Genomic DNA, 55,521 nt, shown 5'->3' with positions numbered 1-55,521 from the left:
TTTTGGGGTAGCCACTCAATGAGGGCGTGCAAGGACTCAATATTTTCAGTATTGGCCTCCAGATATTGGCGACTCCAGCGCGCAATCTGACGTTGAAAATAATTGCCCGGCTTGCCAAAGGTCTCCAGTCCAACTGCGCTGGGGTCGACCTGATGGAGTGCTGCGATCACGCGATTCATCTCGTCGTAAACGGCGCCACGCTCTGCTTGGCTCATCCCCGGGAGAGACTGGTCCACAATCACGCGTCCCTTTAGAAACTCCATGATGTAAAAAGGTGTCCCTACCACCTCGATATCATCACTAAATGCGAAGAGCTTTGGAACAGGCACGTCACTGTTCTGAAGCGCATTCATCACTCGATATTCTCTGTCGACCGCATGCGCAGAAGCCATCAATACACCGGGAGGTTTTTTACGCAACACTAGTTGCTGCGATCCGGATGTCAGCAGAAACGTAGGATTGGATTGCCCGCCAGTCAGTGGCTGACAAGAGAGTGTGCCGCGCTCGACAATTCCTTGTGTGCGCAACCAGTCCTCCAGTACCTCCAGCTTAAATTGACCGTACGTGCCATCCGCGCCTGCAGATTGTGTTTGCACTTCACTCATAGCGAGCTCACCAAGTGCCCCCAGTCAACGGGCAGCGTAGTGCCAGTCATGGCTTGACCAGCCTCGGAAGCGAGTAATAGCAATGGACCGTCCAAATCATCCATCTGACAAAAGCGTCGGAAGGGGACGCGCGCCTCAAGTTTTTTGCCGGCATCGCTTGCCAAAAAATCGTGATTCAAATCAGTCACAACATAGCCAGGCAAAATCGCATTGACGCGGATGCCATAACGTGCAAACTCCAACGCCAACGCTTTGGTGAACTGGATCACACCTGCTTTGGAGGTCGCATACGCGACAACCGCACCGGCAACACGTTCGCCCAAGATCGACGAAATGTTGATAATGCTGCCTTTCTTTTTATGCTTGACTAGGCGTCTCGCAGCCTCCGTGTCGACCATCCAGCAGCCCTTGAGGTTGGTGTCGATCACGTCATCCCAATCTTTTTCGGTCTGATCCAGCGCAGGTTTCGCAACGGTCGTCCCTGCATTGCTGACGATAATGTCTGCCACCAAGCCAAGCGCTTCGATCTGATCAAAACAAGCATTCACGCTTTCAGCACTTGTGACATCTAACGACACTGCCGATGCTTGCGCACCGTTTGCCTTGATTTCTTCTACCAGTGACTGCAGCTTGTCAGCGCGTCTAGCTGCCACCACAACGTGCGCGCCTGCTTGAGCAAGCACTTTGGCCATATGACGGCCGATGCCGCTTGAAGCCCCCGAGACGAGTGCCGTGCGTCCTGTGAGGCTAAACAGGGAATGGCTTCCTTGGGGATGACTCATCCTTGTGCTCCCAGGCGTTTCTCCGCCGCATCTAATATTTTGCGCGCCATGCTCCAACGATGGACCTCGCTTGGGCCGTCATAAATCCTGAATGCACGCATGTCCAGAAAAATACGCATCACAATCGTTTCGCCCGTGACACCTTGACCACCAAGCATTTGCACGCAGCGATCCACGACTCGCCACTCGGCCTCAGAGCAGGTGACCTTTGCTCGACTGGACTCAAAATTACAAGTTTGTCCTTGATCCAAAAGCCATGCAGTATGAGCGATGTGTAGTCGTGAAGTCTGAATGTCCATATCGTTGTCAGCGAGCATAAAGCCGACGCCTTCGTGCTTGCCCAACGCACGCCCAAAGGCTTGGCGGGTGCGCGCATACTCGGTCGCGATGTCGTGCGCGCGTCGCGCCTGGCCCAGCCAGCGCATGCAATGCGTCAGACGGGCAGGTGCCAAGCGCACTTGTGCGTACTTAAAGCCACGTCCAATCTCTCCAAGCACGTCGGTCGCAGAAATGCGAACATTCGTAAATTCCATGACGCAATGGCCGCCGGTAAAGCAGCTATCCATCGCATCCATTTGGCGGGTGACACTGATGCCTTCGCGATTCATATCCGACAAGAACATCGTCGCTGAACCGTCTTCCATCTTTGCCATAATGATGACGTAGCTGGCACCTTGCGCGCCAGTAATAAACCATTTGGTGCCGTTAATGACGTAATGATCTCCGTCTTTGACCGCAGTCGTCAGCATCATCGAAGGATCGGCTCCCGCTCCGGGATGAGGCTCGGTCATGGCAAAGCATGAGCGGGTCAGTCCTTGCACCTGAGGGCGCAACCAACGTTCCTTTTGCTCCTCGGTTGCAACCATCTCCATCAGGTGAATATTGCCCTCATCAGGCGCATGTATATTCATGGCAGTTGGGCCAAGAGTCGAATAGCCAGCCTCTTCGAACACAATCGCTTTATCAGTGTGGCTCAAGCCAAGACCACCCATGCCAAGGGAGGCATGGGGCGTCAACAATCCTGCTTCACGCGCCAAGCCAACAAGCTGATTACGCAGCTCTTCGGTGGGTCCGTGAGAAGTCGCGCGCGGGTCGGTTTCAAGAGGAATAATCTTGTCGGCGATAAATTGCCTTGTACGCTCTTGAAGCTCGAGCTGAGTGGGGGTCAGGGAAAAATCCATGTGGCGAGTCCTGTTTGCTGGGTAGGGCGAATCGGGCGAATGCTGACGAATCTTTAATATTACCTAATCAACAACAACTCGTACGAACAACTCGTCCATGCTCGGCAATAATAGCTATCATCTCAATACAGAACCTTGACTTCAAAGATTGGCTCATCATGCGCAGTATTGCTCACCCTGGAACGCCTGACTCTCAACGGCTATTCGCTTCGCCTGTGCGGACCAGAACCCTAGAAGGATTTCTCTCTAGTGGTCAAACCTTATTGCGAGCAGTGACTGAGGTTGCAGAGGCAAATGGCGCAAAAAGCGGGGCGTTTAGGCTAAATGGTGGTGGATTCACGTCATTTAGCTACGTAATGCCGGCACTTTCAAAATCCCCGGATCATGCCGTTTACTTCAGTGATACTTATTACGTCGATGGTCGCGTCACGTTGGAAACCGCCTCCGTGACCTATGGCCAAAGCGATGGCCGGCCATGGCTGCACTGCCACGCAGTATGGGTCGAACCGAGCGGTCGTCGACATGGCGGTCATCTTTTGCCCGACCAGGTCGTGGTGGCAGAACCTATCCAGATCAGCGGCGTGGCGATGGATGGGGCAGCGTTTACAGTTTGTCCAGATGCTGAAACAAATTTTTCATTATTTTTACCCATTGCAAGCTCTAAGGCACAGCTACCGGAATCAGAGGCACCTCATGCCTATGCGCTCAGAGTGGCACCCAATGAGGATCTGTGCACTGTGTTGGAGGCCTTTTGCCAAGCGCATCAGATCCAACATGCAACGATTCTTGGCGGAGTGGGTAGTACTGTTGGCGCGATCTTTCAAGATGGCCGAGTGGTAGAGCCTTTTGTCACGGAGCTCTTGATTCGCTCAGGGAAAATTATGCGCGACGACCAGGGTCAGCCATGCGCCGAGATTGATATTTCGATCGTGGATTACAAGGGCGGGTTGACAGAGGGACGGCTGGCAAAAGGTGGTAACCCGATTTTGGTGACTGCCGAGCTTGTTCTGTGTCCAAGCAAAGCAGGCTGAGCCTTTCGCAGAGACAGAATCGTTTTAAAATTCAAGTAATCATCAAAATTAAAATTAAAATACAGGGGATAGATCTTGCATACTGCACTGACAAAAAAACTAGGTATTGAGCACCCCATTATTCAGGGTGGTATGCAGTGGATTGGCCGTGCAGAGTTGGTCGCGGCGGTTTCAAACGCTGGTGCTTTGGGAACGTTGACGGCGCTCACACAACCAACACCCGAAGCGTTGCGTGATGAAATCGCGCGCTTACGGACCATGACGGATCGTCCGTTTGCGGTCAATCTGACATTTTTGCCGACACTCAAGCCTGTTCCTTATGAGGCCTATCGTGATGTCATCATTGACTGCGGCGTCAAAATTGTCGAAACAGCAGGAAATAATCCGTCTGAGCATATGCCCGCTCTAAAAGCAGCGGGTATTACTGTTATTCACAAGTGTACGACCGCTCGTCATGCGCTCAAAGCCCAGCAAATCGGGGTTGATATGGTCAGCATCGATGGCTTTGAGTGTGCCGGACACACTGGCGAAGAAGACATCCCTGGCTTGATCCTGATACCTTCCGCCGTTGCCAAATTGAGTATCCCAGTGATCGCCTCAGGCGGCTTTAGTGATGGCAAAGGTTTGGTCGCGGCCTTGGCTTTAGGTGCAGAGGGCATCAATATGGGTACGCGCTTTATGTGTACACAAGAGTCTCCCGCACACTTGAACATCAAGCAAGCCATTGTTGATAATGCTGAAACTGATACTGCACTGATCTTGCGTAGTCTGCGTAACAGTAGCCGTGTCGCTCGCACACAGCTTGCGCAAAGCATCATCGACATGGAAAATGCGGGTGCCACCATTCAAGAAATCGGCCCAAAAGTCGCGGGTGCGAAGGGTCGCCAAGTGTACGAAGAGGGTGATATCGAGGGTGGCATTTGGACGGTCGGCATGGTGCAAGGTCTGATCCATGACATACCAACCTGCGCGGTATTGGTCCGTCGTATTGTCGACGAGGCTGAGGCCATCATTGAGCAAAGACTGATGAAATTGACGGGTCGGAGTCTTGCAAGCGTATGAAGCCACAGAATGTTGATCTGCACCCGATTGTCAAAAAAGCCCAGCGAGCGATTGCCCTGACGCGTACGCCAGGCTATCACTTTTGTGGCAATTTCTTTGATTTTGTTTACGATCAGGCAAGTCCCCAGCACTCTGTTGTGCATATTGATCCTGAGCCCCAAAACACCGATCGTGATCAAAGTGTCCATCTCGTGTTGTTGGCAATATTGGCGGATATGGGGTTGGCAACGGGCATTCGTTTTGGCTTGGATAACCGCACCAGACTGGCGACGGTTTCGCTCAGTCTTCAACTGACCGGTGCCAGGCCGACCGGTCGCGTACAAGCGGTGACCAATACACAGGGTCACTTACAAGGTGCCAAGGGCAGTCAAGGCGTCAGCCTCACACACATCAAGTCTGACGACACACTCATCGCGGTGGGCTACGGTGCTTTTATGATCTTGCCGGTTCCCAATGGTGCCTCGTTGCCAGCCGTGCCGTGGGTAGAAAAAAAAGCTCCAGCAGATCCTCCATTAGATCTGCAAACACTCACGGACGACGAAAAGTGGATCTTGTCCCGCGTGAAAACAAGCATTGAGCATTGCCAACAAACTGGCGATGATTTTGCGATGCACTTCCTCAATTTTCACCCTTACCCACAAGAGCGAGGGGCATATTGCGAAGTGCTTAATGGCCCGCATGTCGCCAATCGCGTTGGTCACGTTCAGGGCGGCGTGATTCTTGCCCTCGGCATGGTCACTGCTAATGCTGCTTTAGGCGATGAGTGGATGCTTTCTGGGGTTTCGGCAACCTATATCAGCCCCGGAGAGGGTGAGGCGATTCATGCGCAGTCCAAGATTATTCATCAGGGACGAATGACGGCAGTGGTGCAGACGTCCATCTACAACAAAACTGGACGACAAGCGCTTGAGGTGCTGAGCACCCACGCGCGTCGAGCAAGCACTACCTAGTCGTTGAATCCTCTGACCCAGAGGACATCCCTACGCGTGCGGCTTTGGTTTTGGGTGCTTTGTAGCGGTTGTAGCCCCAGAGGTATTGCTCGGGCATTTTGCGAATCATCTCTTCCATTTCTTGGTTAATCACAGTCGCAGCGGCTTCTGGGTCTTTGGGCAGAGGCTCTGACAGTTCTTTATGTCTGAGCGTGTAGCCTTGTCCAATGCCGTTGCGTTGTGCTGCCAAGATAAAAATAGTTGCTCCAGAGAGCTCTTGTAGTCTTTGCACCAATGTCATGGTGTAGGCAGGGCGTCCAAAAAAAGGTGCCCAAACGCCTTCACCATCGGGAGGCACCTGATCGGGCAAGATCCCGATCGTATTACCCCGCATGAGTGTTTTCACCAACGCACGGACACCTTTTTGATTGGCCGGCGCCATCTTGAGCTGTCTTCTCGTGCGCATTTCCACAATCCAATCCTGCATCCAGATCTTTCTGGGAGGTCTGAACAAAACGGTTGAGGGAAAATGGCTGCTGTAAACCGGACCTAACAATTCAAAGCAACCGGCATGAGGTGAAAGCAAAATTACCCCTTTACCCCTAGCGAGCGCAACTTGAAATTGTTCCCAATCGTCACAGCTCAACTTGCTGTTGATAAATGTCTCGTTGCGGCGAGTCCACCAGAAGGGCATTTCAAACATCAATTGCCCATTGCTAAGCATTGCTGAGCGAAGTGTTTCGCGCGTTGCGTCAGGGAATGCTTGGCGTAAATTGGTCCACGCTCGTTCTTTGTAGCGCCCAGGCAGCATCCATGCGAGCCAGCCAGCGGACCAGCCCAAGATTTGCAGGACGGTCAGCGGCAAAATGCCTAAGGTTTTAAAAAGCGCGGTCAGCAGTCGAGGGACAAAAGTTTTGAGCATTCAATCAGGACACAGGTAGAGCGCAGACAAGCGCGTAGGGATAGAATAAGCGGGTTCACAGCCTTTCTGCAACTGCACACACACTTTATGAAAATTTCCGAACTTTCGACTCCCGCTGCTTTAGTTGATATTGCACGTATGGAGCGCAATATTGCCCGTATGCAATCCCGCATGGACAGTCTGGGCGTCAGCTTTAGACCACACGTTAAAACCTCAAAGTGTGTGGCTGTGACTCAAGCTCAGATACAGGCAGGTGCGCGTGGGATCACTGTTTCGACCCTCAAAGAAGCCGAGCAGTTTTTTTCAGCTGGCATCACCGATATTTTGTATGCCGTTGGTATTACCGCCAACAAATTCGCACAGGCGCTCGCACTGATTCGAAACGGCTGTGACTTAAAGATTTTGACTGATAGCGTTCAGTCAGCGGCGGCAATTTCTGCCTTTGGCATCGCCAACGATGTTCGCTTTAAAGTGATGATTGAAATTGATACTGACGATCATCGCTCTGGTATCAAACCTGAAAGTCCCCAACTCCTCGAAGTCGCCCACGCGTTGGCCGCGGGCGGTACGCAGCTACAAGGAGTGATGACGCACGCAGGTTCGAGTTACGACCTCAATACGCCTGAGGCGCTCGAAAAAATGGCTGAGCAAGAACGCTCCGGTTGTGTCAGAGCCGCAGAGCGGTTGCGTGAAGCAGGTTTTTCCTGTCCTGTCGTCAGCGTTGGCTCCACGCCCACAGCGTTATCCGCCCGCAAACTCGAGGGCGTGACAGAGGTCAGAGCAGGCGTCTACGTGTTCTTTGATTTAGTGATGCATAACGTAGGTGTCTGCGAGACGGACGATATTGCTCTCAGTGTGTTGTCGACTGTGATCGGTCACCAAGAGGAAAAGGGCTGGGTCATCGTAGATGCAGGATGGATGGCCATGAGTCGTGATCGTGGGACACAAAAACAAACGACGGATTTTGGTTATGGGCAGGTATGTAGCGCGGACGGCATACCCCTGTCGGGCTACACCATGACGGGTGCCAACCAAGAGCACGGCATCATTTCGCGAACGGGTGAGCCTGATCTTTCGATTGTGAGTCGTTTTCCGGTTGGTACTCAGTTACGCATCTTGCCTAATCACGCTTGCGCGACAGCTGCTCAATTTCCAGAATATCAGGCCTTAAGTTCTGATCAAAACATTCAGACTTGGTCGCGCTTTTACGGTTGGTAGATCAGTCGGCTCAATCTATCCATTGTGATAGTTGCGAATTGAGCCTAAGGACCAGACTCTTCACACTACGCCTCTATCTTTCTTTAAGAGGCTGGTGTGAACACAATAAGCAAACGATCCTTACAAACGCTTCCTTTTTTACTCCCGCACACCCCCCCTAGCAAGGTGCTCGCTCGTCAGTGCGGACAGGGGATGACGGAGTACATCATTATTGTTGCTCTGGTTGCTGTTGCAGCGATTGGGGTGTATCAATACTTTGGTCAGGTCATGCGGTCTCAGACCGCAGCGGTAGCCAAAGAGCTTGCCGGCGAGGATGGAACGGCTCAGACAAAAGCCGCAAAAACAGCCGCCCAAGGGGCAAGTGGACAAACAAAAGCAAAGTCTCTAAAGGGCTTCACTGGCAACGCCAGTGCGGCAAAACGGTAATGTCTCTCGCAACCAAGCACGCACAGTACGGCGTGTCGTACCGTGCAGGAGGTCCAATCGAAACCCTTCATGACCTGAGTCAGGTTGAATGGGTTTCACAACAAAAAGGACAAGCACTCCTGCTTGGACTCGTGTTGTGTGGGGCAGGTGTTCTGGCATGGGTACTCATGCTAGAACTTGGTGAGAGAATCCACGATCAGTCTTCATTGCATCGTGCGACGGATGCGGCTGCCTATAGCGCAGCACTGATGCAAGCACGCTCAATGAACTTACATGCCTATGTCAATCGCGCGCAGCTCGGTCATCAACTTGGCATGGCACACTTGATCGCTGTCGCAACAGCTTCTCAGTACAGAGCCAAGCTTGCCACTCAAGCTACTAGGCGCAATCCACCTGCGAGCTTGATCGGTGCGTTTTTTGGACCGCAACACTCTATCGCTTACACCTCTGCACTGAGTGGGGGGATGAGCGAAACGCTTTCGAAACATGCATTCAGAGATGCATATTTACGTCATGAGCGACAAGTACATCAAGTCTTGGATCGGGTCAGGCAAATACAACTGAGGGATGCAGAACTGCAACGCCAACAATCGATTCATCACATGTTGATTACCAATGTTGGACTGAATGGCTCCGCTTTAAAAGGTCACACACTGACACAGCTCGGCTTGAACATCACCTTAACTTTGGATGAAACCAAGGGCTTGATTGAGCAGCATTCAGGCGCAGACTCAGTTTGGCGCGACTTTCTGAGTGGACTTGTTGGACAGTATGGTTTTTTAACTGAAAGAAATCGTACTTATCGAAATCTATGGATCGTCAATCCACGTTGTCCATTAAAAAGACATGAGTTACGTCGTAAAGGTCGCCTGCTCCTCAGACCAGATGGACAATGGGTGTCCGAAGAATCTCTTTCATTTCACGCGTTGCGACATAACAAAATAATTGGTTGTTATCACCGCGAGTACCCGATGGGCTGGGCTCTACTTGATACCAATACGAACGAAAATGGAGATCAGCCACCCCTGACACAAAACGTTGTCACCATGCCTGATTTTTCACGCCAAGCTTTTTGGCGTTGGTCTCGTGCGCAGAGTGGTGCAGCGAGAAATATTTTTAGCGGCCGCCATAATCCACTTGCGCAAAGATACGCTCAAAGTGCTTCTGTGAAATGGAGTTCAAAGGGCTTGGGTCGTTATGCACAGCTCAAAAATGGTCGGGAACGCCAACCCGTGCGTATAGCCATCAAGGTATCTCAGAGACTCAGTGCTGGCAACAGCATTCAATCCCAGGCAGCCGCTCAAACTTATTTTTCACCACCAACCTCATCGCGTGGTCAATCGAGAGTTCCGAGTTTATTTCAGCCCTATTGGCGAGCAACTTTAATTCCAAATTTGAGTTATGAATGAGCATTCCTGCGATTCATCAGCAGCAAGGTCAAGCTGCGCTTGAAGCCATTTTTATTTGCATGATTCTTGTCACGCTTTTATTTGCGATTCAATTTTCAGGACACTATCGAACACGTTCTCTTGAGTTGTTAGGGGAGAGTGGCTATCAAACATTTTTAAACGCTGAGCATGAGTCAAAGAAACATGCTGATGATGCAAAACCCTCAAAACGAGGAGGTCTATTACAAACATTTGGAGAGCAGCTTTTAAATGTAAGTGATCAGGGCGTCATTCGCGTTCGGCGAGAGACAAGACAGGTGATGGATAGTCGTCTGGCAGCAAATAGATTGTTTGGTGCAGTACCTTTGCAGCGTACCAGTTACCTTTATAGTCAGGACGGGCATAGTCAATTACCGAGCGAAGTTCACACACGCATCAGTCGCTCAAAAGTCGCTTGGAGTGATGTGACAAACCCTACGCAGAAATTGTTGCAGCCATATATCGGACCACTTGAGAAAATCGACACACCCTGGCGCCGAAGGAAACTTCGGCTGGATTGGTTGAGTGATTGGGCTGGACAATCTCCACGGGTACCTAAAGCAAGGATGCGAAGTGAATGAAAACATTCATTCTATTCATTTTTTTCTTCGTAAATATTAATCAGTGTCTAGCACATTCACCCACCGTGGTATTGGTAGGCGAGCGTCAGTTAGTCGGCAGTCCGGATACTTTTTTTTCTCTTGGAAAATTGAGTGTGAGTGGACATGACATCCACATCAGCCATTGGGAAAGCGCACAAGGAGTAAATGAGGTCATGCAAACACTGACAGCTCAACTTCCCGATGATACGTTGGCTTGGAGTGATGGAGACCTGATGCACATTCATTGGACAACACCTGAGCAATCTCATGTATTGGTCGTTGCTCCAACGACGGTGGAGCGTGTCTCATTTTTTCATTCGAGCATTGGTATGTCTGTCGGACAAGAAAGCCGCAGTCAAGTTTTTAATCGCGATTTAAGGAAAACATTGTCTGATCCAAGTCTCCGCGCACAATTGATGATGGATATCAGAGATGACTCCGTGGGTTCAGAAGCAGTCAGTTTGCTCTACACCTCCCAACTATCCATTAAAAATTTATCTCAAAAAATAAGAGACTTATTAAAAAAAAACAATTGGTTGGTGACAGAGGCTCCGAAAATTCAACCATATTTTCTTCAAGATCACTCAATTAAAGCGACTCAATCTGGAGCGATGTTGCAAATCGATCTTGTTGATATTGGTCAATCATTTATGTACATCAATTTGTCGGGAAAATTAAAACCTTGAACGTTTCAAACGCAAAAGTGAAGTGGTTATTAATGTTGATATCAATCGCACTTGGTGGCGTGTCTGCCTGGGCCCTTGATCAGCACTTGAAGGAAAAAACTGAGGAAATCGAGTCACGCACGCGACTGGATCAAATACCTTTAATTGTGGCGTCGAGAGATCTCAGTCGAGACACAATCATTGAGGAGGCGGATTATGTTGTCGAACAGTTTCCTGTGAAATGGGCGCCTGATCATGCACTCACTGTAGAGCAAAGTGATATTTTGGTCGGAAAGCGACTACTAACGGATTTGCGTGCCGGCCAGCCGTTCATGCAAATGCATTTACAAAACTTGGATGCAACGGGTGTATCCAATCGTCTAGAGCCTGGTCTCAAGGCAGTGTCAGTCACGGTCGATCCGAGTAGTGCGGCTTCAGGCTTAATTCGTGCAGGTGATCGTGTGGATCTGTTTGTTTCGCTCGACCATCAAGGTAAACGCTTGACGACTGTCTTGCTGCAGTCCGTAGAGGTATTGGGAACCGGTCATTTTTCTGATCTCAATACTCGTTTGGACGACGCAACTTCGGTTTCGGATGCCAACATCACGCTCGCTGTTTCACACGAGAATGCTGTCAGAGTGATTGCCGCTCGCGAGGCAGGTTCAATTAGTGCCGTGTTGAGCTCTAGTCAGTCGTTGCCAGTGAGTCAGGCGGGTCAATCTACCGCGGGAGACTTGGCAGCAATACTCGGCTTACCCACTCCGTCAGTCTCACGCATGATTCCGATCATGTACGGTGATCGCCTGTCCGCGGAGAGTGATGAGCCAGCCTCAGAACAGATTGCCGCAGGCACAAGATGAAACACCTCAAGTGCGGAATTGCTTTAACCATGATTTGTATACCGATCTTAGGTTGGTGCCAGAATAACTTAACACTTGAAGTGGGATCTTCGACGGTATTAAAAATCTCTAAGGTTGATCGTCTGGCGATTGGTAATGGTGAAGTCGTGCAAGCAACGGTGATTAATCAAAATGAAATCGTTGTGTTTGGAAAAAAATCAGGCACAACAACGCTTGATGTTTGGCGCTCCGAGGGGACACGCCTCTCCTATAAAGTCAGGGTTATCCCAGAGGGTTTCTCTCGCGTTCAAGAGGAAATTAAAAATCTTCTCAAAACGGTTCCGATGGCAAGAAGTTCCGTTGTCGGTGACAAATTAATTGTCGAAGGCGAAAATTTATCTGATGCAGATCAAGCAAAAATTTCAAGACTTGCACAGCGTTATCCGGAGTTATTAGATTTCACGAGTCAAGTGGGTTGGGACAAAATGGTCTTGCTAGACGTCCAGGTGATTGAGATTCCCTCCGTCCGTATACAAGAGCTCGGAATTCGTTGGGACAGCAGCTTACCTTTGCCACTGAGTGGTGCGGGAGGATTGTCTGGGGTGAATGGATTGCTGTCCGCCCGAATTAGCGCACTTGCTCAAGCGGGTGAGGCGACTATTTTGGCGCAACCGCAGTTGCTTGCCCGTAGTGGGGCGACAGCAAGCTTTGAGGCAGGTGGTGAGGTTCCCTATACGAACACTGACAAAGATGGCAAGAGCTCAACCTCATTTAAAAAGTACGGTGTATCGCTCAATATCACTCCTCACGTGGATCGAAATTATGCCGTACGATCAAAAATTGATATTGAAGTGAGTTCGGTTGATCAGACGCTCGCATCTTCTGCGGGACCTGCACTCAAAATTAGACGTACCTCGACAGAATTTAATGTTCGTTCGGGTCAGACATTGGTATTGGGCGGTTTTTTATCGCGCGAGCGTTCGCGCGACCGAGATGGTGTGCCGGGTCTCTCTGAGATACCTCTTGTGGGCAGTCTCTTTGGGGTCAATCGCGAATATTACAGAGAGACTGAGCTTGCGATTTTTGTGACACCTGTCGTAGTGAATGCAGATCATCCGGGTATGGTTCAGCGAACGGAAAAGGCTGCTTTCATTTTGGATCAAACCTTCGGGACAGAGGCTCGGCTCAATACTCCGGTCCATGATCGTCCGCACACATCAAACTGGCATCAGCGCGATGATACACACTCGCAGTGGGAGAGCGATACATCTTCGAAGCATGAGTCTCAAACGATTGACCAATGGAGTCAAGAAGAATGATGGATTTGCTTATTGTGTATGAAGACGGTCGTCGTGAACGCATGCAAAAGACTGTGCCTTTTACGTTGGGAAGAGGGATTGAATGTGAGGCGCGTGTCTCACACTGGCGTGTCGCTCGACGTCATTTACGTGTCACAAAAAGTCAGGACGGTTATCAAGTTGAAGACATGGAGTCGTTGTATGGCACGCGCGTGAACGGACGAAAGTTTTCTATTCATTCTCCATTGATGGAAAGTGATGAGTTTATTGTCGGTCCATGCATGATCAGGTTGTTTCCCGTGATTCGCCATACTGAGCCCTCACTTTGTACGTCGACACCACTTGCCAATCCAGTGGGAGACGATACCAAGAAAGAAATTTCCAATTTTTCTACCGCTGCATATCGTGATATTCGACGCGAATTACACGCAGGTTTGATCAAGGCGTTTGATTTACGTCGCCATGATATCGCTGCCTTATCAGAATATGCCCTAAGAGAACAGGCCATGCAGTGCGTGTCGGGCTTGATTCACGATCATGCGAGTCACTTAAGTGAGTACCAGCGACAGGAATTACTTGAGCTTGTTGTGGATGAGGCGGTTGGCTTAGGTGTGCTTGAGTCATTGTTGGCAGATCCGCATATCACCGAAATTATGGTCAACCGCTTCGACGAGATTTTCATTGAACGTCATGGGCGTCTTGAATCAAGTAGTTGTCAGTTTAGTGGTGAGCAAGCCGTGCGTGGTGTGATCGAGCGTATTGTTTTTCCATTGGGTCGTCGACTCGATGATGCGTCCCCCATGGTTGATGCCCGGTTACGCGACGGCTCTAGAATCAACGCAGTCATTCCTCCTATTGCCATTCGTGGCGCAAGTATGACTATTCGTAAGTTTTCCAAAAAAGGCCTTGATCTGGATGCCTTAGTGAGCCAAGGCTCCTTGTGTGTTGAGCTCGCTCAGTTTTTAAAGCTTTGCATCATCAAGCGTCAAAATATCCTGGTGTCTGGGGGAACAGGTTCGGGTAAAACGACCTTGTTAAATGTTTTAGCCAATTGCGTCCCGTCCGATCAGCGCATCGTCACGATTGAAGACTCTGCAGAACTCCACATTCATCACCCTCATGTGATGTGTCTCGAAGCAAGGCCTGAAAATGCCGAGGGTCGTGGGGCTGTTAGCCTGCGACACCTTGTGAGAAACGCATTGCGTATGCGTCCTGATCGTATTGTTGTTGGGGAGGTTCGTGGGCCTGAAGCGCTCGATATGCTAGCGGCAATGAATACTGGCCACGAGGGCTCTCTTACGACAATGCACGCCAACACAGCTAGAGATGCATTGTCACGCCTTGAAACGATGATCCTTTCTGCGAATGCCGGTTTGCCACTTCATGCAATCAGGGAGCAGATGAGTTCTGCCATCAATCTTATTGTGCAACAAGCTCGGTTGCCGGACGGACGTCGCGTGGTTGCTGCTGTGGCCGAGATTGTTGGCATGGAGTCAGGTTGCATTCAAATGCAAACTCTTGCAAGTTTTGATCGTCAAACTGGTCTGACGATGCCAGGCACCTTAATGCCTCAATGTTTTGAAGAATGGGGGCATGAGGTTCCATTCTCTTTAAAGTACTGGTTTTCACGAGCATGATTTATGTTGGGTTATTTTTTGCTTGCTTGTCTATTGCGATCGCTTGTTGGCTGATTCAGCACTTAGCAGGTTTTGCATGGGGTCGATATCGTAGTTCTGTTGAACAACATGCTCAAACAAGTTTGTCGGAGCTTTTTGTTTTTATTGACACGACACATTTATGGCCTGCTTTATGCAGTATCGCAGTAATGACAGGGCTTTCCGTATGGTTGCTGAGCCGCAGTGTGCTTGTTGCGGTTCTCATGGGCGCTCTCATCCTTGTGCTTCCTAGAGTCCTGTTAAAGACTGCATTGCGTAGAAGATTATGTCTTTTTGATGCTCAATGGCCAGATGCCTTGGCCGCGATTGCTGGTGCGTTGCGTTCGGGTGCAAGTATTGGAACGGCACTTAAACATTTCGCTGAAGATGCACCAACACCAATGTCGCAGGAGCTCAGTTTGGTGATGCGAGAGCACCGCATGGGCTTGCCACTCAACCAAGCCTTAGCTGAACTCAAACGACGGATGCCGACAGAGAGTGTTGAATTGGTGACCGCTTTGCTCGCCGTTGGCAATGCCTCGGGTGGATCACTGGCAGATTTATTGGAGCGTTTGTCAAATAATTTACGAGCACGTCAGCATGTGAGTGGAAAAATAAATATGTTGACTGCACAAGGAAAAATGCAGGCTTGGGTAATGGGTGCATTACCTCTGGTGTTATTGCTCGCACTGAGTCAGATTGATCCGGCTTCAGTTGAGTTAATGTTTTTTAGTCAAACGGGGCAAATATTGTTAGCGGGGGTGTTGCTATTGGAGTGCTTGGGGATTTTGTGGCTTCGTCGAATCTTATCTATCGAGGTTTAACGCAATGGAATATCTAGCGCTTGGATGTGCCATGGGCTCAGCGATTTTATTGTCTATTTTTGCTGCGATGATGGCTGCCAGGTTACACGAACGTTCTAAGCCTTTTCTGAGCCAGTCATCAAACCATGATTCAGGCGCATCTGCAAAGGATTTGACGTTTATATCATTCATACAAGCAAACCGCATTCTTTGGAGAATCACCGCGTGGTTGGGACGTCCTTTGGTGCCTTTTGTGACCTGGGGGCAGCGCAGGCGACTCGCCTTGCACCTCTCTCGCGCAGGTTTAACCTCTTGGGGGTATGTGCAAGTTTATTGTTTGCAATGCCTATTCGCTTTCCTGGCGTTGATAATCAGTGTTTGGTGGTTGAATCACTCCTTGCTCGATCTAAAAGTGTCGGCATTTTTTGTTCTATGTGCATGTACTGCGTTGGGTTGGTGGTGTCCGATTTTTTGGCTCAAGCGCAGACATCAGTTTCGCTTACGTCGAATGAGTCATCAGTTTCCATTTTTTCTAGATATGGTTGGTCTTGGTCTAGATGCTGGACTGAATCTTCAAGCCTCTATTCAATTGGCACTCGAGCATATTGACGAGGGAGCTTTACATCAAGAGTGGTCAAAAATGCTGACTGATTTGCGGGCAGGGCAGTCGCGTGCTCAAGCATTGCGTCAACTCAGCCAGCGTCTCAATCTTCCCAGCATACGCCAACTGATTTCTTCACTCATTCATGGTGAGTCAATGGGTTTTAGTTTGGGGCGCATTATCCAAGTTTACGCCGATCAGCAACGCGCACAGCGTTTGATGCAAGCTGAAAAGCAGGCGTTGCAAGCTCCTGTCAAAATGCTTTTTCCAATGGCTCTTTGTATTTTTCCTTGCACCTTCATCATTTTGGGATTCCCGGTGATGGTGCAGCTATTAGGTCTAGCATGAAGGTATTCAAAGCAAATCGTTGGTGGCAGCGAGCTGGTGGTCTTTTGATTCGACCCAAATTATTGGCGGAAGAGGTGCTGTGGTTACAGCCGTGTTGGTCCGTTCATACGTTTGGTATGAGATATTCAATTGCGGTGTTTTTTTTGGATCAAAACAATGTCATCTTGAAGGTCAAGACATATGTTGCGCCAAATCGAATTGTATTTTGTCTCGGCGCAAAATCTGTATGCGAGATGTTACCTATCCTAAGCGATCATTGTGACTCGACTTCAGAGGCACTCATACGCTCATTGTCTTTAAATACTGCGACGTAGCTTGTATAAAAACTACAGTACAGCACTGAGGTTGCAACAACGTTGATTGGCACTTGAATGGTTGCTGCAGTGTTGGGTGAGAGCCCCATGAGTGCGAGCAAGCTGATCAATGTATCGATCCCAAGGAAAACAGCCAGCCAACATAACCCGTAAACTAAAAACGCCCATTTATTGCGCCAACAGGCAATCCAACTAAAAAATAATGCCTGAGTGATGCGGATACCGTGCCAGCCCACAAGGGCCGGAGCAAACCAAAAGACTGCAGCCATGATGACGTAAAAAATACCGAAAATGAGCATCGGCGTTTTTACGGCTTCCATCAAAGGTAATAAGTCGTTTGTTTGCTCAACATTTTTGAGCGCTTCGGTGACTTCGCCTGAAAACGGCATAAAAACTGCCAATCCAAGCAATAAGCAAAACGCAACGTATAGGCCACCCATTGCGAGCAGGCGGCGAAAAACGGACGGTTGACGTAAAGGTTCAATCCACGTGCCAAGCAAAATCCGTTGTCCGGCGCTCGCATGCCGGCCGGCAGAGAGCGAAAGCAACGTTGCCGTTGGCATCAAGACGATAAAGAAAATCGGACCAATTGGCGGTGTAATGGTGGCAATCATCAGCATCAAGCTGACAAACATGGCCCAAGAAAAAAAGGCCAGTGGTTGGCTGCGAAACAGTGACCAACCGTCTCGAACCCACATCCAGCCGGCCAGCGCAGGTAAGGGAACTGCTTGCATCAGGAATCCTTGGGAAGTGCCATGCTGGCACTAATTGTTCTTTGAGTCAGTATGCGCTCAAAATGACCTGGGTCATGCGGCTTGAGCGTTTGAGCAGGGCGGGGTAAGTAAAAATCATACAGTCTTGAAATCCAAAAGCGCAGTGCTGCACCCCGCAGCATGGCAGGCCAAACACGCCTTTCGGCTTCAGTGAAAGGGCGAATGCTTGCGTATGCCGCCAGCCAAGATTCAAGAAGTTCAGGTTGAAATACTCCATTTGCATGGTCGATACACCAATCATTGACGCTCACTGCAACGTCAAAAATCCAAGTGTCGACGCCCGCAAAATAGAAGTCTATGAATCCACCCATGACAGGATGATCGGGTGTGCCGGCAAATAAAACGTTATCGCGAAAGAGATCACAATGTGAGGGGCCGCGCGGCAGTGACTTGAAGTCATCAGACTTGGCCAGCCCTTGCTGCTCTACGAGCGTGTCCTGCAACAATTTGGCAAGAGTCTGGTCAAGAAAGGGCATGACGGTTGGCGCGGTAGTTTCCCACCAAGGCAATCCACGTAAATTAGGTTGCTGGATCGAAAAGTCTAGCCCCGCCAAGTGGGCTTTCGCGAGTGTTTCACCCGCAATTGCGCAATGTGTGCGGTTCGGCTTTGGTTCGTAGCTGCCCGGGAGTTTTGAGACAATGGCTGCAGGCTTGCCATGCAAGGTAGAGAGTCTTTTTCCATCTCTCCGCGTTTGCGGCTGAGGAACAGGAATCGCTTTTGCAGCAAGATGGTGCATAAGCTCGATGTAAAACGGTAACTGTTCGGCCTTGAGAACCTCAAAAACAGTCAGCACAAACTCTCCCTGAGTAGTCGTCAGGAAAAAATTGCTGTTTTCAATCCCGGCAGCAATACCCTTTAAGGCTATGAAGTCGCCTAGGGTGTAATCAGCCAACAAGGTACGGGCGTCAAATTCGCTGACTTGAGTAAATACTGCCATAGGTGTGGGACGTTGCTTTTTTCGTAAGGTGTCACGATTTTAGCAAGGTTGCCTTCCTCAGAACCAAGCGTGTCACAATTTGGCTGATCCCAAGCCATATAAAATAGTGAAAGTCCGGTTTGGACGTTTTTGAGCCATTAGATATATGTCCATGCCAGAACAGTCCTGGAAGTTAAGCGTTGCCCCCATGATCGATGTGACCGACCGACATTGCCGGTTTTTCCACCGTTTACTTGCTCCGCACGCGCGTCTCTATACAGAGATGATTACGACCGGCGCGCTGACGCATGGCGATATTCACAGGCATTTGGACTTTAATGAGCAAGAGCATCCGGTTGCCCTTCAGCTCGGAGGCAGTGAACCCGAGGCGCTGAGCCAAGCAGCCCGACTCGGTGCGCAGTGGGGCTATGACGAAATCAATCTCAATTGCGGTTGCCCATCTGAACGCGTCCAAAAGGGTGCTTTTGGGGCTTGCTTGATGGCTGAGCCAAGGTTAGTGGCGGATTGTGTCAAGGCAATGCAAGATGTGGTCAGCATCCCTGTGACGGTTAAGCATCGATTAGGCTTGGACTACAACGATGATTACGGTTTTGTGCGTGACTTTGTTGGCACCATTTACGACACGGGATGTCGCATTTTTGTCGTGCATGCGCGTAATGCGGTTCTTAAGGGTCTCACCCCTAAGGACAATCGCGATATTCCACCTTTGCGCTATGCAGATGCCGCCAAGTTAAAACAGGACTTTCCTGAGGCCACCATCGTTTTAAATGGAGGACTGTCGGGTGTACAAGACTGTTCTCAGGCGTTAGAGACTTTTGATGGGGTGATGCTTGGTCGTGCGCCTTGGCATAACCCTGGCATCTTAAGCGAGTTGTCCGCAGCCTTCTGGCCGAACGAACCTGTGATGCAAGAGGCTGCGCTCATTGATCAGCTAGTCGCCTACGCTGCGAGCCAAATTGAGCGCGACACCCCTTTGCGTATTGTGGTGCGACCCTTGTTGGGCTTGTTTAACGGCAGACCGCGCTCGCGCTTGTGGCGAAGGATGTTATCTGATTCCAAGCTGTTAAACGCGAATAATCCCAATCTCATTCGGCAGGCATGGTCAGAAATTGGTGGCTATGCGCCTCTTGATACCTTCAAGACCTGAATGCCACTTGTGATTCGCAGCCGTTCAGTCTAATGCTCAAGCCTTCGGGGGCTGATTGTCTTCTTCTGGCCAGTCGCGAATGTAGGCTTTAAGCATGGAGTTTTCAAATTTTTGTGCCGCAACGATGGCTTGGGCCATATCGTAAAAAGAAATGACACCCATCAATACCGTTCCATCCATGACTGGAATATAGCGGGAATGATTTTCAAGCATCAGTCGCTGTACTTCGTTGGCATCTGTATCGGGTGAAACGCTGATGGGCTTGGCGTCCATAATGCTACGGATACTGGTAGAGCCCACTGCACCATGGTTGCCGTTGACATGCCGAATAATCTCACGGAAAGTCAACATGCCGGCCAGGTTGCCTCGATCCATAATGACTAAAGACCCAATGTCTTGCTCGCTCATGGTCTCAAGTGCTTGAATGACAGAAGTCTCGGGCGAAGCGGTAAAGAGGGTATTGCCCTTGACCCGCAGAATTTCACTGACCTGTAGCATGATGCGTCTCCTTTTTGCTGCTTTGAACAGATTGTACGTTCAGCTTGTCAGTATTGTCATTCTGCAACAGCACATCGCCCAAGATTGAATCTTGATTGTCTTGAATATAGATTGATAAAGCGTGTTTGAGGGCAGGTTGCTCATCAAGTTGAAGGGTGTGGCGATTGACAAACAACTGCGCTAACAAGGGGGTCAAACTCGTTGAGCTGGGATCACACACCAGCACCCAATGTTCACGCTGCCGGATTTGTGCCGCGGCGATGAGTCCTAAGTCCTGCAATGTGGCAAGGATTGAGGCAGCCTGATCTTCTGTCAGTTGCAGCGCTTCGGAGATGTCTCTAATACGTAGACCCGGTGTTTTTTGCGAACGAGAGCGATCAAGCAAGCTGAGCGTGGCCAGTGCATCTTGCAGACGGTCACCGGGCTGGGCGGAGCCACGCATTCGAACATGCCGTAAATAAGGCAGGTTGGCTGCAACAATTGCTCCGAACAAGATGCTGAGCCAGGAGAGATATACCCATATTAAGAAAACGGGGAGGGCAGCAAACGCCCCATAAATCATGGTGTAAGTTGAAATTTGAGAAACATAAAACGCAAAGCCTGTTTTCATCACTTCTAACAAGGCTGCAACTAATAGACCCCCGGCGACCGCATCTCGGGGCGCGACGCGTGCGTTTGGGACAATGATAAATAACGCGGCAAATCCCGCGGCACTGACAACAAAAGGAGATACTTTTAACGTCATCTCTAAAAGGTCAGGTATTTGCGAGATCACGCCAAAAGATTCACGTGCCAATAGCGCAGTCGCCCATAGACTGGCGCCTGTCATGAGCGGACCGAGTGTCAGAAGCGCCCAGTAAACAAGCAGCCGTTGACCCACGCTGCGTGGTTTGCTGACACGCCAGATTTCATTTAGGGCTTTATCGACAGACAGGATCAGTAACAACACCGTAATGACTAAAAAGCTGCCACCAATCGCAGTCAGTCGGCTCGCCTGTTGGGCAAAATCGTTGAGGTAGGTCATCACGTTTTCAGAGACGACTGGTGGCATCAGGCTGTTGGCTAAAAAAGCCTGTAAAGCATCACTGAATTCGTGAAATTGAGGAAAGGCAGTAAAAAGCGCGAGCGCGACGGCTAATAATGGAACAATCGCCAATACAGTTGTGAACGTCAGGCTGCCAGCCAGATCAAACGCATCAACTTGACTGAGCCTCTGTGCGCTGGACAGCATGATTTCTCGCCAAGCGGTCAGCTTTGCATGCTTGTTTGTGACTGGCGGCGGTTGAGTGTTCACTGAATAAAGCTCCTCGTACCAATCGTACGCAGGTAGGGGTACTGTATTGTTTACCCTTACCCGAGCGATAATAGCAGTATGAAGCCAATTATCAGCCCTCCCACCGCACCTGTTCAACCTACCCTCAATGTTGCATTGCAGCGAACGGCAATGCTTTCCTTGCTTGCACTCTTTGTATTGTGCATTCTTTGGGAAATTTGGCTTGCACCACTTCGGGCGGGCGGCACGTTATTGTTTTTAAAAGCGCTTCCACTGGCCTTTGCCTTTCGTGGTGTTTCCAAGGGCAGTTTGTATACGATTCAATGGGCTTCTATGCTCGTGTTGTTGTATTTGATGGAGGGAGTCGTCAGAGTGATGTCAGACCCACCAGGTCCTTCAATTGCGCTGGCTTGGATTGAGATTGTCCTTTCCTCAATATTTTTCTTTGCCGCCTTGTTTTACGTCAGACCTGCCAAGCGCTTTGCGAAACAGCTCAAAACACAAGTTGAGGCAACAGCCCATGCCCACTCTACGGATCAGCAGCAGCCATGACATCACCGGTCAATATAGGTAGTTACGGCGCGGACAGTTTCACCGCACTTCGCACCAACAATAGTTTTGCGGCTCTCGGGTTAGAGTTTTTTACGCGTTTACCGACCACTCCACTTAAAAACCCAAGGTTGGTTCACGTGAATCAAGACGTGGCAGCCCTGTTGGGATTTTCTGCGCAGGCGCAGAGGTCGCCTGAATTTTTGAGCGTAGTGAGCGGTGCTGCACCGATGCCGGGCGGAGATACTCTTGCTGCGGTTTACAGCGGTCACCAATTCGGAGTGTGGGCGGGACAGCTCGGGGATGGTCGAGCGCATTTGCTGGGCGAAATTGTCAGTCCAACCGGAAACTGGGAGCTTCAGCTCAAAGGGGCTGGCATGACACCTTATTCTCGGATGGGCGATGGGCGCGCTGTCTTGCGCTCCTCAGTGCGAGAATATCTAGCGAGCCAAGCCATGCACGGCTTGGGCGTCGCGACCACGCGAGCGCTATCCTTGGTGTCTGCCGACGATCCTGTGATGCGCGAAACAGTTGAAACCGCGGCGGTTGTGGCTCGAGTCGCGCCAAGTTTTGTGCGTTTCGGATCGTTCGAGCACTGGGCCTCTCGCAAGAGGCCTGATTTAGTTCGTAAACTCGCGGACTATGTCATTGAACGTTTTTATCCTGAGTGTCTGCACAATTCATCAGGCGTTCCAGACTCAGCAGACATGCGCTATGTCATGTTTTTGGAGGCCGTGGTGAAAAGGACGGCCCAGTTAATGGCGAGCTGGCAAGTGGTGGGCTTTTGTCACGGTGTCATGAATACGGACAATATGTCGATTCTTGGCTTGACGCTTGACTATGGCCCCTACGGCTTTATGGATGGTTTTGATGCGCGTCACATCTGTAATCACACCGATTCGAACGGCCGCTATGCGTGGCATGCGCAACCCGCAGTTGCGCACTGGAACCTGTATCAGTTAGCCAACAGTCTGTTTTCCATCGTGCCGGATGCTGAGGCGCTGAGGACTGCGCTCGATCAGTTTGAGCCGACTTTTCTGCAAGCCATGCAAACCCGCATGAGTCAAAAGCTAGGTCTAAGCACTTGGCAGGCGGGTGATGAGGCGTTAATTGATGATCTCTGGAGTGTGATGCAATCGAGTCATGCTGATTTTTCAATGACGTTTCGTCAACTCGCTTATGCACCTGGCTTGACTGACGCTGCGGCGGCACAGGTGTCCCACGACTTAGGCGGGACAGTGGGTGACGGATCTGGTGTGTTAAGGCCTTTTATTGATCTCTTCCTAGACAGGGACGCTGCCGGAGCATGGTTAGCCCGCTATCAAGACCGAGTGACGTTGGAGTCTGTCCCATGGCAGCAGCGAGTTTCTGGCATGCTTGCCGTCAATCCTTTGTATGTCTTACGTAATTACTTAGCTCAACAAGTGATCGAGGCCACGCAGCGCGGCAACTTTACCGAGCTAGGGGAAATGATGACATTGCTTGGAGACCCTTTTACTGCCCAAGCCGGTATGGAGCGTTACGCGGCGATGCCGCCGCACTGGGCAAGCAAAATTGAAGTCAGTTGCTCTTCCTAGTGCAATAATGTCGTTTTGTTGCGTGTATCCCTTTGAGCACGCCCAACCTTGACGGTTCGTTTCTATGTCTGGCAACACTCTCGGTACTTTATTTTGTGTCACCAATTTTGGTGAATCTCACGGACCTGCGATCGGCTGTGTGGTCGATGGTTGCCCGCCAGGCCTGTCGTTGTCCGAGCAGGATATTCAATTTGAGCTTGATCGACGTCGTCCTGGAACCTCGCGTCACGTGACGCAGCGCCAAGAGGCAGACCAAGTCGAAATACTGTCCGGCATTTTTGAGGGCAAGACAACAGGCACACCAATTGCCTTGTTGATCCGAAACGTGGATGCTCGCAGTAAAGATTACAGCGCTATTTCGGACACTTTTCGTCCGGGGCACGCTGATTATGCCTACTTCAAAAAATACGGCATACGAGACCCCCGTGGTGGCGGTCGCTCTTCGGCCAGACTGACGGCTCCTACAGTGGCAGCCGGTGCGATTGCCAAAAAATGGCTGTCTGAGCAATACGGCATCACCGTGCGCGGCTACATGAGCCAGCTCGGTCCAATACCCATGCCGTTCAAAAGCTGGGAACATGTCCCCAACAATCCTTTTTACTCGGCGGATCCGGATATCGTGGCTCAGCTTGAGTCTTATATGGATCAATTGCGTAAAGACGGCGATTCAGCCGGTGCGCGCATCGAAGTTGTCGCCGAGGGGTTGCCTGCGGGTTGGGGCGAGCCTATTTACGACCGCCTGGATGCGGATATTGCTCATGCCATGATGGGCCTCAATGCCGTCAAAGGCGTTGAAATTGGTGCTGGATTTCACAGTATTGTGCAACGCGGCTCCGAGCATGGCGACGAAATCACCCCTGAGGGGTTTTTGACCAATCATGCCGGTGGCGTGTTGGGGGGTATTTCAACGGGGCAGCCAATCACTGTCAGTTTGGCAATTAAACCAACTTCCAGCATTCGGATCGAGCGCCGGTCGGTCGATCGAGCCGGCAATCCTGTTTCCGTACAGACCTTGGGTCGCCATGATCCATGTGTCGGAATTCGTGCGACGCCCATCGCCGAGTCACTGCTCGCGATCATTCTGGCGGACCATGCCCTGCGCCATCGTGCCCAGTGTGGAGACGCACCCAGCAAAGGCTAGTGACAGGCCTGCTATGGCATAATCAAGAGCTAAACCTATCCAATGAGTGTGGCAGAGACAGCGTTATGAAAAAAACCTTATACGACAAGTTATGGGATGCCCATGTGGTTCACGAAGAATCAGATGGCACCGCTATTCTTTACATCGATCGTCACCTGTTGCATGAGGTGACCAGTCCTCAGGCCTTCGAGGGTCTCGATTTGGCCGGCCGCAAGCTTTGGCGCCTCAATGCTAACTTGGCTGTGGCAGACCATAACGTACCGACAACTGATCGGGCCCAAGGTATTACAGATCCTATTTCAAAGCTTCAGGTCGATACTCTTGACGCCAACTGTGAAAAGCATCAGGTGATTGAGTTTCGCATGAACGACTTGCGTCAAGGCATCGTGCATGTGATCGGCCCTGAGCAAGGCGCGACATTGCCAGGCATGACCGTTGTGTGTGGTGACTCCCACACCAGCACGCATGGCGCAATGGCTGCGTTGGCGTTCGGTATTGGTACCTCCGAAGTCGAGCACGTGATGGCGACGCAAACGCTGCAAGCCAAGAAAAATAAAAACATGCTGGTACGTGTTGAGGGTGCGTTACCCGCAGGCTGTACTGCTAAAGATATTATTTTGCACATCATCGGTGTGATCGGCACCGCTGGTGGTACTGCGCACGCCATTGAGTTTGCAGGCAGTGCCATTCGTGATTTGTCGATCGAAGGTCGCATGACGCTGTGCAATATGTCGATCGAGGCGGGTGCCCGTTCTGGCATGGTGGCCGTTGATCAAAAGACGATTGATTATTTTGTAGGCCGTCCCTTCGCACCGAGCGGTGCGCTTTGGGATCAAGCGGTCGCGTATTGGAAAACCCTGCACTCAGACGAAGGTGCGCATTTTGATCGTGTCGTAGAAATCGATGCGCGTCAGATCGTTCCTCAGGTCACCTGGGGGACTTCCCCCGAGATGGTCTTGCCTGTGACTGGTCGGGTACCGGATCCAGAGCGCGAAAAGGATGAAGCCCGTCGCAGCGGCATGGAGCGCGCCCTTGAATACATGGGTCTCAAGCCCAATACTGCGATTCAGGATATCAAAATTGATCGCGTGTTTATCGGCTCTTGTACCAATTCACGCATTGAGGACTTGCGTGCTGCTGCGGTGGTTGCTCGCGGCAAGCGCGTGGCGAGCAACGTTCGTCAGGCAATGGTCGTAGCAGGTTCTGGGCTCGTTAAAGCCCAAGCTGAGCGCGAAGGTCTCGACAAAATCTTTATCGAAGCGGGTTTTGAGTGGCGTGAGCCAGGCTGTTCGATGTGTTTGGCGATGAATGCCGATCGACTCGAACCCCAAGAACGTTGTGCCTCGACATCAAATCGTAACTTTGAAGGTCGTCAAGGGCAGGGTGGTAGAACCCATCTTGTGAGCCCAGCCATGGCAGCAGCTGCTGCGATCGCTGGTCATTTTGTCGACGTACGTAACTTCCGGTAAGCAGACATGGACGCATTTACAACACACCAAGGACTGGTCGCTCCACTCGATCGCGAAAACGTCGATACAGACCTGATTATTCCCAAGCAGTTTCTCAAGTCTATCAAGCGTTCTGGCTTTGGCCCGAATCTCTTTGATGAGATTCGTTATTTGGATCACGGTGAGCCTGGCATGGATAATTCCAAGCGCCCGCTCAATCCCGATTTCATCCTGAATCATTCCCGCTATCAGAATGCTTCGATTTTGTTGGGTCGCAAAAACTTTGGCTGCGGCTCCAGCCGCGAGCACGCGCCTTGGGCACTTGCGCAGTATGGCTTCCGTGCCGTGATCGCCCCGTCTTTTGCTGACATCTTTTTTAACAACAGTTACAAGACTGGCTTTTTGCCAATCGTCCTGACTGAGCTCGAAGTTTCGCGGCTGTTTGATGAGGTCCGTGGCTTTGTGGGCTACAAGCTGACGATTGATCTCGAAAAGCAGTTGGTGATTGCACCAGACGGTCGCGAGATGCATTTCGACATCACCGCGCATCGCAAATACTGCCTGCTCAACGGTTTGGATGAAATCGGCTTGACCTTGCGTCACGCGGACAAAATTCGCAATTACGAAAATGAGCGTCTTGCCCGTCATCCTTGGCTGGATGTAGTGCCTATTGGCGCGAGATAAATCACTTTATATCGGGCCGGTTCGCCGGCCCATTATTTTTTAGATGAGTCAAACATGACAAAAAAAATCGCAGTCTTACCCGGTGATGGCATCGGTTCAGAAATTATTGAGCAGGCTGTACGCGTGCTGAGTACAGTGGCTCCAGAGTTAGAGATCAACCATGCGCCAGTGGGCGGCACAGCTTATGATTTGCATGGCCATCCCTTGCCACCCGCAACACTCAAACTTGCTCAAGAGTCCAATGCGATTTTGTTTGGTGCAGTGGGCGATTGGAAATACGACAAGCTGCCTCGCGAGCATCGTCCTGAGCAAGCCATTTTAGGACTGCGTAAAGCGCTTGGCTTGTTTGCAAACTTACGTCCCGCCATTTTGTATCCAGAGCTGGCCAATGCCTCCTCACTCAAGCCTGAAATCGTATCCGGATTGGATATTTTGATTTTGCGCGAGCTGACAGGTGATATCTATTTTGGTACACCACGCGGTATCCGTACTGCGACGGATGGCCCTTATGCAGGATCCCGTGAGGGTTTTGACACGATGCGTTATGCCGAGCCTGAGATTCGACGTATTGCACATATTGGTTTCCAGGCAGCCCAAAAGCGCAAAGGGAAATTGTGTAGCGTCGACAAGGCCAACGTGCTCGAGACTTCACAGCTCTGGCGTGACATCGTGATTGATGTGGCCAAAGAATATCCAGATGTCGCGTTGACGCATATGTATGTTGATAATGCTGCCATGCAGTTAGTGCGCGCGCCGCGTGAGTTTGACGTGATCGTCACCGGCAACTTGTTCGGTGATATTTTGTCTGACGAAGCAGCGATGCTGACGGGCTCAATCGGCATGTTGCCTTCGGCCTCATTAAACGCCTCTGGTCAAGGTTTGTATGAACCCAGCCACGGCTCTGCACCAGACATCGCAGGTCAAGGCATTGCCAATCCGCTTGCGACGATTTTGTCTGCCGCCATGATGCTTCGTTATTCTCTGGACAGCGCAGCGATTGCCGATCGTATTGAGCAGGCCGTGCAAAAGGTGTTGCAGCAAGGGCTCCGTACTGCTGACATTTATGAGCCGGGCACCACCAAGGTCGGTACCGCTGCCATGGGTGACGCTGTGTTGAAAGCCTTGGCCTAATGGCAATCCCGCCCAGTCGCCTTTTGGCGCTGGGCTAAAATATCAAATATCTAATACCTCATTGTGGTTTTGTTGAAATGAAAAAATCGGTCGGATTAGTAGGTTGGCGCGGTATGGTTGGATCTGTTCTCATGCAGCGGATGCGTGATGAGGGTGATTTTGATCTGATTGATCCCGTTTTTTTCTCCACCAGCAATGCCGGAGGTCGCGCACCTGAGTGGGCCGGTTCAACCGCCCTCCAAAATGCGTTCGATATCGAAGCCCTTAAAAAATTACCTATTATTGTGACCGCCCAAGGCGGCGATTACACGAGCGAGGTTTATCCTAAACTGCGTGCAGCAGGATGGACGGGAATCTGGATTGATGCCGCCAGCACCTTGCGCATGAAAAACGATGCCATTATTGTCCTCGACCCCGTTAACCGTGATGTGATTGATGCGGGCTTGCAGCGTGGCGTGCGTGATTACATTGGTGGCAATTGCACCGTGAGCTGCATGATGATGGGTCTGGCTGGTCTGTTCAAGCATGACTGGATTGACTGGATGACTAGTATGACTTACCAGGCAGCCTCGGGTGGCGGTGCGCAACACATGCGCGAGTTGTTGACCCAATTTGGTTTGCTAAACGCAGCTGTCCAGGCTGAGCTCGCTGATCCTGCTTCTGCTATTTTAGAAATTGATCGGAAAGTGTTGGCGACTCAACAGTCAGGACAGTTACCAACCGAGCATTTTGGTATCCCGCTTGCAGGCAATCTGATTCCTTGGATCGACAAAGACCTCGGCAACGGAATGTCCCGCGAAGAATGGAAGGGCGAGGCTGAAACGAATAAAATCCTTGGCCGCGGCGAAGGTTTTGGTTCTACACCAATCCCGATTGATGGTTTGTGCGTGAGAATTGGAGCGATGCGTTGCCACAGTCAGGCGCTCACCATCAAACTCAAGCGTGATGTGCCGATGGACGAGATCGCAGAGATCATTTCGCAAGGTTCTGCTTGGGCCAAGTTTGTCCCAAACACCAAAGAGGACACACTGCGTGCCTTGTCACCAGTATCCGTGACCGGCACGTTGGATATTCCTGTCGGACGGATGAGAAAGCTTTCTATGGGGCCTGAGTACCTTGGCGCCTTTACGATCGGCGATCAATTACTGTGGGGCGCTGCAGAGCCTCTGCGTCGCATGTTGCGTATTACGCTCGGCGAGCTCTAAGTCAAGGAAAATTCTATATGGCACGGCAATTGAACAGCTCTGGTATTTTGTTGCGGCGCACTGCCACCTCGTTGATGCTTTATCTGGGGCTGTCGTTCGCGGGGCTCAATGTGACCCAGGCTGCTCAACCAGGACATGGTCGCGTCATCTCGGTTGCCGGCACACCGCTTCAGGTTTCCGTGCCGATGAATGGACTGACTCCGGACGATCTCAAAGTATTAAGCGCTTCAGTGGCTGAGTCTGCGGCATGGGCACAAGCAGGTTTGACTCTTCCTGCGTCAATTGATTCTTTATCTGTCACGATCGAGCCTGGGGTGAATGCGACCTCGCGTAACCTTGTGATGCGCTCCACTCAAGCGGTCAACCGTCCGGTCATTGATGTGTTGATTCGACTGACAACGGCTTCTGGGACGACGTCGATTCAGTCCAGTTACTTAGTGTTGTCTAGCGAGTCATCTCCTAAAGCTTCAGATTCGGTTCGCGTAGTCAAAGGGGATACCTTGTATGCGATCGCCTTGGAAAAAGCTGTCAGCGGTGCAGACATCTATCAGGTGATGTGGTCAATTTACGAGGCGAATCGTCAAGCCTTTATTGCCGACAATATGAACTTGCTTCGTGCAGGTTCATCTCTCACGATTCCAGATGCAGCGACGATGCGTGCGGTCGATGCCAAGTATGCGCGTTCGATGTTTGCCAAGCATGATCAAGCCTTTAGAGCGCGTCGAGGCTCAGGTCAAGCTGGCGGTGGAGTGCCGACTGTCACAACTCCGAGTGCGCAAACTGGCGCCGTGACGAGTCCTCCTCCAGCCTCTGAAACAGCTCCTACAGGTGATCAGGTCAGACTTGCTTCGACTAATCCTGCGGATCAACAAGCGGATGCCAAAGTCGCGAGCGCAAACGAACTGCGAGAAATGCAGTCTCAAGTGGAGTCTTTGCAGAAAAACGTTGAGGAATTAAAAGAGGCGCTTCAGAAAAGTCAGGCTGCTGCTAGCTCTGCCGGTGCAACAGGGGCTTCAGGCCCAGCTGGATCATCTGGAGCGACCGGAGCAACTGGAGCGACCGGAGCGACCGGATCCACCGGAGCCACCGGAGCTTCGACAACTTTGGGGACTCAGGGAGTTGAAGGTTCATCCGCCGGTGGATCCAAAGCTGACGTCGGCAAAGTGGCTTCTAGCGAAGTAAAAACAGGGATGGCTAAATTAAAGCAATATGCCTCAGACCATGTTCTTGGGTTTGTTCTGGGTATTTCTGCTTTGCTGGCACTGATCATTGCCTTCCTATTAAAACGAGCGGGTCGGCAAGCTCGTGGTGAGGCGTTAGATCAAGCTCCCCATTCCAATGCTGCAGTTGCTTCGGACTTTGATCAAAAGCTTCAGTCGATTGATCTAAATTTATCAGCAGATGACAAGCCGTCGAATACGGCTGGATCCAGTAAAACAGGTGTCTGATTCACGTATTTCGGCCTCAGCAGAGTCACTAGAGGGTGACTTTGCTCAGTCCTCAACGAGTGGCGTTGCTTTAAATAGGATTGCACTCGGCATTGCTTATGATGGTCGACCCTGGCAAGGTTGGCAAAAACAACCCCATGGGCAGACTGTTCAAGACGCGCTAGAACGCGCACTTCAAGCTTTCGTGGGCGCACCTGTCAGTACAGTTTGTGCAGGACGCACTGACACCGGAGTGCACGGACTCAACCAAGTGGTACATCTTGATACGGATGTTCATCGAACGTCTGAGTCTTGGGTGCGCGGCACGAATGCCCATCTGCCTGATTCTATTTCTGTGCAATGGTCTCAAGTCGTACCTGCTGAGTTTCATGCGCGTTTTTCAGCGACGGCTCGTGCATACACCTACGTGATCCTCAATACCCGTGTGCGTCATCCTTTGTGGCAAGGCCGGGCAGGGTGGGTGTTTCAACCGCTCAATGTTGAGGCGATGCGTAACGCTGCGCAATCCTTGCTGGGCGAACATGACTTTAGTAGCTTTAGGTCTTCACAGTGTCAGGCCAAGTCACCAGTGCGAACACTCCATCAACTAGACATCGCTCAGCAGGGGCCTCGCATAGTTGTTCAACTGCGTGCCAATGCCTTTCTGCACCATATGGTTCGCAATATTATGGGTGCACTTGTTCAGGTGGGTCAAGGGCGAGAGCCTGTAGACTTCGTTGCAAAGGTTCTTGAGGCGCGTGATCGTACACAGGGTGCACCGACTTTTTCTCCTGATGGCTTGTATTTGACGGATGTCACGTATCCTGGATACTCGTTACCCGTGGTGACAACGGATACGGTAGGTTTAGATTTTCTTGGGACATGCTGAAATATGTCTCATAAGCAACAATCAAAAGGGTAAAACGATGCGCACGAGAATCAAAATTTGTGGAATTACGCGTCATGAAGACCTGCTGTGTGCTGTCAATGCAGGCGCGGATGCTGTGGGTTTTGTTTTTCACCCCTCGAGCAAGCGTTTTGTTTCGCCTGAACGAGCGGCTGAGTTAGTAGGAAATCTTCCCGCTTTTGTGAGTTCGGTCGCGCTTTTCGTCAATCCCGAGCCACAGTTTGTTCAGAAGGTGATTGAAACAATGCGACCAACGTTGCTACAGTTTCACGGTGAAGAGACTCCAGAGTTTTGTGCTTCGTTTGAAACACCTTATATCAAGGCTTTTCGCGTAGGTGCGCCTGGCATGGATTCCGCCCAAAGCCTAAAGGAGTCTTGTCAGCAGTTTGCGTCAGCGCGTGCTTGGTTGTTTGATAGCTATACGCCGGCTTATGGTGGTAGTGGCCACACCTTTGATCATGCAATGCTATCGGATCTGCTTGCCCTAGAGACTGGGCAACGTGCGCCCATTATTCTCTCTGGCGGGCTCAACGCGCAAACCCTCTTGTCGCCTGTTCGTCAACTCCGTCCTTGGGCGGTCGATGTGAGTAGCGGTGTCGAAGAAGGCCCAGGCCTTAAGTCCCCATCACTGATCGCTGCATTTGTGTCGGCTGTTAAAAGTGCGGATCAATGAGTGCTTTTGACATCCGCTACATAAAACCGATATAATCATTTTCTTTACAGGCGGTTAGCTCAGCTGGTTAGAGCGCCACGTTGACATCGTGGAGGTCGCTGGTTCGATTCCAGTACCGCCTACCAAGTGCCCCTCTTCAGGGGCATTTTTTATTTTCGGTTTGCATTGTTAGCAATGCCGCATTCCCTCAAGGCCAACTCTGGCCGATATTCAAAATGAATGCTGTCGTAATGCCACCATTTTCCGCCCCATACAAAGCCGTGTGATTCAAAAATACTCACGACACGATTGAAATCTTGATCACGCAGAATGTCTTCCGGAAAGACTTTGTTTTGGTTTGTATACGCGCCATCCCATCTCCAGTAGCGACCGAGTCGGTGAGGGAGCTTGAAATCGATGGCAATGCCAAAGGCATGCATACTCAAGCGCTGAGTCCCGGCTATTTTTCTCCAATTAAACGTCCCAATACTTTCAGAGACGAGAGGCGAGAGCCCCGCACGTGCAATTTCTGTGCCCACAGCTTCAAGTGCCTTGGCTGCACCATTCACACTTGAAAACTGAAGCTTGCAATCGCACGGTGCCCAATTAATCGTGACGAGTCTGCTGGCAACTTCCGCGGGTGATTTGCCGTACATATCCAAGAAAAGAGGCGTATGACGAAGGCGTCCCGGGTCTTCATTTCGTTGTGGCGAGCTTGTTAAGGGCCCGGTTTGATAGGCTTGGCGCAATTGACTGTAGAGGTCGGCGCGATCAAGTTCGTCTTCAAAATCCCTGTAAGTAGAATTTGGGTCAAATGGATAACGCTGTCCTGCATGGGAATAGATGGCATCCTCGCTCGTCGGCTGAGCCAAGTGGTCAGGATATGATTTGGCAAGGCACATCAGTTGTCGAGTGGCTTCAGCGGCAAAAACTGAATGTTGCAGCAGCACTAACATGGCGCAGAGTAAGAGGGCGCCTCGCAGCACGCCTCTTAGTACGCCTGTTTTAATTTCCACCAAGCAGTCTGCCATACCCTGGAACCAGTGGTTCAACCCCTGCAATTTTTAAGCAATGCCACATCATGGCAGCCACGCTTGATATGACTGGTTTACGAAGATCCCTTTCAAGTGCATCCAATACTTCAATGGTAGGCATACCCACGCCACTTAAAAAGATGACTTCAGCCTCAGGTGTGTTGGCTGCTTTCGCCAAAGCATAGGCGCGCTCTGGCGTTTCTTCGTAAATGTTTCGAACATTTTCAAGTCGTTTGACGTTTACAACATTTAAACCATAGCTTTCAAGCGCGCCTTTACCTGCGAGCGTTTGGGCCTCTGCATAGGGTGTCGCCAATGCAACGTTGGTCACACCTAAGTGGCTCATCGCGACGATGACACTTTTAAAGGCTGAGGTAAACCGAACGTTGTATTGCTGCTCGAGTCTTGCCGTGAGTGCTGCTTCGCCTTCACGGCCCAACATGTAACTTGACGCGGTATGCGCCAAGGCGATCACTTGCGGACGGATGTGGGCCAACATCTCGGTAGGCTCGTCAATATGATCGAGCTGCGAGCGTGTGCGTTGATCTTGGCCATCATGCGCGCCGGGTGTTCCGCGTGCAATCATTCGGCCAAAATGCACAGAAACTCCTGCTGGTTTTAAAGAAAATAACTCTGGCTCTACGTTTGGATTTCCAGGGGGTAACAAAAATCCTATTCGAGCACGCCATCCGTCCATGTTTTTTCCTAGATTTGTATTGAATAAATATGCTGAGATGTGACGTGAAGTTTAGTTATTTTGAAACACCACGCGCAATTTCTGACCACTTTGTCATTTCGGCTTTGATGTGACCGTTGACTTCAGAAGGGGTGCCTTTTTTAACCTGAACAGACATATTGGCAAATTTGTTTTCAACATCTTTGCTTTGTAATGCGATATCGATACTTTGACTCAGTTTTTCGACAATGGCTTTAGGCGTACCTGCGGGTGCCACAAAAAAGAATGAAACCTCAGTAAACATGCCTGGGATGCCGGCCTCTTTGACCGTAGGCACATCTGGCAGTGCTGCTAGGCGCTTATCTCCTGTGACGGCGATCACGCGAATTTTGTCACCCTTTGCCAAGCCGACAGCGGAAGCCGCGGGTGTGAACCAGACTTGGATACGTCCAGCGAGGACGTCAACCTGTGCGTCTGAGGTGCTTTTGTAAGGAATCATGACCATGTCGAGATTGTTCGAGGCCTTAAGCTTTGTCCCGAGATAGTCTGAAACGCTTCCTGTGGGACCGTTGTAATTCAATTTGCCGGGTGAGGCCTTTGCGAGTTTGACGACGTCGCTCAGGGTCCGAGCAGCAAGGCCAGGTGGAACGGCGACCACGTAAGGCAAACTGGCTGCAAAAGCAATAGACTCAAAGTCTTTTGATAAGTCTGTTTTAACACTAGGGTTCGTGACCTGATTAATGATGCTGCTCGTACTCGTCAAAAAAATCGTATAGCCATCTGGCTTGGCCTGCGCAACGTAGTCTGTTGCGATATTGCCCGTTGCGCCTGCTTTATTTTCGACGAGAACAGTTGTTTTCATGATTTGCGTCAGTTGCTGAGCAACTTCGCGCGCAATCATGTCGTTTCCGCTTCCAGGACCGTAGGGCACGACGATGGTGATTGGACGTGTGGGGTAGGTCTGCGCTTGGGGAGTGAGCGGCAATAAAATGGACACGCATGCGAGCGAACGCGCAACTATCTTGAAGATGCTTTTCATTGGTTTGTCTCTTGTTGTCATTGAAATTCTTGTCAAACAACAATAGCAGAACAGAGGCCAATCGCGAAAGGTCGCCAAGCCAAGGCATTTTTGACCCAAAGCCCAGTGTTCGCAATGGTAAACTTTGAGATTGTCGTTTTGTTACAGGATTAGTGCTGATGCTCTCAATTACGCTCCCCGACGGGTCGCAGCGTCAATACCCAGGACCGGTCACGGTTGCTGAGGTTGCTCAATCGATCGGTGCTGGTCTGGCACGTGCCGCCCTTGGCGGTCGCATCACTGAGGGTGGCGAAAGCCGCTTGGTTGATACGACGCATCGCTTGGAGAGCGATACGCAACTCGCCATCATTACTGCAAAAGACGCTGACGGACTGGATCTGATTCGCCACTCTACTGCACACCTGCTTGCGTATGCGGTTAAAGCACTATTTCCAGATGCACAGGTCACAATCGGTCCTGTCATTGACAACGGTTTTTTCTATGACTTTTCCTACAAGCGTCCCTTTACGCCAGAGGATTTGGTTGCGATCGAAAAGAAAATGGCTGAACTCGTCAAAAAAGACGAGGTCGTCACGCGCGAAGAATGGTTGCGCGACGATGCCGTGACCTACTTTAAAGGGATTGGCGAGGCTTACAAGGCCGAGATTATTGGTGCGATTCCTGGCAATGAAACGATTAGTCTTTATCGCGAAGGCGACTTTATTGACTTGTGTCGTGGTCCCCACGTCCCCAGCACTGGCAAATTAAAAGTATTCAAGCTGATGAAGGTCGCAGGCGCCTATTGGCGTGGCGACAGCAACAATGAAATGTTGCAGCGGATTTACGGTACGGCCTGGGCGACGAAAGAGGACCAGGATGCTTACCTGCACATGCTTGAAGAAGCCGAGCGACGTGACCATCGCAAGATTGGTCGTGATCTCGACTTGTTCCATTTTCAAGAAGAAGGCCCAGGCCTGATTTTCTGGCATCCCAAAGGCTGGGCGATCTGGCAGCAAGTTGAACAATACATGCGTGCCGTGTATCGCGACAACGGTTACCAAGAGGTCAAGGCACCGCAGATTCTGGATATTTCCCTTTGGAAAAAAACCGGGCATTGGGATAACTATCGTGAAAATATGTTCACGACCGAATCTGAAAATCGTGTCTATGGTTTGAAACCTATGAATTGTCCTGGCCACGTCCAGATCTTTAATTCAGGCTTGCATTCCTACCGCGATCTACCACTGCGCTACGGTGAGTTTGGTCAATGCCATCGTAATGAGCCGTCTGGCTCCTTGCACGGCATGATGCGTGTGCGTGGTTTTACTCAAGATGACGGTCATATTTTTTGTACCGAAGATCAGTTGCAAGATGAGTGCGCAGCCTTTACGTCTTTACTCCAGCAGGTCTATGCAGATTTTGGTTTTACCGAGGTGCTTTACAAGGTTGCCACGCGTCCAGAAAAGCGTATTGGAAGCGACGAGGTATGGGATAAAGCTGAAACTGCATTGATGGAAAGTCTCAAGCGGACTGGTTGTTCCTTCGAGGTTTCCCCAGGAGAGGGTGCTTTTTATGGTCCCAAGATCGAGTACACGCTGAAAGACGCGATTGGACGTCACTGGCAGTGCGGCACGATTCAGGTTGATTTTTCCATGCCTCAGCGTCTTGGTGCGGAGTTTGTGGATGCGACCGACCAGCGTCGAGCGCCAGTCATGTTGCATCGTGCGATCCTGGGTTCTTTTGAGCGCTTTATCGGCATGTTGATTGAAAACCATGCCGGCGCGATGCCTGCATGGCTTGCTCCTGTCCAGGCCGTTGTGTGCTCAATTTCGGAACATGCGGCTGATTATGCGGCAGAAATCACACAAAGCCTGAAAAAACAAGGCTTTAGAGTAGAATCAGATTGTCGAAGTGAAAAAATTACCTATAAAATCCGTGAACACAGTTTGCAAAAAGTCCCTTATATCTTGGTTGTTGGTGAAAAAGAGCGCCAGGCAGGGACTGTAGCTGTGCGTGGACGTGGTGGAGTTGAGCTGGGCGTCATGCCTGCTGCTCAATTCGCTACACTGCTAAACGAAGACGTGGCTTGTCGCCGCAATTCCGGTTCGACTGCACCGCAGTCGGCCTAACTACTAGGAGTCGTCAACATCGCAACAGAAAAACCCCATCGCATCAATGGTGAAATTCGTGTTCCTGAGGTGCGTTTATTAGGTATTGAGGGCGAACAGCTCGGTATTGTTAAAACTTTTGACGCTATTCGCATGGCCGAAGAAAGTGAAATTGATTTGGTTGAGATCGCGCCAAACGCTGATCCACCAGTCTGCCGCTTGATGGATTACGGCAAGTTCAAATACCAAGAGCAAAAACGGTTGGCCGAAGCACGTGCCAAGCAAAAAATTATTCAGGTCAAAGAGGTCAAGTTTCGCCCAGCGACTGACGAAGGCGATTATCAGGTCAAGCTGCGTAATCTGAAACGTTTTCTCGATGAGGGCGACAAGGCCAAAGTGACCCTTCGTTTCCGTGGTCGCGAAATGGCTCACCAAGAGCTTGGCATGCGTGTTCTTGAGCGCGTGCGTGACGATTTGACCGATATGGCTGTTGTAGAGGCGATGCCAAAGCTTGAAGGCCGTCAAATGGTCATGGTTTTGTCACCTCGCAAAAAATCGACCACTAAAGAAGCTGCAGCTTAATCCATGCATGTATTGTTTGTTCTGGATCCACTGCCAGCTTTAAACGCTTACAAAGATAGCTCTGTTGCGATGATGCGGGCACTCGTTGCCCGCGGTCATTCCTTGAGTTTTTCTTTGCAAGGCGATGTGTTCATCGAAGGGGGGCAGGTCTATGCTCGCGCGACCCCTTTTGAGTTAGTTGCTGGTGCAGACCTGCATGAGCATCATTGGTGGAAAGAGCTTGGTGTAGCGGTGGATACACCTCTACAGGCATTTTCAGCTGTCATCATGCGAAAAGATCCTCCATTCGATATGGAGTACGTCTACATTACGCACATGTTTGACTACGCTCAAGCACAAGGTGCTCGCGTATTCAATAGTGGAGAGGCTATCCGAAATCATCCGGAAAAGCTGGCCATCACTGAGTTTGCACAGTTTACGACGCCCACACTGGTTACTCGTGATATGGCGCGAATCAAGGCGTTTCACGCAGAGCATCGCGATGTGATCGTCAAGCCCCTCGACGGCATGGGTGGGACAGGCATTTTCAAACTTGCCGCGAACGAACCTAATTTGAACGCGATTCTTGAGTCTTTGACGCATGATGGTCAAAGGTCAATCATGGCACAACGTTACATCCCTGAGATTAGTCAGGGTGATAAGCGGATTTTGCTCATTGGCGGCGAGCCCGTTCCCTACTGCCTTGCTCGTATCCCCTTGGCGGGTGAGACAAGAGGCAATCTGGCTGCAGGTGGCCGCGGCGTAGCCCAGCCTCTCTCAAAGAGAGACTGGGAAATTGCGCGCGAGATTGCACCGCAGCTCAGTAAAAGGGGGTTGTTACTTGTTGGCCTGGATGTCATCGGAGACTATGTCACGGAAATTAACGTGACGAGTCCAACATGCTTTGTAGAAATTACTGAGCAAACAGGCTTTGATGTAGGGGCTCGTTTCGTCGACGCGCTAGAGCTTGCGGTTTCGCAGGCACCCTAAGCCATGGTGGTGATTTTTGTTGTGGCGCATGCGCCTCTTGCTTCCGCTTTAGTAGCGTGCGCGAGACATGTTTTAGGGGCTCATCCCGATCTATATTTGTTTGACATTGAGCCCCACGAGTGTGCTTCAAGTTCTTCCCCTCGACTCGCTGCTGAGATCATCGCCGCAGACCAAGGTCAAGGTGTGTTGATTTTGACTGACTTGCCCGGCGCAACGCCTTCTAATATTGCCGCCGCCGCCTCTAACATTGCTCAGGCGCAAGGCGTCTCCTGTCGTGTTTTAGGTGGTGTGAATGCTTCAATGTTGCTGAAAACCATTAATTATCGCAGCGCAGCATTGGACGTCGTGGTGGAGAAAGCGCTCGCGGGCGCCACGCAAGCCGTGTTGCGTGTAGACTGATGTTATCCGCGTCAGCTAACCCATTCTTCATTATTTTACGAAATGCCTGATCTCGATATCGTCGTGTCCAATAAGCTTGGCTTGCATGCGCGTGCAGCAGCCAAGTTGACCCAGCTTGCTGGTCAGTTTAGTAGTGAAATCTTCATCTCCAAAGGCGCTCAACGTGTCAACGCCAAGAGCATCATGGGCGTCATGATGCTCGCAGCCGGTATGCGAACCACTGTAAAAATTGAAGCGAATGGCAGCGATGCTGAGCGCGCACTTGACGCTATTCATAAATTGTTTGATGACAAATTCGGCGAAGGCGAATAAGCCCTCTGGCGATACTCGCCTCGGGCCAATGGTTTGCTTATACGGGCAGGGTGCTGCTCGTGGCTATGCGATTGGTCGCGCACTCGTCATGGGGGCTGCGGCGCTCGAAGTCGCACATTACAGGGTTCATCCTACCGGTGTTCAGGCTGAGCAAGCTCGCTTGAGTCGAGCCTTGGAAACGACTCGTCAAGAAATGCTCGAGTTGGCAGAAACGCTCCCTGAAGATGCGCCTCGTGAATTGGCGGCACTCCTGAGTGTGCATGGCATGCTGTTATCTGATCCTTTGCTTGCCGACGAAGCCTTGAGCCTCATCCATGACAAGCACTACAACGCAGAATGGGCCCTGACCACTCAAGGGCAGATTCTTGGCGAACAATTCGCTGCTATGGAAGATGAATATCTGCGTGAGCGTGGCGCGGATGTCCGACATGTTATCGAACGTGTTCTGCATGTTTTGTCAGGTTCGCGCGCCCTGAGTGCTTTTGATCTGGCTGGGGAAACTGACGAACCCTTAATTGTGATCGCACACGATATTTCGCCTGCTGACATGATTCGTTTGCGCGGTGGACGCTTTGCCGGTTTTGCGACAGACCTTGGTGGAGCAACCTCTCACACAGCCATTGTGGCTCGCAGCTTATCTGTGCCAGCCGTTGTCGCGCTCGGACATGCACGCAGCGTGTTGCGTGATGGTGATCAGGTGATTATTGACGGCATTCAAGGGGTCTTGATTGTCAATCCTTCACCGCTCGCACTTGCACAGTATAAAAAAATGCAAGAGCGATATCTGGACGATCGTATCAGTCTTGCCGCACTCAAAGACGTTCCTGCAGAAACGCTTGATGGTTTATCTATTTCCCTTCAAGCCAACATCGAATTGCCCGATGAAGTCGAGTTGGCTTTAGCGAACGGTGCGAACGGTATTGGCTTATTTCGCAGCGAGTTTTTATTTATTGGTCGTGCCGAGTTGCCGAGCGAAGAAGAGCAATATCTTGCTTATGCTTCAGTTGTAAAAGCCATGCAAAATCGGCCTGTTACGATTCGAACGCTCGATGTGGGTGCCGACAAGGCGCTAGATGGTGAGGCAACAGTTGCGACGAATCCTGCCTTGGGTTTGCGGGCGATTCGTTATTGCCTCGCGCATCCTGATTTATTTGCAACTCAGCTCAGAGCGATCTTGAGAGCTTCTGCGCATGGAACCGTGCGAATCTTGATTCCTATGGTTGCGCACATGCATGAAGTGATTGCGTCCAAAGCCGCTATCGAATCAGCCAAGCGGGAACTTGACGTTCGAGGTCAACCTTATGCAGACAAAATTGAAATTGGCTGCATGGTAGAAATTCCTGCAACAGCAATTGCTGTTGATCCCTTTGCAGACGCCCTAGATTTTTTATCGATTGGAACAAACGATCTCATTCAATACACGCTTGCAATCGATCGCGCGGACAACGAAGTCTCTGCACTGTATGACCCTTTACATCCGGCCGTGCTTAAGCTGATTGCAAACACCATTAATGCGGGTATCCGAGCGAGTATTCCTGTGGCGGTGTGCGGTGAGATGGCTGGTGATCCCAAGCTGACTCGTTTATTACTTGGCTTAGGCTTAACGCATTTTTCAATGCACCCGCAACAGCTGCTTGACGTCAAGCGTGAGATCCGTCGCGGTCACTCCAATGCTTTACGTCAGCAAGTCGCCACTGCCTTAAATCGCCACAGCACCATAGACCCCTCAGTGCTTCAATAGATTCGCTTTAAAAATAGAAATCGCCGAATGTGTACGAAGCACATTCGGCGATTTTTATTGCCTAGCCAGTTTTATTAACCGCTCAAGCGATTGCTTTTTTGCGGAATCATTGAATCAACTGAGATTAGCGATGATAGGCTGACTCACCATGCGACGTAATGTCAAGGCCTTCACGCTCCATGTCCTCGCTCACACGCAGACCACACATCAGATCTGCAATCTTGAATGAGATGTAAGCAACAACACCGGACCAGATAATAGTGATGACAATGCCTTCGAGCTGCACTAACAACTGACCACCGATGAGACCAATTGAGTCCAAGCCGAGGCCACCGAGTGCTTTTGCGTTAAACACACCGACCAAAACACCACCAACGATACCGCCCACGCCATGGATGCCAAACACGTCGAGTGAGTCATCCACACCCAACATACGCTTCAATCCGTTGACACCCCAGACGCAGATGATGCCTGCGGAGATACCAATCACTAAGGCACCGACAGGGCCGACCAAGCCGGCTGCAGGGGTGACACCGACCAAACCTGCTATGGCGCCAGACGCTGCACCCAACATGGATGGACGACCTTTGATGGCCCACTCAGTAAAGACCCAAGCCATAATCGCGCCAACAGTCGCAATTAAGGTGTTAAACAAGGCGAGCGCTGCGACTTCGTTTGCTGCGAGTGAAGAGCCAGCGTTGAAGCCAAACCAACCCACCCACAACAATGCAGCACCTGTCATTGTCATTGGCAGGTTGTGTGGCTGCATGGCTTCTTTGCCATAACCTAAGCGCTTGCCGACAACGAAAGCACCGACCAACGCAGCGATACCAGCGTTAATGTGAACCACTGTGCCGCCTGCAAAGTCCAATGCGCCTTTTTCAGCCAGAAGACCCTTGGAAGTCTCTGTGGTGAACCAGATCATGTGGGCGACTGGTATGTAAGCAAACGTGAACCACAGCACCGTAAAAACCAGTACGGCTGAAAAGCGCGCACGTTCTGCGAAAGCGCCCACGATGAGTGCGCAAGTGATGCCAGCAAAGGTGGCCTGGAATGCGGCATACAGAAACTCTGGAATGGAGCCTGTCATGGAGTACTTACCATCTTCAGGGTTAAACATTCCACTGAAGAAAGAGCGAGAGAATCCACCTACAAAGGCGTTACCTTCTGTGAAGGTGAGGGAGTAGCCGTAAGCAAACCAAAGCAGGACTGCCACTGCAAAGGTACACATCACCTGCATTAGCACTGAAAGAACGTTTTTCGAACGTACCAAACCGCCGTAAAACAAAGCTAAGCCAGGTACAACCATCAGTAGTACCAATAGGGTTGAAACACCTACCCATGCGATATCGGCTTTATCCATTTTTAATGCTCCATTGATTTGATAAATTTAGAGTGCGGCTTCGCCGGTTTCGCCGGTTCGGATTCTGATGACTTGCTCAAGCGGAGCGATAAATATTTTTCCATCACCGATCTTGCCTGTACGTGCAGCGTGTTCAATGGCCTCGATGGCCTGATCGACCAGGTGGTCTGCTACGGCAGCTTCGACACGCAGCTTTGGTAAAAAATCAACGGCGTACTCAGCGCCTCGATAGAGTTCCGTGTGTCCCTTTTGACGACCGAAACCTTTGACTTCTGTGACGGTGAGCCCTTGAACGCCAAGCGTTGAGAGGGCGACTCGGACCTCGTCAAGCTTGAACGGCTTAATAATGGCAATAATGAGCTTCATGTGTGTTTCCTCGAGAAAAGGGTTGTGTCGAGGTTTAAGCAAAAGACGTGCCAGCTTTTGCATTTTTAAAATAGATGGCATGACAGACGTATGTGTAGGCTTTCGGTTGTGAGCACCGTTTCAGTAGCCATACTTTGAAACATATTAAGTACGGAAATGGTGCAAAGGCCGACGTGACGCACCAAAGTGGTGCGGTAAAGTTCATGCTATTTCTAGAATAGGCAAGAATGAGTGCTTTTTTTCAAAAGCCTGACGTATATCATTCCGCGCGCAGACAACTCCAACTAAACTTATTCAATCAAATTAGGAGTCCATCATGATGAAGCCAAATGCATGGTTTGAAGAGTTTCAAAAAAACATCTCAGAACTCATCGCAAAAAGTCCAGCCGCCGATATTGAGCGCAACGTCAAAGCCTTTATGGGCCAAGCGTTCAACAAAATGGACCTCGTGACCCGAGAAGAGTTTGATGTGCAATCTGATTTGCTGAGTCGCGCGCAGGTGCGTATCGAAGCGCTTGAACAGCACTTGCATGCGCTCGAAGCGCGGGTCGCCGCCTTGGAAAGCACAGAATAAGTCTGCGTCAACGTATTCTTTAAGTCTATGTTTCTGCTTACATATTCTGTGCCGTCAGTACTTTCCGAGGTGGATGTATTGAGCTAGAGTCCATCCTATGTGTGAGCGTCCACTGCATACTTTGCAGCTTTGGGCGCACCATGTCTCTTGCTGTTTTATTGAGTCGTTCACTTGTAGGTTTAGATGCTCCCACAGTGCGTGTCGAGGTTCATCTGGCACGGGGGCTTCCAAGTTTTGGCATTGTCGGTCTGGCGGACGCGGAGGTGCGCGAGAGTCGCGAACGAGTCCGAGCCGCAATCTTGAGCAGTGGTTTTGAGTTTCCGCTGGGTCGTCTGACGGTCAACCTTTCTCCCGCCGACATTCCTAAAGAGTCTGGACGCTTTGACCTGCCGATCGCTCTTGGAGTTTTATTAGTCTCTGGACAAGCTGCCGCGCGCTGTGCCTCAGTGATGTCTAATTTGGTGTTGGCGGGTGAACTCTCACTCACGGGTGCACTTGTTTCGACGAGAGGCGCTTTAGCGATTGCTTTGGCTGTTGCGCGCACCCATCGACACGCGACCTTGCTTTTACCGATGTTAGATGCAGAAGATGCTTCGCGAGTACCCGGAATTTCAGTGTTGGGTGCCTCCTGCTTAACTGAGGTGGTCAACCATCTCAATGGCATCAGTCCTTTGTTGCCCATCGCACCTTCGAATTCCCTTGCACCACCCAACCAGCAGCCTTGCTTGTCTGACTTGCGTGGCCAGTTACTGGCGCGAAGGGCACTAGAACTTGCCGCAGCAGGAGGGCACAGTATGTTGCTGGCGGGAACGCCGGGAGTGGGCAAAAGTATGTTGGCGAGACGTTTGCCAGGTATTTTGCCTGACCTCACGGAGTCTGAGTCTCTCGAGGTGGCATCGATTGCTGCTTTTGCAGGTGTTGCACAACCCTTGAGTGCCGTTCGTCCATTTCGAACACCCCACCATTCGGCCTCTTTGGCTGCAATGGTAGGCGGAGGACTGAAGCCTCGACCCGGAGAAGTTTCTCTTGCGCATCGCGGGGTTTTATTACTGGACGAATTGCCAGAGTTTGAGCGTCGGATCCGCGAAGCCCTTCGAGAGCCATTGGAAAATTATGAGATCGCGCTCGCACGTGCCAATATAAAAGTGGTGTACCCCGCTGATTTTCAACTTATTGCCACGATGAACCCATGCCCCTGCGGTTGGAACGGTCATCCTAAGCGCGCATGTAAGTGTCGTCCTGAACAAATACTCGCTTACCAGTCACGCGTCTCTGGGCCTCTCGTTGATCGGATTGATTTACAGATTCATGTGACCCAGGAAAAGGAAAAATGGCTAGATTTGCCGGCCGGAGAGGGCTCCGCTCTAGTGCGTGAACGTGTGGTTTCAGCCTGGACGAGGCAAAAAACCAGGCAAGGCGGACTGAACGCACGCCTGGATGATGGCTTGCTGGATACTCACTGCGCAATGACTTTAGGGGCAAAAACACTGCTAGATCAACTGATTGACCGGTATTATCTGTCCGCTCGTTCGATTCAGCGCGTGCGTCGCGTGTCTCGTACTATTGCGGATCTCGACGAATATCACTCAATAGATACTAGACACATTGCCGAAGCATTTCAATATCGTTTCAAGGCGGCCTGACGTGTTTTATCGGTCCAGACCGATATAGATGCTGCAAACAATGAAAATATGTCATATAATCAAAGGCTTTCCCGGAAAAGCTATATCGGAAAAGAAATATTTGAAAGCAAGAAATTTGTGCAAAAGTGAAGTGAAAACTTCCGCACAGATCGCAGTGTGAAAAGTACGCTGGGGTTATCAAGAACTGAAAGTCAGGTTTGACTGTTATTGTCAGATCGGCTTTTCGGGGCACCTGCAGGGTACAAGTTTAAGTAACAGGAATTGATATGCCCAAGATGAAGACCAAGAAAAGTGCTGCAAAGCGCTTTCAGGTTCGCGGCAGCGGATCGATCAAGCGAGGCCAGGCTTTTAAACGCCACATCCTTACCAAGAAAACCACCAAGAACAAGCGCCAGTTGCGCGGTTCCGCAGCGGTCGACAAAACAAACGTGGCTTCAGTTAAAGCCATGATGCCTTTCGCTTGATAGGAGATAAACAATGCCTCGCGTAAAACGTGGTGTAACGGCCAGAGCCCGTCACAAAAAAGTTATTACAGCAGCGAAAGGTTATCGCGGTCGCCGCGGTAATGTTTTCCGTATCGCCAAACAGGCGGTCATGCGTGCAGGTCAGTACGCTTATCGTGATCGTCGTAACAAAAAGCGCACATTCCGCGCACTGTGGATCACGCGTATCAACGCGGCTGTCCGCGAGCATGGTGTGACATACAGCGTGTTTGTTGCTGGTCTGAAGAAAGCGGCTATCGAACTCGATCGCAAGGTCTTGGCAGATATGGCCGTTCATGACAAGGCTGGTTTTGCTGCCGTCGTCAATCAGGTCAAATCTGTGTTGGCTGCCTAAGCTCTGACTAGATGTATCTGTAAACGGGGCCTCTTTGGCTCCGTTTGCATTTTTAAGCTTCGTTTCTCTAAGGTTTTCCAGCGATGACTCAGATAGTCAATGACCTGATTGAGCAGGCCCAACAGCAGTTTGCACAAGCAACGGATGCTGCCTCTCTCGAAAACGCCAAAGCGCGCTTTTTGGGCAAGCAAGGCAGTCTGACTGAGATGATGAAAGGCTTGGCAAAGCTAGACGCCGAGGCCAAGCGCGAAGAGGGTGCGCGTATCAATCAGATCAAGCAGCAGATCGAAGCCTTACTCAATGCGCGCAGAGCTGCTTTGGCTCAGGCGCAATTGGATGCGCGTCTTGCCGCCGAGACGATTGATGTGAGCCTGCCAGGGCGCGGAATTGCTGCGGGTGGCGTGCATCCCGTGATACGCACGTGGCAGCGGGTAGAAGAGATTTTCAAATCAATTGGTTTCGATGTGGCTGACGGCCCCGAAATCGAGAACGATTGGACAAACTTTACCGCGCTCAACAATCCAGAGAATCATCCTGCCCGTTCGATGCAGGACACCTTTTATGTAGACATGAAAGATGACAAAGGTCTGCCTTTGTTGTTGCGCACGCACACGAGCCCAATGCAAGTGCGTTATGCGCGAATGAACAAGCCTCCGATCAAGGTGATTGCGCCTGGCCGGACATATCGCGTTGATAGCGATGCGACACACTCGCCTATGTTTCATCAGGTCGAGGGCCTATGGATTGCCGAGAATATCTCGTTCGCAGACTTGAAAGGTGTGTACACCAACTTTTTACGCTGTTTCTTTGAAACTGAAGATCTCGAGTTGCGTTTTCGACCCTCATTTTTCCCGTTTACCGAACCCTCAGCCGAAATCGACATGATGTTTACGTCGGGTCCCAACAAGGGTCGCTGGTTAGAGATTTCCGGCTCGGGTCAGGTACACCCTGATGTCGTGCGCAACTTTGGTTTGGATCCCGAGCGTTATATCGGTTTTGCTTTTGGTTCAGGCCTTGAAAGACTGACCATGTTGCGATACGGGGTCAATGATCTTAGACAGTTCTTTGAAGGTGATCTGCGTTTTCTTCGCCAGTTCAACGATTAATTTAGTACTGACCCGAGACGGTTCAACATGCAATTTCCTGAGTCCTGGCTACGTGCCCTCGTTAATCCTGAAATCTCCTCTGAGGAGCTGTCACACCGCTTGACGATGGCAGGTCTGGAGGTCGAAGAGACCAACCCTGTTGCACCAGAATTTTCTGGTGTGGTGGTGGCGCATATTATCAGTGCTGAACAGCACCCCAATGCTGACAAACTTCGCGTATGCATGGTGGATACGGGCGCGGGTGCGCCGATTCAAATCGTGTGTGGCGCCCCCAACGCTGCGGCGGGCCTAAAAGTCCCGCTTGCAACCGTTGGTGCAATATTGCCGGGTGGAATGAAAATTGGTATCGCTAAGATGCGAGGCGTTGAGTCTTCTGGCATGCTTTGCTCGGCCCGCGAGTTAGGTTTATCGCAAGATCACGGTGGATTATTGGTGCTGCCTGAGAGCGCGACCGTGGGGCAGAGTATTCGCCAAGCCCTTGATCTTGATGACACGCTTTTTACACTCAAGCTCACACCCAATCGTGCAGATTGCCTGTCGATCTTGGGTGTTGCCCGCGAAGTCGCGGCTCTGACAGGCGCTGAGTTGTGCATGCCTGCCATGACGCCGGTTCAGGTCACGCTGGATGAGATGCTGCCAGTCGAAGTGCAGGCTCCTGATTTGTGCGGTCGCTTCGGTGGTCGAATTGTGCGCGGAGTCAATGCCCGCGCAGAAACTCCCGCTTGGATGGTTGAACGTCTGGAGCGTGCTGGACAGCGTTCAGTGACGGCCTTGGTTGATATCTCCAACTATGTCATGCTTGAGCTTGGTCGTCCAACTCATGTCTTCGATCTGGACAAGTTACCCGAACCAAAGATGGAAATTCGCTGGGGACGTCGGGGAGAAACACTGACTTTGCTCAATGAGCAGACGATCGAGCTAGATGAGTCTTATGGCGTGATTGCCAGTGGTGGTGCACCAGAAAGCTTGGCTGGCATCATGGGTGGACTCGGTGTCGCCGTATCTCTCGATACGCAGAATATTTATCTCGAAGCAGCATTTTGGTATCCGGATGCGATTGCCGGGCGCGCACGCAAGCTTAAACTCAACTCCGAAGCCAGTCACCGTTTTGAGCGCGGAGTTGACTTTAACAATATCCCGGAACATATTGATTTCATTACAAATTTAATCATTGATATTTGTGGTGGACAGGCGGGGCCGATTGATGATCAGCATATCAATTTGCCAAAGCGTCTTCCCGTCAAAATGAGATTGGAGCGTTGTTGCCGCATTCTTGGTGTGAATGTGAGCCAGGCAGATGTCGAACAAACTTTCACTCGCCTTGGATTTTCTTACACCGTGTCAGACAAGGTGTTTGTCGTTGACCCGCCTTCCTATCGTTTTGATATTCAGATCGAAGAAGATTTGATCGAGGAAATCGCTCGGATTGTTGGTTTTGAAAATATTCCTGCAGTGCCACCGATTGCGGCTGCACGTATGCGTATGGATCCCGAGGTGACTCGATCGGCGCATAAGATTCGCCATCAAGTTGCCGGTTTGGGTTATCAAGAAGTCATTAACTTTTCCTTTGTAGAGACGGCTTGGGAGGAGGCGATGTGTGGTCAGTCTGATCCTATTCGATTGCTCAATCCGATCGCTAGCCAGTTAGCGGTGATGCGTTCATCTTTGCTGCCAGGCTTGATTGCAAATATTCGATACAACGCTAACCGTAAGCAATCACGTGTGCGGGTATTTGAGCTCGGCCGAGTCTTTATGAAGGATGCCTTAGTCAAGGACGGTCCGTTAACTGTCGCAGGTATTCATCAACCTCAATATGTCGCGCTTGCTGCTTGGGGGAATGTGCGAGAGGATCAGTGGGGAGAGCCCACTCGATCTGTGGATTTCTACGATGTGAAGCACGATCTCGAAACCTTGTTTGGTATCAAAGCTTCATCCCTTCGCTTTAACGTGAAACAACACCCCATTCTGCATCCTGGACGCAGTGCTGAGATTGAGCTTGATGGCAAGCATATTGGATGGATTGGAGAGTTACATCCTCGCTGGGTACAGGAGCAAGAGCTTTCCACTGCACCCGTTTTACTTGAGGTCAATCTTGATGCTTTGACCTCAATCGCCATGCCGGAGGTCAGAGAGCTTTCGCGTCAACCACTGGTTCAAAGAGACTTGGCTATTTGGGTTTCTACCGATACGCCTGTTCAAGCCTTATTGGATACCATAGCAACAACGATAGCGGGTGACCAAAGTTTGAGCGTTGTGCAGCATGTTGGTCTGTTTGATGTGTGGAGAGATCCTGCCAAAAGTGAGTTGAAAGAAAAGAGTTTGGCTTTTAGGGTGTCGTTGCAAGACAATGAAGTGACCCTTGACGATGCGCGCGTAGATGCTTGCATGAGCAAAATCCGTGAGGCACTTGAAGTCGGTCATCAGGCTCGTCCAAGATAGTCTTGGTGAATCGTCCAATATTTGATAATTGATAAAAATGACAGAACCAAGAACGTTAACCAAGGCTGAACTCGCTGAGATGTTGTTTGATCGCGTTGGATTAAACAAGCGTGAAGCTAAGGATATCGTGGATACTTTTTTTGAAGAGATTCGCGATGCTTTGGCACGAGGAGAGCCGGTCAAGCTTTCTGGTTTTGGTAACTTTCAAGTGCGGCACAAACCACCTCGTCCAGGTCGCAATCCAAAAACGGGTGAAACTATTCCTATCGCAGCTAGACGCGTGGTCACTTTCCACGCGAGTCAAAAGCTCAAAGGTGCGGTAGAGCATCCAGGTGAACCTGTTTCTGCCAGTTAGCGATACACTGGTGTAACTGTATTTAGCAATTCGACTGGGTTATGACTATTACTGATAAGTCCGTTGTGCTTCCCCCCATCCCCGCAAAGCGTTACTTCACGATTGGTGAAGTGAGCGATTTGTGCGGAGTCAAGCCGCATGTACTGCGCTATTGGGAACAAGAATTTACGCAACTCAAGCCGGTTAAACGTCGCGGTAATCGCCGCTATTATCAGCACCATGAGGTGTTGTTAATTCGTAAAATTCGTGAGTTGTTATACGAACAAGGCTTCACCATCAGTGGGGCGCGTAATCGTCTGAGTGAAGGGCGGGAGACGCCTCAAGATCCTGATGCAGCGGTGCGTTTGACTGCACTTGAGCTCAATGCATTACGCACAGAGCTTATGGGTATCAAAGACTTGTTATCAAGCGTGGCGCCGACTCTGTTATAATTTTGGTCTTTCGGGGCGTAGCGCAGCCTGGTAGCGCACTTGCATGGGGTGCAAGGGGTCGAAGGTTCGAATCCTTCCGTTCCGACCAGCATTAAAAAGGGACTAACTCTCAAAAAGAGTTAGTCCCTTTGTTTTAAAGCGATAGATTCTCTTAGTAGGGATACGCATCCTTCAGAGCAAAAATCAAAATAATTGAAATCTCATCTGTGGGTTTAAAGTTATTTTTTGCGATAAATTTTGCAAGTACGACATTAGTGAGGTCGCCCGTCATGGCTAGGTCACCAGGTGGACAAAATATCATCGGTACTTTTTGTGTCTTGTTGTAAACATTCGCAAAAGTGACACCCTGTCCCATACCAGCGGTATAGGTGTTGAGCATTTCCTTTTTAATGGGATCCCGTTGCCATTCACGATATTGTGTCAGAGTCAGTCCTGAGGCAGAGACGGTCCCAGTCATTGCGATGAGCCCTAAGAGGGTCATGCTGAGGAAATGACGTATCAGCTTATTCATGTGCTTAATCCCGTTTGGATGAGTGTGAGTAATTGTTCAACTTCTTTTGTGGTTGTATCCCAGCGACAGACAAAGCGTGCAAGCTCTGGTCCTCTTCTGTAAAAGAGTACGCCTTGGTTTGCGAGTCGATCAAGGGCGGTCGCAGACATTTCGACAAAGAGCTCGTTGGCTTGAACGGGCGCCATGAGGCGTGCACCAGGAATCAGGTGAATGCCTTGCGCAAGTTGTTGCGCGGCCGCATTCGATTGTCTGGCCAAGCGTAACCAAAGATCATTTTCGACATAGGCCAAAATCTGCGCAGAGGCAAAACGCATTTTTGACCAAATCATGCCACCACGTCTGAGATGAAAATCAATGGTGTTCGCGATGTCTGGATTAAAAACAACGATGGCATCGCTGAGTAAGCCTCCGTTCTTGGTGACACCAAGCGAAAGAATATCTACTCCTGCTTTCCAAGTCATTTCAGCGGGGCTGCATGCGAGGTGTGCGAGTGCGTTGGCAAAGCGTGCACCATCCATATGAACAGTGAGTTTTCGTGCGTGGGCGAGGGCGCTCAGCTGAGTGATTTCGTCGATGCTATATACGGCGCCGAGGTCGGTGGCTTGAACAAGATTCAGTGCAACGGGCTGGCTTTTGTGCGCTTGCCCAAAGCCTGCCGAGTTTAAGTTTTTTTCCAGAGAAATGGGGCAAACTTTTCCGTGAATGCCTTCAATCGGTGACACCTTGAGGCCACTACCAAAAAAACCGACTGCGTTACATTCGGACGTGTTGATGTGCGCTTCTGGGCTGCAATAGACCGCACCAAAGGGCGTGCCGGTCGCCGCGAGTGCAAGCGCATTCGCACCTGTGCCTGTTGGAATTGGGAAGACTCGGAGCGTGGTCTCAAACACTTCACTCAGCTTGTTATTGAGCTCTGCGGTGAGTGCGTCTGCGCCATAACCGACTGCGCAACCTTGGTTTGCACGCACAAGGGCTTCGATGATTTCAGGGGCGGCACTGCCGCAGTTATCACTTCTAAATTCGAGAGTGTTTAGATTCATGGTGAGGAGGTGTCGGACGAATAAGTTTAATGACTGAGAACTTCATCACCTTAACCGAGTTCTGCGCTCTCTTGAAGCCAGAGAGCCTCTTTCAGTGAAACGAAGGTGTTGTCTGTATCAGGCTGATGGTGGGCTAAGGCAAGGATATGTCCACTGGGCAAGGTGAACTGCCTAAACAGCCAATCAGTCGGTTGTGTATCCGTTTGAGTTAACAACCTAGGGTGAGGTTGTGCCTCAAGATCAAAGGCATGCGACTGGAGTCCTGATTTCAAGCCAAACCCTGTTGCTTTGACAAAAGCTTCTTTGAGCGTCCAGTACTTCAGCAAACGCGTATGTTGCTCTGCTTTTGATTGCTGTCTCAGATCTAGATGTTCACTTGTGCTTAAGATGTCGCTGGCAAGTTCTAGGATGCTGGTTTCTCGATTGATGGATTCGACATCAATACCAATCGCTCCAAGTTTTGTCATGGCAACGGCTACCATGCCCTCGGTGTGGCTGAGGTTGAAATGAATGCCGTGCGTATCGAGGGGAGGGGCAATAAACGGCTTGCCAAAGGTGTTTGTATGAAATTGCCAAGCGGAGGGTTTGATCTCCAAGCTAAGGGAGAGGGCCGCCCTCGTTAAGGCATGGGCAACCAAATAAGTGTGTCGGTGGCGTTCAAAACGGAAGCCCTCGAGCACTGTGAGTTCCTCAGGAGAGAGCCAGGAACGAAATCTCTCTTGAATGACCGCATTGTTAAATGCTTGGGGCTTCGCGTACCAAATTTGAATTTCATTTGGACATAAGGAAAAAGCGGACTGATGTCCGCTTTTTTGTCCTTGCAAGAGGGTTGAGCTCTTGTCCTCGACAAGCTGTTTAGGCAACAGCTTCGACTTCAGTTGCTTCTTTTTGTGCATCAGCGGCAGCTTTTGCTTCGGCTTTTGCAGCTTTTGCCGCAGCGCGTTTTTCAGCATTGGCGTGGTAGGCTTCCGAAGCGTGATCCCACAGATTCTTGTCTGTGACTGACTTTGAGAATGAGTCTGCACAGATCAGGGCGACACCGATCGGGCCGAGAGCCAAGCGGGCGCCAATACCGGCGACTGAATGGAGGGCGCCGTTCACGAATTTACCGTCAAGTAACAAGCTTGCACCCGGCAAGACTGTTTCGCCGATGAGTTTGGCGCCATTGGCCAGCACATTGCCAGCGTTGGTGGGTTGAACATCGCTGCTGTGGGTTTGAGCTTGGGTCATGAGTCGTTCTCCTGAGTTTGCCAAATAGCTACTGGACAAAAAGCCAGTTATCCAAAGCAGTATTGCATCTTTTAATCATGCCGACAATGCCATTGCTGTCAATTACGCACAAAAGGGTGGAATTGCTGCCAATGGCGGGCGATGTCAATGCGTCGACAGACCCAAACTCGGTCATGGCGAGCAATATGATCCAAAAAGCGCTGCAAACCAATCAATCTGCCCGGGCGACCTAAAAGTCGGCAGTGCATGCCGATAGAAAGCATTTTTGGGCTGTCTTCGTCCTCTGCGTACAGCACATCAAAGCTGTCTCTCAAGTACTCAAAAAAATGTTGCCCTGTATTAAAGCCTTGAGGGGTCGCAAAGCGCATGTCATTCGTATCTAGGGTGTACGGCACCACTAGATGCGGAACGGTTGAACCATCGCTTTTGGTGACTTGCGTCCAAAAAGGCAAATCATCACCGTAATAATCACTGTCATATTCGTAACCACCATGCTCGACCACCAGTTGGCGGGTATTTGGGCTATCGCGACCTGTGTACCAACCCAGAGGCCATTGGCCTTTGGTCAGGTCTTTAATGATACGGGTGGCTGCCTCTAAATGAGCGCGTTCTGTGTCGATATCGATGTTTTGGTAGTGAAGCCAGCGTAGTCCATGACAGGCAATTTCGTGACCTTGTTCGACCAACGCTGCAGCGAGCTCTGGGTGGCGCTTGAGTGCGACTGCGACCCCAAAGACTGTCAACGGTAGCTTTCTGCGTTCAAATTCTTTCAAAATGCGCCAAACACCCACACGAGAACCGTATTCGTATATAGATTCCATGCTCATGTGTCGGGCTGGAAAGCTTTCTGCCCCGACGATTTCAGACAGAAACCGTTCTGAACCGGCATCACCATCCAAAACGTTGTTTTCAGCACCTTCCTCATAGTTCAGGACAAACTGAACGGCGATCTTTGCGCGTCCGGGCCAGTTGGCTTGTGGGGGTGTTGAGCCGTAGCCAATCAGGTCGCGGGGATATTGGTTGGATGACTCAGATTCAAAGGCTGATATTGGCTTCATCAATAAATCTCAAAATGACGGTTTTTGGTGTGCAAAGGTGGTGATGTTTGACAGATAATATATCTAAAGCGACGGGCTACGGAACCGTGATGTAAATACCTAGAAAATCGACATTTGATCGGTCTGCCATCAGTTAAAATGCTTTTCTTTTTTATAACAATCACGCATGCCTAAGAGGAAGCGATTAGATGGCTGGAAGTCTGCTAGTCAGCGGTAACCCTCAACATTACAAGGCAATCGGCGAGGGCGGTCAGCCCGTGTATTCGGTCGCTTTTCAACTGCGCGAGGCCATTCGTTTAAAAGCGGGTGCAAGTGTTGCAAATTGTTTAGCCATTCCACAGACCAATCAACATGGCAGCATGGTGGATTGGTATGCCCCTGTGGCAGGTGATGTCGTGCCTTGGTCTGCTGCGACGAGCGAAGAGCGCGAGCACGCCTTATCTAGGCTTGATGCTGCGCATCGCGCGTTAGAACGTGTCATTGCTCAAATGAGTCAATCGCAATCGCGCGATCAGCAAGCCGAAAGAGAAAAAAATACGGTCCTTCCGCTCATGAGCAAGGTTTTTTATTTTCCAGATACAAATTTTATTTATCTGGTGAATGGTGAACCTGTTGTCGCCTTTTGGGGTTTTCATTCTGAAGGCTCATCGCTGCCGGCTGACCCTTTCACAAATTTGCGTTCAGTCGCGCCTCCTATTTCGACGGCATCTCACGTTGCAACACCTGCTGCGCCAACAAAAAGAGCGTGGTGGTGGTGGTTGTTACTTTTACTTTTATTGTTGTTTCTGTTGTTTTTTTTACTTCGTTCATGTGCACCCGGGGTTTTGCCTGTCGCGATTCAGCCTACGCAAAGCGTCACGCCTGATGGTCGGTCAGGGGCTCCGGTAACGCCTGACAGGCCATTGCTGCCTGGCGCACCTTCTACGCCATTGAATCATGCAAAGCCTGAAAATTTAATTGATCAAGGGACTTCTTTCTTGCGCCGTTGGTGGCCTGGTTCGAGTGTTGGGACAAACCTGACCGGTCCCGATACCGGCTCTGGAAACACTGTAGCGGATACGACCGAAGCGCCCACAGGGACGTCAACTGAGACGCCTACAGGTGCAACACCAGATATTCCTGCTGATGCTGCCGGACAACCACCCGGTCCAAATCCTGCAGATGTCACGACGCCTCCTGGCAATACATCTCCCGTTGACCCCACTACGTCCTCACAACCGACACCTCCTGTGACTCCGCCTGGAGGTGATGTACGCAATCCTTCGAACCAGGCAGGTCCTCAGCAGGGGCGTCCCCTGACGATTCCTCCTCAAGCCCTCAACTCCGGCAACACTGGCTTTTTAGATGGCTCTTGGACAGCTGGTGCAGGCATTCAGGATGCGAAAACAGGTAAACCTTTACGGATGGAATATGACTTTAGTCAGGGCAATGGCCAGGGCAAGGTCACGATTCGGCGCGCCGATGGTTCGCAATGTGTTGGCGCAGTTTCTGCACAAATGCAAAACAAAAACTTACAAATTAGTGACCGTGGTGTGGCCAAATGTTCGGATGGCGGAACAATCGCTCTACCTAAAGTGACGTGTACGCCTCAAGCGGATGGTCGTGCAGACTGTCAGGGGCGCTACGAAAACGGCACGACCTTTCCTGTGTCGATGCGACACTCTCCAAAAT

The 55,521-nt window shown here is 50.6% G+C and carries 58 protein-coding genes and 2 tRNA genes (2 of these 60 cut by a window edge); 42 read left to right on the top strand and 18 right to left on the bottom strand.

What is annotated here, in order from left to right; all coding sequences use genetic code 11:
* The 3 genes in view from WBJ47_RS12830 to WBJ47_RS12820 are tightly spaced (each overlapping or abutting the next) and all read right to left on the bottom strand, a layout consistent with a single transcriptional unit that may run on beyond the window.
* Positions 1–605 carry the 5' portion of a phosphotransferase family protein gene (locus tag WBJ47_RS12830; RefSeq protein ID WP_422244439.1) on the bottom strand. The gene continues 463 nt to the left of window position 1, outside the view, so 605 of the gene's 1,068 nt are visible here — the first part of the coding sequence; the start codon lies at positions 603–605; the stop codon falls past the left edge of the window.
* Positions 602–1,387 (bottom strand): SDR family NAD(P)-dependent oxidoreductase, encoded by a 786-nt coding sequence (locus WBJ47_RS12825; protein ID WP_422244437.1) that lies wholly within the window; start codon positions 1,385–1,387, stop codon positions 602–604. Before WBJ47_RS12825 ends, WBJ47_RS12830 begins: the two co-directional genes overlap by 4 nt.
* The gene (locus WBJ47_RS12820) at positions 1,384–2,568 is read right to left on the bottom strand and encodes an acyl-CoA dehydrogenase family protein (protein WP_422244436.1); all 1,185 of its coding nucleotides are present in this window, start codon (positions 2,566–2,568) and stop codon (positions 1,384–1,386) included. The genes WBJ47_RS12825 and WBJ47_RS12820 overlap by 4 nt, the downstream gene beginning before the upstream one ends.
* Positions 2,569–2,726: 158 nt before the next feature.
* Here WBJ47_RS12820 and WBJ47_RS12815 point away from each other — a divergent pair, with 158 nt between their 5' ends.
* From WBJ47_RS12815 to WBJ47_RS12805, 3 genes are all read left to right on the top strand, one after another.
* Positions 2,727–3,599 (top strand): PCC domain-containing protein, encoded by an 873-nt coding sequence (locus WBJ47_RS12815; protein ID WP_422244435.1) that lies wholly within the window; start codon positions 2,727–2,729, stop codon positions 3,597–3,599.
* 75 nt (positions 3,600–3,674) lie between these two features.
* Positions 3,675–4,661 carry an NAD(P)H-dependent flavin oxidoreductase gene (locus WBJ47_RS12810; protein ID WP_422244434.1) on the top strand — a complete coding sequence of 329 codons (987 nt, stop codon included), beginning with the start codon at positions 3,675–3,677 and terminating at the stop codon, positions 4,659–4,661.
* Positions 4,658–5,611 carry a hypothetical protein gene (locus WBJ47_RS12805; protein WP_422244433.1) on the top strand — a complete coding sequence of 318 codons (954 nt, stop codon included), beginning with the start codon at positions 4,658–4,660 and terminating at the stop codon, positions 5,609–5,611. The genes WBJ47_RS12810 and WBJ47_RS12805 overlap by 4 nt, the downstream gene beginning before the upstream one ends.
* Here WBJ47_RS12805 and WBJ47_RS12800 read toward each other — a convergent pair.
* Complete coding sequence (locus WBJ47_RS12800) at positions 5,604–6,512, bottom strand: lysophospholipid acyltransferase family protein (RefSeq protein WP_422244431.1); 909 nt, start codon at positions 6,510–6,512, stop codon at positions 5,604–5,606. The genes WBJ47_RS12805 and WBJ47_RS12800 overlap by 8 nt on opposite strands.
* Before the next feature lie 87 nt (positions 6,513–6,599).
* On the opposite strand from WBJ47_RS12800, the gene WBJ47_RS12795 reads away from it, so the two are divergent.
* From WBJ47_RS12795 to WBJ47_RS12745, 11 genes are all read left to right on the top strand, one after another.
* Positions 6,600–7,730: a DSD1 family PLP-dependent enzyme gene (locus WBJ47_RS12795; protein WP_422244429.1), complete on the top strand. Its 1,131-nt coding sequence runs from the start codon at positions 6,600–6,602 to the stop codon at positions 7,728–7,730.
* Between the two features lie 192 nt (positions 7,731–7,922).
* Positions 7,923–8,156, top strand: coding sequence for a hypothetical protein (locus WBJ47_RS12790; RefSeq protein WP_422244456.1), 234 nt, complete (start codon positions 7,923–7,925; stop codon positions 8,154–8,156).
* Complete coding sequence (locus WBJ47_RS12785) at positions 8,156–9,565, top strand: hypothetical protein (protein WP_422244427.1); 1,410 nt, start codon at positions 8,156–8,158, stop codon at positions 9,563–9,565. The genes WBJ47_RS12790 and WBJ47_RS12785 overlap by 1 nt, the downstream gene beginning before the upstream one ends.
* Positions 9,562–10,164, top strand: coding sequence for a hypothetical protein (locus tag WBJ47_RS12780; protein ID WP_422244426.1), 603 nt, complete (start codon positions 9,562–9,564; stop codon positions 10,162–10,164). Before WBJ47_RS12785 ends, WBJ47_RS12780 begins: the two co-directional genes overlap by 4 nt.
* Entirely contained in the window at positions 10,161–10,871 is a 711-nt protein-coding gene (locus WBJ47_RS12775) for a hypothetical protein (protein WP_422244425.1), read from the top strand. Before WBJ47_RS12780 ends, WBJ47_RS12775 begins: the two co-directional genes overlap by 4 nt.
* Before the next feature lie 32 nt (positions 10,872–10,903).
* Positions 10,904–11,710, top strand: coding sequence for a Flp pilus assembly protein CpaB (gene cpaB, locus WBJ47_RS12770; protein ID WP_422244423.1), 807 nt, complete (start codon positions 10,904–10,906; stop codon positions 11,708–11,710).
* Positions 11,707–13,008 carry a type II and III secretion system protein family protein gene (locus WBJ47_RS12765; RefSeq protein ID WP_422244421.1) on the top strand — a complete coding sequence of 434 codons (1,302 nt, stop codon included), beginning with the start codon at positions 11,707–11,709 and terminating at the stop codon, positions 13,006–13,008. The genes cpaB and WBJ47_RS12765 overlap by 4 nt, the downstream gene beginning before the upstream one ends.
* Positions 13,005–14,624 (top strand): ATPase, T2SS/T4P/T4SS family, encoded by a 1,620-nt coding sequence (locus tag WBJ47_RS12760; protein WP_422244419.1) that lies wholly within the window; start codon positions 13,005–13,007, stop codon positions 14,622–14,624. Before WBJ47_RS12765 ends, WBJ47_RS12760 begins: the two co-directional genes overlap by 4 nt.
* Positions 14,621–15,466 (top strand): type II secretion system F family protein, encoded by an 846-nt coding sequence (locus WBJ47_RS12755; protein WP_422244417.1) that lies wholly within the window; start codon positions 14,621–14,623, stop codon positions 15,464–15,466. The genes WBJ47_RS12760 and WBJ47_RS12755 overlap by 4 nt, the downstream gene beginning before the upstream one ends.
* A gap of 31 nt (positions 15,467–15,497) precedes the next feature.
* Positions 15,498–16,394 (top strand): type II secretion system F family protein, encoded by an 897-nt coding sequence (locus WBJ47_RS12750; protein ID WP_424585628.1) that lies wholly within the window; start codon positions 15,498–15,500, stop codon positions 16,392–16,394.
* On the top strand, positions 16,391–16,708 hold the full coding sequence (locus WBJ47_RS12745) for a DUF192 domain-containing protein (RefSeq protein ID WP_422244411.1): 318 nt from the start codon (positions 16,391–16,393) through the stop codon (positions 16,706–16,708). Before WBJ47_RS12750 ends, WBJ47_RS12745 begins: the two co-directional genes overlap by 4 nt.
* Here WBJ47_RS12745 and WBJ47_RS12740 read toward each other — a convergent pair.
* Positions 16,648–17,442, bottom strand: a complete 795-nt coding sequence (locus tag WBJ47_RS12740) for a BPSS1780 family membrane protein (protein WP_422244409.1) — start codon at positions 17,440–17,442, stop codon at positions 16,648–16,650. The two genes, WBJ47_RS12745 and WBJ47_RS12740, sit on opposite strands and share 61 nt — an antisense overlap.
* Positions 17,442–18,419, bottom strand: coding sequence for a homoserine kinase (locus tag WBJ47_RS12735; RefSeq protein WP_422244407.1), 978 nt, complete (start codon positions 18,417–18,419; stop codon positions 17,442–17,444). Before WBJ47_RS12735 ends, WBJ47_RS12740 begins: the two co-directional genes overlap by 1 nt.
* Positions 18,420–18,570: 151 nt before the next feature.
* On the opposite strand from WBJ47_RS12735, the gene dusA reads away from it, so the two are divergent.
* Positions 18,571–19,566, top strand: a complete 996-nt coding sequence (dusA, locus tag WBJ47_RS12730) for a tRNA dihydrouridine(20/20a) synthase DusA (protein ID WP_422244405.1) — start codon at positions 18,571–18,573, stop codon at positions 19,564–19,566.
* A gap of 36 nt (positions 19,567–19,602) precedes the next feature.
* Here dusA and WBJ47_RS12725 read toward each other — a convergent pair whose 3' ends face one another.
* Positions 19,603–20,064: a CBS domain-containing protein gene (locus WBJ47_RS12725; RefSeq protein WP_422244403.1), complete on the bottom strand. Its 462-nt coding sequence runs from the start codon at positions 20,062–20,064 to the stop codon at positions 19,603–19,605.
* On the bottom strand, positions 20,048–21,358 hold the full coding sequence (locus WBJ47_RS12720) for a YihY family inner membrane protein (protein ID WP_422244401.1): 1,311 nt from the start codon (positions 21,356–21,358) through the stop codon (positions 20,048–20,050). The genes WBJ47_RS12725 and WBJ47_RS12720 overlap by 17 nt, the downstream gene beginning before the upstream one ends.
* Before the next feature lie 78 nt (positions 21,359–21,436).
* Here WBJ47_RS12720 and WBJ47_RS12715 point away from each other — a divergent pair, with 78 nt between their 5' ends.
* The 11 genes from WBJ47_RS12715 (at position 21,437) to WBJ47_RS12665 (ending at position 32,204) form a co-directional block, all read left to right on the top strand.
* The gene (locus WBJ47_RS12715; protein ID WP_422244399.1) at positions 21,437–21,889 is read left to right on the top strand and encodes a DUF2069 domain-containing protein; all 453 of its coding nucleotides are present in this window, start codon (positions 21,437–21,439) and stop codon (positions 21,887–21,889) included.
* Positions 21,886–23,463 carry a protein adenylyltransferase SelO gene (locus WBJ47_RS12710; RefSeq protein WP_422244397.1) on the top strand — a complete coding sequence of 526 codons (1,578 nt, stop codon included), beginning with the start codon at positions 21,886–21,888 and terminating at the stop codon, positions 23,461–23,463. The genes WBJ47_RS12715 and WBJ47_RS12710 overlap by 4 nt, the downstream gene beginning before the upstream one ends.
* A gap of 64 nt (positions 23,464–23,527) precedes the next feature.
* Positions 23,528–24,604, top strand: a complete 1,077-nt coding sequence (aroC, locus tag WBJ47_RS12705) for a chorismate synthase (RefSeq protein WP_422244395.1) — start codon at positions 23,528–23,530, stop codon at positions 24,602–24,604.
* A 65-nt stretch (positions 24,605–24,669) separates the two neighbouring features.
* Positions 24,670–26,073 carry a 3-isopropylmalate dehydratase large subunit gene (leuC, locus tag WBJ47_RS12700; protein ID WP_422244393.1) on the top strand — a complete coding sequence of 468 codons (1,404 nt, stop codon included), beginning with the start codon at positions 24,670–24,672 and terminating at the stop codon, positions 26,071–26,073.
* A 6-nt stretch (positions 26,074–26,079) separates the two neighbouring features.
* Positions 26,080–26,736: a 3-isopropylmalate dehydratase small subunit gene (gene leuD, locus WBJ47_RS12695; protein ID WP_422244391.1), complete on the top strand. Its 657-nt coding sequence runs from the start codon at positions 26,080–26,082 to the stop codon at positions 26,734–26,736.
* Between the two features lie 54 nt (positions 26,737–26,790).
* A complete protein-coding gene (leuB, locus tag WBJ47_RS12690; protein ID WP_422244389.1) occupies positions 26,791–27,867 on the top strand; it encodes a 3-isopropylmalate dehydrogenase in 1,077 nt (358 codons plus the stop codon).
* A 77-nt stretch (positions 27,868–27,944) separates the two neighbouring features.
* Entirely contained in the window at positions 27,945–29,072 is a 1,128-nt protein-coding gene (gene asd / locus WBJ47_RS12685) for an aspartate-semialdehyde dehydrogenase (RefSeq protein WP_422244387.1), read from the top strand.
* Positions 29,073–29,089: 17 nt separating this feature from the next.
* On the top strand, positions 29,090–30,520 hold the full coding sequence (locus WBJ47_RS12680; protein ID WP_422244385.1) for a type IV pilus assembly protein FimV: 1,431 nt from the start codon (positions 29,090–29,092) through the stop codon (positions 30,518–30,520).
* Between the two features lie 79 nt (positions 30,521–30,599).
* Positions 30,600–31,388, top strand: a complete 789-nt coding sequence (truA, locus tag WBJ47_RS12675) for a tRNA pseudouridine(38-40) synthase TruA (RefSeq protein ID WP_422244454.1) — start codon at positions 30,600–30,602, stop codon at positions 31,386–31,388.
* A gap of 10 nt (positions 31,389–31,398) precedes the next feature.
* The gene (locus tag WBJ47_RS12670; protein ID WP_422244452.1) at positions 31,399–32,079 is read left to right on the top strand and encodes a phosphoribosylanthranilate isomerase; all 681 of its coding nucleotides are present in this window, start codon (positions 31,399–31,401) and stop codon (positions 32,077–32,079) included.
* A 48-nt stretch (positions 32,080–32,127) separates the two neighbouring features.
* A tRNA-Val gene (locus WBJ47_RS12665) sits at positions 32,128–32,204 on the top strand.
* 24 nt (positions 32,205–32,228) lie between these two features.
* On the opposite strand, the gene WBJ47_RS12660 is transcribed toward WBJ47_RS12665, so the two are convergent.
* From WBJ47_RS12660 to WBJ47_RS12650, 3 genes are read right to left on the bottom strand one after another with little or no spacing between them, the layout of a single operon-like run.
* Positions 32,229–33,089, bottom strand: a complete 861-nt coding sequence (locus WBJ47_RS12660) for a M15 family metallopeptidase (RefSeq protein ID WP_422244383.1) — start codon at positions 33,087–33,089, stop codon at positions 32,229–32,231.
* Positions 33,064–33,789: a maleate cis-trans isomerase family protein gene (locus tag WBJ47_RS12655; protein WP_422244381.1), complete on the bottom strand. Its 726-nt coding sequence runs from the start codon at positions 33,787–33,789 to the stop codon at positions 33,064–33,066. The genes WBJ47_RS12660 and WBJ47_RS12655 overlap by 26 nt, the downstream gene beginning before the upstream one ends.
* Positions 33,790–33,844: 55 nt before the next feature.
* Entirely contained in the window at positions 33,845–34,807 is a 963-nt protein-coding gene (locus tag WBJ47_RS12650; RefSeq protein WP_422244379.1) for a Bug family tripartite tricarboxylate transporter substrate binding protein, read from the bottom strand.
* Positions 34,808–34,965: 158 nt separating this feature from the next.
* On the opposite strand from WBJ47_RS12650, the gene thrS reads away from it, so the two are divergent.
* The 6 genes from thrS to ptsP are packed head-to-tail and all read left to right on the top strand — an operon-like array spanning position 34,966 to position 40,897.
* Positions 34,966–36,915, top strand: a complete 1,950-nt coding sequence (gene thrS / locus WBJ47_RS12645) for a threonine--tRNA ligase (RefSeq protein WP_422244377.1) — start codon at positions 34,966–34,968, stop codon at positions 36,913–36,915.
* A gap of 18 nt (positions 36,916–36,933) precedes the next feature.
* Positions 36,934–37,476 carry a translation initiation factor IF-3 gene (gene infC / locus WBJ47_RS12640; protein WP_422244450.1) on the top strand — a complete coding sequence of 181 codons (543 nt, stop codon included), beginning with the start codon at positions 36,934–36,936 and terminating at the stop codon, positions 37,474–37,476.
* A gap of 3 nt (positions 37,477–37,479) precedes the next feature.
* Entirely contained in the window at positions 37,480–38,445 is a 966-nt protein-coding gene (gshB, locus tag WBJ47_RS12635) for a glutathione synthase (RefSeq protein ID WP_422244375.1), read from the top strand.
* A gap of 3 nt (positions 38,446–38,448) precedes the next feature.
* Positions 38,449–38,844 (top strand): PTS sugar transporter subunit IIA, encoded by a 396-nt coding sequence (locus WBJ47_RS12630; protein WP_422244373.1) that lies wholly within the window; start codon positions 38,449–38,451, stop codon positions 38,842–38,844.
* Positions 38,845–38,886: 42 nt separating this feature from the next.
* Entirely contained in the window at positions 38,887–39,156 is a 270-nt protein-coding gene (locus WBJ47_RS12625) for an HPr family phosphocarrier protein (RefSeq protein WP_422244371.1), read from the top strand.
* Positions 39,157–39,184: 28 nt separating this feature from the next.
* Positions 39,185–40,897 (top strand): phosphoenolpyruvate--protein phosphotransferase, encoded by a 1,713-nt coding sequence (gene ptsP, locus WBJ47_RS12620; protein WP_422244448.1) that lies wholly within the window; start codon positions 39,185–39,187, stop codon positions 40,895–40,897.
* Between the two features lie 124 nt (positions 40,898–41,021).
* On the opposite strand, the gene amt is transcribed toward ptsP, so the two are convergent.
* Entirely contained in the window at positions 41,022–42,260 is a 1,239-nt protein-coding gene (amt, locus tag WBJ47_RS12615) for an ammonium transporter (protein ID WP_422244369.1), read from the bottom strand.
* A gap of 27 nt (positions 42,261–42,287) precedes the next feature.
* Positions 42,288–42,626: a P-II family nitrogen regulator gene (locus WBJ47_RS12610; protein ID WP_422244367.1), complete on the bottom strand. Its 339-nt coding sequence runs from the start codon at positions 42,624–42,626 to the stop codon at positions 42,288–42,290.
* 316 nt (positions 42,627–42,942) lie between these two features.
* Between WBJ47_RS12610 and WBJ47_RS12605 the strand changes: the two genes are divergently transcribed.
* From WBJ47_RS12605 to WBJ47_RS12565, 9 genes are all read left to right on the top strand, one after another.
* Positions 42,943–43,200, top strand: a complete 258-nt coding sequence (locus WBJ47_RS12605; protein WP_422244365.1) for an accessory factor UbiK family protein — start codon at positions 42,943–42,945, stop codon at positions 43,198–43,200.
* Between the two features lie 140 nt (positions 43,201–43,340).
* Positions 43,341–44,843 carry a YifB family Mg chelatase-like AAA ATPase gene (locus tag WBJ47_RS12600; protein WP_422244363.1) on the top strand — a complete coding sequence of 501 codons (1,503 nt, stop codon included), beginning with the start codon at positions 43,341–43,343 and terminating at the stop codon, positions 44,841–44,843.
* Positions 44,844–45,109: 266 nt separating this feature from the next.
* Positions 45,110–45,307, top strand: coding sequence for a 50S ribosomal protein L35 (rpmI, locus tag WBJ47_RS12595; protein ID WP_259659572.1), 198 nt, complete (start codon positions 45,110–45,112; stop codon positions 45,305–45,307).
* Positions 45,308–45,320: 13 nt separating this feature from the next.
* Positions 45,321–45,680, top strand: coding sequence for a 50S ribosomal protein L20 (gene rplT / locus WBJ47_RS12590; protein ID WP_422244361.1), 360 nt, complete (start codon positions 45,321–45,323; stop codon positions 45,678–45,680).
* 83 nt (positions 45,681–45,763) lie between these two features.
* Positions 45,764–46,786 carry a phenylalanine--tRNA ligase subunit alpha gene (gene pheS, locus WBJ47_RS12585; protein ID WP_422244359.1) on the top strand — a complete coding sequence of 341 codons (1,023 nt, stop codon included), beginning with the start codon at positions 45,764–45,766 and terminating at the stop codon, positions 46,784–46,786.
* Positions 46,787–46,813: 27 nt separating this feature from the next.
* Positions 46,814–49,225 carry a phenylalanine--tRNA ligase subunit beta gene (gene pheT / locus WBJ47_RS12580; RefSeq protein ID WP_422244357.1) on the top strand — a complete coding sequence of 804 codons (2,412 nt, stop codon included), beginning with the start codon at positions 46,814–46,816 and terminating at the stop codon, positions 49,223–49,225.
* A 37-nt stretch (positions 49,226–49,262) separates the two neighbouring features.
* The gene (locus tag WBJ47_RS12575; RefSeq protein WP_422244355.1) at positions 49,263–49,580 is read left to right on the top strand and encodes an integration host factor subunit alpha; all 318 of its coding nucleotides are present in this window, start codon (positions 49,263–49,265) and stop codon (positions 49,578–49,580) included.
* Positions 49,581–49,621: 41 nt separating this feature from the next.
* Positions 49,622–50,011 carry a MerR family transcriptional regulator gene (locus WBJ47_RS12570; protein ID WP_424585322.1) on the top strand — a complete coding sequence of 130 codons (390 nt, stop codon included), beginning with the start codon at positions 49,622–49,624 and terminating at the stop codon, positions 50,009–50,011.
* 11 nt (positions 50,012–50,022) lie between these two features.
* Positions 50,023–50,099, top strand: a tRNA-Pro gene (locus tag WBJ47_RS12565).
* A 63-nt stretch (positions 50,100–50,162) separates the two neighbouring features.
* On the opposite strand, the gene WBJ47_RS12560 is transcribed toward WBJ47_RS12565, so the two are convergent.
* The 5 genes from WBJ47_RS12560 to puuE all read right to left on the bottom strand — a co-directional run bounded on the left by WBJ47_RS12560 (position 50,163) and on the right by puuE (position 53,850).
* On the bottom strand, positions 50,163–50,522 hold the full coding sequence (locus WBJ47_RS12560) for a hypothetical protein (RefSeq protein ID WP_422244351.1): 360 nt from the start codon (positions 50,520–50,522) through the stop codon (positions 50,163–50,165).
* Positions 50,519–51,562, bottom strand: coding sequence for a threonine aldolase family protein (locus tag WBJ47_RS12555; RefSeq protein ID WP_422244349.1), 1,044 nt, complete (start codon positions 51,560–51,562; stop codon positions 50,519–50,521). The genes WBJ47_RS12560 and WBJ47_RS12555 overlap by 4 nt, the downstream gene beginning before the upstream one ends.
* A 50-nt stretch (positions 51,563–51,612) precedes the next feature.
* On the bottom strand, positions 51,613–52,425 hold the full coding sequence (locus WBJ47_RS12550) for a 4'-phosphopantetheinyl transferase family protein (RefSeq protein ID WP_422244347.1): 813 nt from the start codon (positions 52,423–52,425) through the stop codon (positions 51,613–51,615).
* Positions 52,418–52,792, bottom strand: a complete 375-nt coding sequence (locus WBJ47_RS12545; RefSeq protein WP_422244345.1) for a DUF6072 family protein — start codon at positions 52,790–52,792, stop codon at positions 52,418–52,420. Before WBJ47_RS12545 ends, WBJ47_RS12550 begins: the two co-directional genes overlap by 8 nt.
* A gap of 98 nt (positions 52,793–52,890) precedes the next feature.
* On the bottom strand, positions 52,891–53,850 hold the full coding sequence (gene puuE, locus WBJ47_RS12540) for an allantoinase PuuE (protein ID WP_422244344.1): 960 nt from the start codon (positions 53,848–53,850) through the stop codon (positions 52,891–52,893).
* Between the two features lie 188 nt (positions 53,851–54,038).
* On the opposite strand from puuE, the gene WBJ47_RS12535 reads away from it, so the two are divergent.
* Positions 54,039–55,521: the 5' portion of an SrfA family protein gene (locus tag WBJ47_RS12535; RefSeq protein WP_422244343.1), read on the top strand. 2 nt of this gene lie beyond the right edge of the window; 1,483 of the gene's 1,485 nt are visible here — the first part of the coding sequence; its start codon is at positions 54,039–54,041; only part of the stop codon is in view: it crosses the right edge, with 1 base visible at position 55,521.

The sequence above is a fragment of the Zwartia sp. genome (assembly GCF_049655405.1).
In the GTDB taxonomy this organism is placed as follows: Bacteria; Pseudomonadota; Gammaproteobacteria; order Burkholderiales; family Burkholderiaceae_B; genus Zwartia.
The sequence above is the reverse complement of the archived record's forward strand: the minus strand, read 5'-3'. Positions and strand labels throughout refer to the sequence as shown.

Bases quoted from the DNA above. Each gene is read 5' to 3' on its own strand.
- WBJ47_RS12825 (WP_422244437.1), bottom strand. From the start codon at position 1,387: ATGAGTCATCCCCAAGGAAGCCATTCCCTGTTTAGCCTCACAGGACGC.
- WBJ47_RS12820 (WP_422244436.1), bottom strand. From the start codon at position 2,568: ATGGATTTTTCCCTGACCCCCACTCAGCTCGAGCTTCAAGAGCGTACA.
- WBJ47_RS12815 (WP_422244435.1), top strand. From the start codon at position 2,727: ATGCGCAGTATTGCTCACCCTGGAACGCCTGACTCTCAACGGCTATTC.
- WBJ47_RS12805 (WP_422244433.1), top strand. From the start codon at position 4,658: ATGAAGCCACAGAATGTTGATCTGCACCCGATTGTCAAAAAAGCCCAG.
- WBJ47_RS12800 (WP_422244431.1), bottom strand. From the start codon at position 6,512: ATGCTCAAAACTTTTGTCCCTCGACTGCTGACCGCGCTTTTTAAAACC.
- WBJ47_RS12795 (WP_422244429.1), top strand. From the start codon at position 6,600: ATGAAAATTTCCGAACTTTCGACTCCCGCTGCTTTAGTTGATATTGCA.
- WBJ47_RS12790 (WP_422244456.1), top strand. From the start codon at position 7,923: ATGACGGAGTACATCATTATTGTTGCTCTGGTTGCTGTTGCAGCGATT.
- WBJ47_RS12785 (WP_422244427.1), top strand. From the start codon at position 8,156: ATGTCTCTCGCAACCAAGCACGCACAGTACGGCGTGTCGTACCGTGCA.
- WBJ47_RS12780 (WP_422244426.1), top strand. From the start codon at position 9,562: ATGAGCATTCCTGCGATTCATCAGCAGCAAGGTCAAGCTGCGCTTGAA.
- WBJ47_RS12775 (WP_422244425.1), top strand. From the start codon at position 10,161: ATGAAAACATTCATTCTATTCATTTTTTTCTTCGTAAATATTAATCAG.
- cpaB (WP_422244423.1), top strand. From the start codon at position 10,904: ATGTTGATATCAATCGCACTTGGTGGCGTGTCTGCCTGGGCCCTTGAT.
- WBJ47_RS12765 (WP_422244421.1), top strand. From the start codon at position 11,707: ATGAAACACCTCAAGTGCGGAATTGCTTTAACCATGATTTGTATACCG.
- WBJ47_RS12760 (WP_422244419.1), top strand. From the start codon at position 13,005: ATGATGGATTTGCTTATTGTGTATGAAGACGGTCGTCGTGAACGCATG.
- WBJ47_RS12755 (WP_422244417.1), top strand. From the start codon at position 14,621: ATGATTTATGTTGGGTTATTTTTTGCTTGCTTGTCTATTGCGATCGCT.
- WBJ47_RS12750 (WP_424585628.1), top strand. From the start codon at position 15,498: ATGGGCTCAGCGATTTTATTGTCTATTTTTGCTGCGATGATGGCTGCC.
- WBJ47_RS12745 (WP_422244411.1), top strand. From the start codon at position 16,391: ATGAAGGTATTCAAAGCAAATCGTTGGTGGCAGCGAGCTGGTGGTCTT.
- WBJ47_RS12740 (WP_422244409.1), bottom strand. From the start codon at position 17,442: ATGCAAGCAGTTCCCTTACCTGCGCTGGCCGGCTGGATGTGGGTTCGA.
- WBJ47_RS12735 (WP_422244407.1), bottom strand. From the start codon at position 18,419: ATGGCAGTATTTACTCAAGTCAGCGAATTTGACGCCCGTACCTTGTTG.
- dusA (WP_422244405.1), top strand. From the start codon at position 18,571: ATGCCAGAACAGTCCTGGAAGTTAAGCGTTGCCCCCATGATCGATGTG.
- WBJ47_RS12725 (WP_422244403.1), bottom strand. From the start codon at position 20,064: ATGCTACAGGTCAGTGAAATTCTGCGGGTCAAGGGCAATACCCTCTTT.
- WBJ47_RS12715 (WP_422244399.1), top strand. From the start codon at position 21,437: ATGAAGCCAATTATCAGCCCTCCCACCGCACCTGTTCAACCTACCCTC.
- WBJ47_RS12710 (WP_422244397.1), top strand. From the start codon at position 21,886: ATGACATCACCGGTCAATATAGGTAGTTACGGCGCGGACAGTTTCACC.
- aroC (WP_422244395.1), top strand. From the start codon at position 23,528: ATGTCTGGCAACACTCTCGGTACTTTATTTTGTGTCACCAATTTTGGT.
- leuC (WP_422244393.1), top strand. From the start codon at position 24,670: ATGAAAAAAACCTTATACGACAAGTTATGGGATGCCCATGTGGTTCAC.
- leuD (WP_422244391.1), top strand. From the start codon at position 26,080: ATGGACGCATTTACAACACACCAAGGACTGGTCGCTCCACTCGATCGC.
- leuB (WP_422244389.1), top strand. From the start codon at position 26,791: ATGACAAAAAAAATCGCAGTCTTACCCGGTGATGGCATCGGTTCAGAA.
- asd (WP_422244387.1), top strand. From the start codon at position 27,945: ATGAAAAAATCGGTCGGATTAGTAGGTTGGCGCGGTATGGTTGGATCT.
- WBJ47_RS12680 (WP_422244385.1), top strand. From the start codon at position 29,090: ATGGCACGGCAATTGAACAGCTCTGGTATTTTGTTGCGGCGCACTGCC.
- WBJ47_RS12660 (WP_422244383.1), bottom strand. From the start codon at position 33,089: ATGGCAGACTGCTTGGTGGAAATTAAAACAGGCGTACTAAGAGGCGTG.
- WBJ47_RS12655 (WP_422244381.1), bottom strand. From the start codon at position 33,789: ATGGACGGATGGCGTGCTCGAATAGGATTTTTGTTACCCCCTGGAAAT.
- WBJ47_RS12650 (WP_422244379.1), bottom strand. From the start codon at position 34,807: ATGAAAAGCATCTTCAAGATAGTTGCGCGTTCGCTCGCATGCGTGTCC.
- thrS (WP_422244377.1), top strand. From the start codon at position 34,966: ATGCTCTCAATTACGCTCCCCGACGGGTCGCAGCGTCAATACCCAGGA.
- gshB (WP_422244375.1), top strand. From the start codon at position 37,480: ATGCATGTATTGTTTGTTCTGGATCCACTGCCAGCTTTAAACGCTTAC.
- WBJ47_RS12630 (WP_422244373.1), top strand. From the start codon at position 38,449: ATGGTGGTGATTTTTGTTGTGGCGCATGCGCCTCTTGCTTCCGCTTTA.
- WBJ47_RS12625 (WP_422244371.1), top strand. From the start codon at position 38,887: ATGCCTGATCTCGATATCGTCGTGTCCAATAAGCTTGGCTTGCATGCG.
- ptsP (WP_422244448.1), top strand. From the start codon at position 39,185: ATGGTTTGCTTATACGGGCAGGGTGCTGCTCGTGGCTATGCGATTGGT.
- amt (WP_422244369.1), bottom strand. From the start codon at position 42,260: ATGGATAAAGCCGATATCGCATGGGTAGGTGTTTCAACCCTATTGGTA.
- WBJ47_RS12610 (WP_422244367.1), bottom strand. From the start codon at position 42,626: ATGAAGCTCATTATTGCCATTATTAAGCCGTTCAAGCTTGACGAGGTC.
- WBJ47_RS12605 (WP_422244365.1), top strand. From the start codon at position 42,943: ATGATGAAGCCAAATGCATGGTTTGAAGAGTTTCAAAAAAACATCTCA.
- WBJ47_RS12600 (WP_422244363.1), top strand. From the start codon at position 43,341: ATGTCTCTTGCTGTTTTATTGAGTCGTTCACTTGTAGGTTTAGATGCT.
- rpmI (WP_259659572.1), top strand. From the start codon at position 45,110: ATGCCCAAGATGAAGACCAAGAAAAGTGCTGCAAAGCGCTTTCAGGTT.
- rplT (WP_422244361.1), top strand. From the start codon at position 45,321: ATGCCTCGCGTAAAACGTGGTGTAACGGCCAGAGCCCGTCACAAAAAA.
- pheS (WP_422244359.1), top strand. From the start codon at position 45,764: ATGACTCAGATAGTCAATGACCTGATTGAGCAGGCCCAACAGCAGTTT.
- pheT (WP_422244357.1), top strand. From the start codon at position 46,814: ATGCAATTTCCTGAGTCCTGGCTACGTGCCCTCGTTAATCCTGAAATC.
- WBJ47_RS12575 (WP_422244355.1), top strand. From the start codon at position 49,263: ATGACAGAACCAAGAACGTTAACCAAGGCTGAACTCGCTGAGATGTTG.
- WBJ47_RS12570 (WP_424585322.1), top strand. From the start codon at position 49,622: ATGACTATTACTGATAAGTCCGTTGTGCTTCCCCCCATCCCCGCAAAG.
- WBJ47_RS12560 (WP_422244351.1), bottom strand. From the start codon at position 50,522: ATGAATAAGCTGATACGTCATTTCCTCAGCATGACCCTCTTAGGGCTC.
- WBJ47_RS12555 (WP_422244349.1), bottom strand. From the start codon at position 51,562: ATGAATCTAAACACTCTCGAATTTAGAAGTGATAACTGCGGCAGTGCC.
- WBJ47_RS12545 (WP_422244345.1), bottom strand. From the start codon at position 52,792: ATGACCCAAGCTCAAACCCACAGCAGCGATGTTCAACCCACCAACGCT.
- puuE (WP_422244344.1), bottom strand. From the start codon at position 53,850: ATGAAGCCAATATCAGCCTTTGAATCTGAGTCATCCAACCAATATCCC.